Source organism: Streptomyces sp. NPDC006997 (assembly GCF_040635175.1).
Taxonomy (GTDB): Bacteria; Actinomycetota; Actinomycetes; order Streptomycetales; family Streptomycetaceae; genus Streptomyces.
The window spans coordinates 37512-94550 of record NZ_JBEYHH010000006.1 but is presented as its reverse complement, the minus strand read 5'-3'; the positions used below and the strand labels follow the sequence as shown (position 1 = coordinate 94550).

The window sequence follows — 57039 nt, the reverse complement described above, 5'->3', positions numbered from 1 at the left end:
GGGCGTCGCCGGGATGCTCCGCAACCGGCGCCTGGCCCGCCAGATCGCCGACGCCGGGTTCGCAGAGATCCGCCGCCAGCTCGACTACAAGACCCGCCAGCGCCACGCCACCCGCATCATCGTGGCGAGCCGCTGGTACCCCTCCTCGAAGACCTGTTCCGGGTGCGGCGCGGTGAAAGCCAAGCTGCCGCTGCACGTTCGGACCTACCAGTGCGACCTGTGCGGCCTGGTCATCGACCGGGACGACGACGCCGCACTCAACCTCGCCGCCCTCGCGGCAGCCTGCATGACGGGTACCGCAGTGGCCGGAGACCAGGACACCACCGCGGTGGTGTCGAAGCCTCGTGGAGCCGACCAGAAGACCCGCGCCACCCGCCCCCGCCGCAAGGCGGAGGCGGGGCGGGCAGGTGGCGCAACCCCGCCGCACCAGCGGCAGGCAGAAACGAGAGGCCGTACTCAAGCCGAAGCCCTCACGCTTGGGTGACGAGACGGACCTTCCGGGCCGAAATGCCCGGGATGCTGAGACCTGACAACGGTCTCGGCAACGGGAAGGGGTCCCTGGCGACGGGGGACGCACCAGGGAACCGCCCCTGATCACCGCTTGCGCTTCACCTCGTCCTTGACGGCACGAATCGACCGCACAGCTTTGATCAACTTGTGCGACAGCCCTGGGACCTGATCGGCGAGGTAACCAAGAACGGTCACACCTCCCGCGATCGTCCCGACAGCTACTGCCACCCAACCCGCCACTTCCATGTGCCCTCCGAGGGTGTCGTCATGACGGGCCGCAAGACCGAGCCTTGCGACGCCCCCGAGAGCCCTCGAAGACGAGGACTGTGGATGCGGCGAGACGCCCAATGTAGCCACCCAGGTCGCGCGAGAACAGAGGGCGACGAGGACCTGATGCGGGACAACCGACCGCCGTGGGCCTGGGCCCCTGGCCCACGCTGGGTGACAGAGCAGGCTGTATTGCGGATAATCCCCCGACGATTCCAAGGCAGGCATGGGGTTGCAACGCCCATGGCATAATGACCGCTATGACGCCACCCTTGATTACGATCAGCAAGCTCGCGAGTCTCGCGCGAGTGCCTCATGCTTTTCCTTATCAAGGGAGTAAACGGCAACTTGCCCACGTAATTCTTCCACTGATTCCCGACGACACCCCAAGGCTGCTTGAGCCCTTCGCCGGTTCCGCCGCGATCAGCGTCGCAGCGAGACACATCTCCGCTGTCGATACGGCGATCATCGGTGATGTCAACGAGCCGCTGATGACGCTATGGCGATCGATACTGCAAGACCATTCCTCACTGGCTGACTCGTACGAACGCCTATGGACCGAACAACTGGATGATCCGCGTTCTTACTACGAGGAGGTGAAACGAAAGTTCAACGCGACCCGTGAGCCCCAGTACTTCCTGTATCTACTGGCGCGCTGTGTAAAGGCGGCGGTCCGTTACAACCAGCAGGGTGAGTTCAATCAGGGAGCCGATCACCGAAGGCTGGGCACAAAGCCGGTGGCAATGCGTAAACGCTTGCTGGAGACATCTAACGCAATGACGGGCACAACAGTCAGAAGCGGTAGTTATCAAGCCATCCTTGCCTCCGCCCAGCCGGGCGATGTCGTGTACATGGATCCCCCGTACGAGGGGGTAACAAACGTCTCGGACCGCCGCTATATGCAAGGACTGGCGCGTTCTGAATTCGAGAACGACCTCGCTGCAGCCGTCAAGAGAGATGTGTCCTTCATCCTCTCCTACGACGGAGTCACGGGAACGAAACGCTACGGAACCCCATTGCCCGAGTCCCTCGGACTGCTGCACCTGCACCTTCATGCGGGACGCTCGTCCCAGGCGACCCTCCAGGGCCTCGACCATGTCACCATCGAGTCCCTGTACCTCTCCCCCGCGCTCGTGGAGCGCCTCGGAGGCGAACCCGCTGTTCTGGCGATCCTGGAACCCTCCTACAACCAGCCGCCCCTTCTCGATGACGCCTGCGACGCCCCGTGACATACAATGAGCGCTTATGCCTCACACGTACAGCGACGAGTTCGTCGCGTGGGTTCGCGGCCTGCAGTTCTCTCGGCGAGCACAAAGGGCGCTGGAGCACATCCTGGAGCACGGATCCGTCACCACAGCCGAACTGAACGGCATGGGTTACGACCATCCGCCCCGGGCCATCGGGGACCTCAGGGACGCCGGCGTAACCGTCGTGAAAGAGATGGTCACGGTCGATGGCCGCAGAATGGCACGGTACGCCCTCTTGGACCAGATAAACGCCAACGCATCCGGCATCGGCAGAAAGACCCTGTCCAAGCGTTTCCGTGAAGACCTGTACGACATGCACGGTCATAAATGCGCAATCTGTGGGGGGTCCTACACCAGCCGCGAACTCCAGGCGGACCATCGCGTGCCGTTCAGAATTGCCGGGGACTCCAGAGAACTACTCCTGGACGAGTTCATGCCCCTATGCGCCTCCTGCAACAGGGCGAAGTCCTGGACCTGCGAGAACTGCCCCAACTGGGAGCCCAGAGACAAGCACATGTGTACTGCGTGCCTGTGGGCGAGTCCTGACACGTACGGTCATATTGCGGGTACGGAGGAACGAAGGATCGCCGTAACCCTCCAGGGCGACCAGGTACACCTGCATGACCGCCTGAGCGCCGCCGCCGCGGCGGCCGGTGTCCCTGTGGATGAGTGGGTCAGAGAAAACCTGGAACTTCTTCTCGAGAACAACGAGACAAAGTAATGTAATGAGAGACCGGTACCAACGGTCCGAGGGGAAGCCCTCGCCAAGCGCGCCGAGACGGTGGTGCAGGGCGTCCCTTACATCCGCGGCGGGGCCAGTGGGCTCGACGCGGCACCGGAGCCCTGACCGCCGGCGTAGATGCCGGCCAAGCTGATCGTGTCGGGCCTTCCGCTGTCACGAAGCGGAGGTGAGCACATGAAGAAGTTCCGCGGAGGTGGGGAGCTGCGCCGAGCAGGCAGGAGTGCGAGACGTTTCGTGCCTCAACTCCATGGGGGCTGACGAACCTCCGGGAAACCCCAACGTGATCACTGTCATCCCAATGCGGAGTGCTGCGTCTAGCAGTACAGAGGCGAAGACCCCGTACCAGTCGTTTCCGCTGGTGACGGGGTCTTCAGGCACCTCAACAGGGTGCCCCCGGCAGGATTCGAACCTGCGCACACGGCTCCGGAGGCCGTTGCTCTATCCCCTGAGCTACGGGGGCGTGTCGGTCGCGGGATGTTGGTCGCGGCGACGGGTAGAACACTACCAGCTCCGGTGGGGTGTTCATGAACAGGTTTCGGAGGGGAGTATGGGCGTGGCCGGGTCCCCGGACGGGGTGGAAGTGGGGAAAACCCGGACGCGGTGGCCGGTGCGGACCTACTCTCAAGTTGTGCCAGGCGCGTCGGGCCGGGTGCTTGTTGTGGACGACAACAAGGTCATCCGGCAGCTGATCAGGGTCAACCTCGAACTGGAGGGCTTCGAGGTCGTGACCGCGGCCGATGGTGCCGAGTGTCTCGAAGTCGTGCATCAGGTGCGGCCCGACGTGGTCACCCTCGACGTCGTCATGCCCCGGTTGGACGGGCTGCGGACCGCCGCCCGGCTGCGGGGTGACCCGCGCACCCGGGACCTGCCCCTCGTCGTCGTCAGTGCCTGTACGCAGTACGAGGTCGAGAGCGGTCTCGACATAGGCGTCGACGCGTTCCTCGCGAAGCCCTTCGAGCCGGAGGAGCTGGTGCGGGTGGTGCGGGCGTTGGTCGAGGGGGCAGGAGGGGGCGAGCGCGCGTCGAGGGCTCCCACCGCCGTGGATGCGGACGGGGAGGGCGCGGAGCCCGCCGCCCTTGCCGCGTCGCCCGACAGCGACCCCTCCGTATCCGAGCCCGCCAGCTGATCGCGCACTCGGCCGTCCACATGCCGATACCCTCCGCAAACCTGCTCGCCTACCCACCCCCCTCCTCCCCTACGCTTGTCCCGTGACCCCCGTCGAGCTCTCCCGCACCGTGCTGCACGCCGTGCGTCGTGCCGTGGAGGACGGGGAGCTGAGCGTGACCGTCCCTGAGCGGGCTGTCGTCACCGCGCCCGGACCCGGGGGCCGGGGGGACTACGCCACCAACATCGCCCTGCGACTGGCACGCGATGCCCAGCAGCCCGCGACGCGCGTGGCCGACGTGGTGGGTGGGTACCTCCGGCGCGTCGAGGGGATCGGCGGGGTGTGGGTTACCGGGGGTGGGTTCATCAACCTCCAGGTCGCCGCCGACGCCCATCTTGGTCTTGTGCGGCGGATTCTGGCGGAGGGGCAGCGGTACGGGTACTCCCTCGCCCTCCACCAGCAGGTCGTCGAGCTGCTCGTGCCCCGTGAAGTGCGTGCCGAAGTCGTCGCGGGTGCTGTTGCGCGGATCGTCGCCTCGCAGGGCGGGGACGTCCGCATCCGGTGCGTCGCGCACGGGGAGCCCGCCGACCTCCGGCCCGTGCCCGCGCCCGACGACCCCGCCCCCCTCGGCCACGACGCCGCCCAGTGGGCCCTCCTCCACCCCGCCCCCCACGACCGGCCCCGTATCACCGCCGACCACCTCGTCCAGCGTGAGCAGAACCCCCTCTTCCGGGTGCGGTACGCCCACGCCCGGACCCGGGCCGCGCGTCGCAACGCCGCCGACCTCGGGTTCGGCCCGGAGGCCCACGCCGTGAGCGGGAGCGACACGCTGCTGCCTCTCCTCGCGGACTACCCCCGCGTCCTCACCGCCGCCGCCACCCACCGCGCCCCCGACCGTCTCGCCCGGCACCTCGTCACCGTCGCCGATGCCGTGCTGCCCCTGCTGCCGACCGTGCTGCCGCGCGGTGCCGAGAAACCCTCGGCCGCCCACCGCGCCCGGCTGGCCCTCGCCGAAGCCGCCGGTGCGGTGCTGGCCGGCGGCCTGTCCCTGCTCGGCATCGACGCACCCGACCACCTATGACCAGCCCAGCGGCCGAGCGGCCGCAGAGCTGAAGAGCCAGCGAGAGAGCCAGCGAAGACATGAGCCGTTCCGCACACCCCGCCGGGCCCCGGCACGCCGACGTCCTGCCCGAGGGGCACTACTCCGCGCCGCCCGCCGACCTCAACTCCCTCGACTCCAAGGTGTGGGCCGAGACCGTCAGCCGAAACGCGGAGGGCGTGCTCTCCGTGGGGGGCGTCGACGTCACGGCGCTGGCCGAGGAGTTCGGTACCCCCGCCTACATCCTCGACGAGGCCGACTTCCGTTCCCGCGCCCGCGCCTGGCGGACCGCCTTCGGGCCCGACGCCGACGTCTTCTACGCCGGCAAGGCGTTCCTCTCGCGGGCCGTCGTGCGGTGGCTGGACGAGGAGGGGCTGAATCTGGACGTGTGCTCGGGGGGCGAGCTGGCTACCGCGCTCTCCGCCGGGATGTCCGCCGAGCGGATCGCCTTCCACGGGAACAACAAGTCCGTCGAGGAGATCGAGCGGGCCGTGCGGGCCGGGGTCGGGCGGATCGTGCTCGACTCCTTCCAGGAGATCGCGCGGGTCGCGCACATCGCCGAGTCGCTCGGGAAGCGGCAGCGCGTGCAGATCCGCATCACCGTCGGGGTCGAGGCGCACACGCACGAGTTCATCGCCACCGCGCACGAAGACCAGAAGTTCGGCATTCCGCTGGCGGGCGGGCAGGCCGCCGAGGCCGTGCGGCGGGCGCTGCGGCTGGACGGGCTCGAACTGATCGGGATCCACTCCCACATCGGGTCGCAGATCTTCGACATGTCCGGGTTCGAGGTCGCCGCCCACCGGGTGGTGGGGTTGCTCAGGGAGATCCGGGACGAGCACGGGGTGGAGCTGCCCGAGATCGACCTCGGGGGCGGGCTGGGGATCGCGTACACCAGTGACGACGACCCCCGCGAGCCGCACGAGATCGCCAAGGCGCTGACTGAGATCGTCACGCGGGAGTGCGAGAGCGCCAGGCTGCGGACACCGCGGATCTCCGTGGAGCCGGGGCGGGCCATCGTCGGGCCCACCGCCTTCACCCTCTACGAGGTCGGCACCGTCAAGCCGCTCGACGGGCTGCGGACCTACGTCTCCGTCGACGGGGGCATGTCGGACAACATCCGCACCGCGCTCTACGACGCCGAGTACAGCGTCGCCCTCGTCTCCCGCGCCTCCGACGCCCCGCCGATGCTCTCGCGCGTCGTCGGCAAGCACTGCGAGAGCGGCGACATCGTGGTCAAGGACGCGTTCCTGCCCGCTGACCTGGCGCCGGGGGACCTGATCGCCGTACCGGCGACGGGTGCCTACTGCCGGTCCATGGCCAGCAACTACAACCACGTCCTACGGCCGCCCGTGGTCGCCGTGCGGGACGGGGAGGCCCGGGTCGTCGTGCGCCGGGAGACGGAGGACGACCTGCTGCGGCTCGACGTCGGGTGACACCCGGCCGCGGGGGGCGGGGGACGCCCGCCCCGGGGCGGAAGATCTTCCGTTCCTCCCTCCCGTGGAAATGAAATCGATGTCTCACGATCCGGACCAGGCACAGAAACTCCGGTCCGGTGAGTGAGACTGGAGCAACCTAGACGGTATGAGGAAACGAGGTCGGATGATGCGTACGCGTCCGCTGAAGGTGGCGCTGCTGGGCTGTGGGGTTGTCGGCTCAGAGGTGGCGCGCATCATGACGACGCACGCCGACGACCTCGCCGCCCGGATCGGGGCGCCCGTGGAGCTGGCCGGGGTCGCCGTACGGCGGGCCGGGAAGGCGCGGGAGGGGATCGCCCCCGAGCTGGTCACCACCGACGCCACCGCCCTCGTCAAACGCGGGGACATTGATGTCGTGGTGGAGGTGATCGGGGGGATCGAGCCCGCCCGCTCCCTCATCACCACCGCCTTCGAGCACGGGGCCTCCGTGGTGTCCGCCAACAAGGCGCTGCTCGCCCAGGAGGGCGCCGACCTGCACGCCGCGGCGGAGCAGCACGGGCGGGACCTCTATTACGAGGCCGCCGTCGCCGGGGCCATCCCGCTGATCCGGCCGCTGCGTGAGTCACTCGCCGGGGACAAGGTCAACCGGGTGCTCGGGATCGTCAACGGCACCACCAACTTCATCCTCGACAAGATGGACTCCACGGGCGCCGGGTACCAGGAGGCCCTCGACGAGGCCACCGCGCTCGGGTACGCCGAGGCCGACCCGACCGCCGACGTCGAGGGCTTCGACGCCGCCGCCAAGGCCGCCATCCTCGCCGGGATCGCCTTCCACACGCGCGTGCGCCTGGACGACGTGTACCGCGAGGGCATGGCCGAGGTGACCGCCTCCGACTTCGTCTCCGCGCGGGAGATGGGGTGCACCATCAAGCTGCTCGCCATCTGTGAGCGGGCCGAGGGCGGGGGGTCCGTCACGGCACGCGTGCACCCGGCCATGATTCCGCTCACGCATCCGCTCGCCTCCGTGCGCGGCGCGTACAACGCCGTGTTCGTGGAGTCGGACGCCGCCGGGCAGCTGATGTTCTACGGGCCCGGGGCGGGCGGCAGTCCCACCGCCTCCGCCGTGCTCGGCGACCTCGTCGCCGTCTGCCGCAACCGGCTCAACGGGGCCACCGGGCCCGGCGAGTCGGCGTACGCCGCGCTGCCGGTGTCGCCGATGGGCGAGGTCGTCACGCGGTACCACATCAGCCTGGACGTGGCGGACAAGCCCGGTGTGCTCGCCCAGGTGGCCACCGTGTTCGCCGAGCACGGGGTGTCCATCGACACCGTACGGCAGCAAGGCCGCCAGGACGGCGACGGCGAGGCGTCCCTCGTCGTCGTCACCCATCGCGCGTCCGACGCCTCCCTCACCGGGACCGTCGAGGCGTTGCGCAAGCTCGACACCGTGCGGGGTGTCGCCAGCATCATGCGGGTTGAAGGAGAGTAACCAGCAATGACCCACCAGTGGCGCGGAATCATCGAGGAGTACCGGGACCGGCTGCCCGTCTCCGACACCACGCCGGTCGTGACGCTCCGTGAGGGCGGCACGCCCCTCGTGCCCGCGCAGGTGCTCTCCGAGCGCACGGGCTGCGAGGTCCACCTCAAGGTGGAAGGCGCCAACCCCACCGGGTCCTTCAAGGACCGCGGCATGACCATGGCCATCAGCAAGGCCAAGGAGGAGGGCGCGAAGGCCGTCATCTGCGCCTCCACCGGCAACACCTCCGCCTCCGCCGCCGCGTACGCCGTGCGCGCGGGGATGGTCTCGGCCGTCCTCGTGCCGCAGGGCAAGATCGCGCTCGGCAAGATGGGGCAGGCGCTCGTGCACGGCGCGAAGATCCTCCAGGTCGACGGCAACTTCGACGACTGTCTGACGCTCGCCCGCGCGCTCAGCGACAACTACCCCGTGGCGCTGGTCAATTCGGTCAACCCGGTGCGCATCCAGGGGCAGAAGACGGCCGCGTTCGAGATCGTGGACATGCTCGGCGACGCGCCCGACATCCATGTCCTGCCGGTCGGCAACGCGGGCAACATCACCGCCTACTGGAAGGGCTACACGGAGTACGCCGCCGACGGCGTGGCCACCGGGACCCCGCGCATGTGGGGGTTCCAGGCGTCCGGCTCCGCGCCCATCGTGCGCGGTGAGGTGGTCAAGGACCCGTCGACCATCGCCACCGCCATCCGGATCGGCAACCCGGCCTCCTGGCAGTACGCGCTCGCCGCCCGTGACGAGTCCGGCGGGTTCATCGACGAGGTGACGGACCGTGAGATCCTGCGCGCCTACCGGCTGTTGGCCGCGCAGGAGGGCGTCTTCGTGGAGCCCGCCTCCGCCGCCTCCGTCGCGGGCCTGCTGAAGGCCGCCGAGCAGGGCAAGGTCGACCCCGGGCAGCGCATCGTGTGCACGGTCACCGGCAACGGTCTCAAGGACCCCGACTGGGCCGTCGCGGGCGCCCCGCAGCCCGTCACCGTCCCGGTCGACGCGGCGACGGCGGCCGAGCGGCTGGGCCTGGCCTGATCCGTACGGGTACCCGGCGCACGCCGAGTCGGACCGGGTACCCGTAGCGACTGGTGTAAACCCCCCGTGGGCGGGAAACACGTCCACCGAGGTCAATCCCCACGGAGGAGGCACAGGGGGCTTACGACACGCATCGTGCGCCTCCTGTGCGCCCTATGTCGCCACAGAACCTTCCTTCGATAAGCTGTACTGAACCCGCCTCCCGCATATGCCCGTCGAGGGCGCGGTGCGGTGCCCGTCGAGGGTCCGGTGCCGAGCGGCCCGAGGGGTCGGGGTTCCCGTACGTATCGACTTCGAATGTCTTCGACAATCACGCAGCTCAAGGAGAGTCAGCGAGCGATGGCCGGTCCAGCGTTCCGCGCCGCCGCCGTCCGGGTGCGCGTCCCCGCCACCAGCGCCAACCTCGGCCCGGGCTTCGACGCCCTCGGCCTCGCGCTGGGCTTGTACGACGACGTCGTCGTCCGGGTGGCCGACTCCGGGCTGCACATCGACATCGCGGGCGAGGGCAGTGAGACCCTCCCGCGCGACGAGAGCCATCTCCTCGTCCGCTCCCTGCGCACCGCCTTCGACCTCCTCGGCGGCCAGCCCCGCGGCCTGGAGATCGTCTGCGCCAACCGCATCCCGCACGGCCGCGGCCTCGGCTCGTCCTCCGCCGCCATCTGCGCCGGGATCGTCGCCGCCCGCGCCGTGACCATAGGCGGCGAGGCCCGCCTCGACGACGCCGCCCTGCTGGAGCTGGCCACCGAGATCGAGGGCCACCCCGACAACGTCGCCGCCTGTCTGCTCGGCGGCTTCACCCTGTCCTGGATGGAGGCGGGCGCCGCGCGGGCGATCAGGATGGAGCCCGCCGGTTCCATCGTTCCGGTGGTTTTCGTACCCGGGAAGCCGGTCCTCACCGAGACCGCGCGCGGTCTCCTCCCGCGCACCGTCCCGCACGTCGACGCCGCCACCAACGCGGGCCGTGCCGCCCTGCTCGTCGAGGCCCTCACCCGGCGCCCCGAGCTGCTGCTGCCCGCCACCGAGGACCGCCTCCACCAGGAGTACCGCGCCCCCGCCATGCCGGAGAGCGCCGCGCTGGTGGAGCGGCTGCGCGCCGACGGCGTCCCGGCGGTGATCTCCGGCGCCGGGCCCACCGTGATGGCGCTGGCGGACGCGGACAGCGCCGACAAGGTCGAGGCGCTGGCCGGCTCGGGCTGGGCCGCCAACCGGCTCGGGCTCGATCTCGGGGGCGCGAGCGTGCTGCCGCTCGCGACCACCACCAAACCCGGTGCCACCAGCGAGAACGCCGACGCCGACAGCGGTCGTGGCACGGCCGGTGACCTCGGCGTCGGTAAATAAAGTGGGCGGTTGCCGGATTTCGAGAGGGGGAATGTTTGTTGGATCCGGTAGTGTTAACCTCAAGTCTGCACCCGACCCCACCATGGCGAGGTGCCTCGTGTCCCCGTCCGGGACAGACATTCTTCCGGGAGCTCCCCAAGCCGCACTGTGTTTCGTACCTCGTATGCGGGCAGTACGTCGTACGTCGACACTGAGCGGACCTGCGGGCACGCTCCGGAACCGGTGCGACCACGCCACGTGACACTGGGTGCCACGGCTCGTCGGGGTTGCGCCAATCACCAGATATCTCTTCCGCCTCTTTGGCGGACCACCGCCCCGGCATGGTCCACACAGCGAGGACCTAGCCGGACAGCACAACCGGTCGCCGAGCCAGACAGGCCGACGTCCGCTCCAGGGAAGGACCCTTCGTGAGCGACACCACCGATCTGATGGGCGCACGTGTCGAGGAGACCGCTGCCGCGCCCGCTACGGACGCCTCCGCGCCTGCCACCGGTGCCGGCTCCCGGCGGCGCCGCGGTACCGGCCTTGAGGGCATGGTGCTGGCCGAGCTGCAACAGGTCGCATCCGGCCTCGGCATCAGGGGCACCGCGCGGATGCGCAAGAGCCAGCTGATCGAGGTCATCAAGGAGGCGCAGGCGTCCGGTGGCGCCCCGGCCAAGGCCGCCGACGCCGCCACCGAGACCAAGCCGAAGCGCCGGGCCACCGCGCGGACCCGTACCGGTGACGGCGCCGAGAAGGCCGGGAAGAAGGCGGAGACGGCCACCGAGGCCCCCGCCGAGAAGCCCGCCGCCGCCAAGGCCGAGCAGGCCGCGGCCCAGCAGCAGATCGAGATCCCGGGCCAGCCCGCCGGGGACACCTCCCGCGAGGACGCCCCCGCCGAGCGCCGTCGTCGCCGCGCCACCGCCGAGGCGGGCAGCCCCGAGACGGTCACCGCCGAGGCCAAGAGCGAGCCGAAGGCCGAGACTCCCGCGCACGCCCAGCAGCAGGGTCAGGGCCAGCAGGGCGACGCCGGTGACGGCGGTGAGGGCCGCCGCCGCGACCGCCGTGAGCGCGGCCGGGACCGCGACCGCGGTGACCGCGGTGACCGCGGCGACCGGCGCAAGGGCGACGACCAGCAGCGCGGCGGCCAGCAGCAGGGCGGCGGGCGCCAGGACCGTGGACAGCAGCGGGCCGACGAGGACGGGGACGACTTCGAGGGTGGCCGCCGTGGCCGCCGTGGCCGCTACCGGGACCGTCGGGGCCGTCGGGGCCGCGACGACGTGCAGGAGCCGCAGATCACCGAGGACGACGTCCTGATCCCCGTCGCGGGCATCCTGGACATCCTCGACAACTACGCGTTCATCCGTACGTCCGGCTACCTGCCCGGCCCGAACGACGTGTACGTCTCCCTCGCCCAGGTCCGCAAGAACGGCCTGCGCAAGGGCGACCACGTCACCGGTGCGGTGCGGCAGCCCAAGGAAGGCGAGCGGCGCGAGAAGTTCAACGCGCTGGTCCGTCTGGACTCCGTCAACGGCATGGCGCCCGAACACGGCCGTGGCCGCCCGGAGTTCAACAAGCTGACCCCGCTGTACCCGCAGGACCGGCTCCGCCTGGAGACCGACCCGGGCGTGCTGACCACCCGGATCATCGACCTCGTGTCGCCGATCGGCAAGGGCCAGCGCGGTCTGATCGTGGCCCCGCCGAAGACCGGCAAGACCATGATCATGCAGGCGGTCGCCAACGCGATCACCCACAACAACCCCGAGTGCCACCTGATGGTCGTCCTGGTCGACGAGCGTCCGGAAGAGGTCACCGACATGCAGCGGTCGGTCAAGGGCGAGGTCATCTCCTCGACCTTCGACCGCCCGGCCGAGGACCACACCACGGTCGCCGAGCTGGCCATCGAGCGCGCCAAGCGCCTGGTGGAGCTGGGTCACGACGTGGTCGTCCTGCTGGACTCGATCACCCGTCTGGGCCGCGCCTACAACCTGGCCGCCCCGGCCTCGGGCCGCATCCTGTCCGGTGGTGTCGACTCCACCGCCCTGTACCCGCCGAAGCGCTTCTTCGGTGCGGCCCGCAACATCGAGGACGGCGGCTCGCTGACCATCCTCGCCACCGCCCTGGTGGACACCGGGTCCCGCATGGACGAGGTGATCTTCGAGGAGTTCAAGGGCACCGGCAACATGGAGCTGAAGCTCGACCGGAAGCTCGCCGACAAGCGGATCTTCCCGGCGGTGGACGTGGACGCGTCCGGCACCCGTAAGGAAGAGATCCTGCTCGGCAACGAGGAACTGGCGGTCGTCTGGAAGCTGCGCCGGGTGCTGCACGCGCTCGACCAGCAGCAGGCCATCGAGCTGCTCCTCGACAAGATGAAGCAGACCAAGTCGAACGTCGAGTTCCTGATGCAGATCCAGAAGACGACGCCGACGCCCGGCAACGGCGACTGAGCCGGACCTGCGCAAACGGAACGGGCCGTCCCCAGGGGCGGCCCGTTCCGCGTGTCAGTGGCCCGGGGTAGGATCACGGCTCTTCCTCGAACTCGTGATCCCTAGGGGGGACTTCCATGGGCACACCCATGTCCGGGGGCGGTCGGCGTAGACGCCGGATACGCATCGCCCTGCCCGTCGCCGCGGCCTCCGTGGCCGCGGCCGTCGCCGCCGCGCTGCTGACCTCGTCCGCCAGCGCGGCCGCCGCGCAGCCCGGCCCGCCCGCCGTGACGCAGCACGCCTCGCCCTCGCTCTCCGAGCTGAAGCAGCGCGTCGCCGATGCCGCCGCCAGCGACGACACCGCGGGGGAGGCCGCCAAGTCCTCCTACAGCGCCTCCAGCGGCGTCGACGCGAAGATCATCGGTGGTACCACCACCAGCATCACGAGCGCGCCGTGGATGGCCCAGCTCTGGTACTACGACGAGGCCAACGACTTCGGCTTCTTCTGCGGCGGCGCCGTCGTCGCCCCGACGAAGATCCTCACCGCCGCGCACTGCGTGCAGGGCTACGACTGGTACGCCAACGGCGCGGTCGTCACCGGCACCGCGCAGCTCGCCGACGACGACCTGTACGGCGGGACCGTCAGCGGCGTCTGGCGGCAGTGGAACCACCCGTCGTACAGCGCCCACACCCTCGACAACGACATCGCGGTCCTCACCCTGCCCAACCCGGTGAAGGCCACCCCGATCCGGATGACGACGGCCAGCGACACGTCGTCCTACGCCGCCGGGACCCAGGCCAAGGTCTACGGCTGGGGCCGCACCAGCTCCACCTCCCAGGACATCTCCCAGGCCCTGAAGGTGGCCACGCTCCCGATCCAGTCCGACACCACCTGCTCCGGCTTCTACGGCGCCGACTTCGTCAAGGGCCACATGGTCTGCGCGGGCACCCCCGCCACCGGCAGCGACACCGGCACCACGAGCCCCTGCAACGGCGACTCCGGCGGTCCGCTGGTCGTGAACAACCGCATCGTGGGCGTCGTCTCCTGGGGTGTGACGGACTGTGTCGCGGAGGGCGCCTACAGCGTCTTCAGCAAGGTCAGGACGTACGTGGGCGCCGCCTACCCGCGCGTCGACGACACCAACCTCAGCGGTGACCACCGGGCCGACCTGTGGGTGCGCAGCAGCTCCACCTACACCGGCTACGAGAAGGACTCCCAGGGCACCTCGTTCGGCAGCCGCCAGTCCTGGGGCAGCTTCAAGGGCTTCAACACCGTCCTCCAGACCGACTTCGACCGGGACGGCTACCAGGACCTGATCGTCCGGCGCGTCTCCGACGGCGACGTGTTCTGGCTGCACTGGGTGCCCGCCAGCGGCTCCTGGGCCACCACCAAGATCCGCGACAACTGGAAGAGCCGCACCCGCATCAGCGCCCCCGGCGACGTCACCGGCGACTACCTGCCCGACCTGATGAGCGTCGACTCCACCGGCCAGATGTGGGTCTACAAGGGCACCGGCACCGGCTCCTTCTCCGGCCGCGTCGCGGTCGGCGGCACCGGCTGGAGGCAGTACGACCAGATCGTCGGCCACGGTGACTTCACCGGCGACGGGAACACCGACCTGATCGCGCGCACCCGCAGCAACGGCTACGTCTACCTGTACAAGGGCACCGGCTCGGCCACCTCGCCCTTCCCGTCCCGGGTCAAGGTGCGCACCTGGAGCACCTCCGGGTACGACAAGCTCACCGCGGTCGGTGACGTCAACGGCGACGGCCGCGCCGACCTGCTCGCCCGCACACCGGGTGGCACGCTCTACCTCTACAAGGGCACCGGCAAGGCCACCAGCGAGATCTTCGCCACGCGGATCAACGTCGGCACCGGCTACCAGGGGTACGACATCTGGGGCTGACGGTCCCGCAAGCCGCGGGTGAGGTCCGGTGCTCCGGGCCCCCGTACGACCACGCAGCGTGCCCATCGCCTCCGGCGGTGGGCACAGCGCGTCGTATGACCCTGCTCCCCGGTGTCCCCGTCCCGCCTCCCGAGGGACGATGGTGAACGGGCCCGCACGGGCCACCGACCATGTCCGCGCCTCACCGCAGGGGGTAACCGACCGGACGAGAACCGAGGAGCACATGGCTGCCGAGAGCACGCCGGGAACCGGCACACCAGGCACACCAGGCACCCCAGGCCCCCGCCGCCGCGCCCGGGGCCGCCGCCGCGGGCCCCGCGGTGGACGCCGTACGGGCGTCCTCGTCGCCGCCTGGGCCGCGGCGGGCGTCGTCGTCCTCGGCGGCGCCGGGGCCGGGTACGTCTACCTCAAGCTCAACGGCAACCTGGAGAGCGTCGACATCGACCACGCCCTCGGCACCGACCGGCCCACCAAGGTCGACGACGGCTCCGAGAACATCCTCGTCCTCGGCTCGGACACCCGCTCCGGCTCCAACAAGGCCCTGGGCGGCGGCGCCGACGACGGCAGCGCCCGCTCCGACACGGCGATGGTCGTGCACGTCCACGAGGGCCACAGGAAGGCCAGCGTCGTCTCCATCCCGCGCGACACCCTCATCGACCGGCCCGAGTGCACCGACACCGACGGCGACGTCCATCACGCCGTCAGGGGCGTGATGTTCAACTCCGCGTACTCCACCGGCGGCGCCGCCTGCGCCGTGAAGACCGTCGAGTCGCTCACCGGCATCCGCATGGACCACTACCTGGAGGTCGACTTCAGCGGCTTCCGGAAGCTGGTCGACGAACTCGGCGGCGTCCGGGTCACCACCACCGAGGACATCCGGGACCCCGAGAGCCACCTCGACCTCGGGGCCGGGACCCACCGGCTCACCGGCGAGCAGGCGCTCGGCCTGGTCCGCACCCGGCACGGCGTCGGCGACGGCTCCGACCTCGGCCGCATCCAGCTCCAGCAGGCGTTCCTCAAGGCCCTGGTCGAGCAGGTCGGGGACGTCGGCCTGCTCACCAGCCCCAAGAAGCTCTACGACCTCGCCGACACCGCCACCCAGGCCGTCACCACCGACTCCGACCTGGGCTCGGTGAACTCCCTGATGTCCTTCGCGGCCGGGCTCAAGGGCATCGGCGCCGACCACATGACCATGGTCACCATGCCGGTCCGGTACGACCCCGCCGACCCCGACCGCGTCGTCGTCGCCGAGAAGCACGCGGACCGGGTGTGGAAGGCGCTGAAGCAGGACCGGCCGATCCCCAGGTCGGCCACCGAGGGCATGGCGACCGGTGAGGCCGAGGGCGTCGTCAGCGCCCCCTGAGCGGCGTGGCAGGCCTCCCGCGACCCCCGGGGAATAGATCACCCCCACCCCCCGTTTTGGGGGATGGCCCCAGTCCTGGCAGACTGGTACGTCGGCTCCGGTTCACGCCCCCGCACCCCGCGGCTGCGACCCGGCGCCCTCCCGAAACCTAGGAGACACCTTGAAGCGCGACATCCACCCCGAGTACGTCGAGACGCAGGTCAGCTGCACCTGTGGCGCGTCGTTCACCACTCGCAGCACGATCCAGAGCGGCGCCATCCGTGCCGAGGTCTGCTCCGAGTGCCACCCGTTCTACACGGGCAAGCAGAAGATCCTCGACACCGGTGGCCGTGTGGCCCGCTTCGAGGCCCGCTTCGGCAAGGCCGCCGGCAAGAAGTAGCGAGCCGCCAGCGCCGGTCCACGGCAGCGCCCTCCGCATCCCGGGGGGCGCGCCGGGGACCGGCGTTTTTGGTCGCGCCACCCCGGCCCCCCGCGGGGCGCCTCGCCCGTCTTACCGTCGCACGTCCGTCATTTCAGGAGCCCAAGATGTTCGAGGCCGTTGACGACCTCGTCGCCGAGCACGCCGATCTGGAGAAGCAGCTCGCCGATCCGTCGGTCCACGCCGACCAGGCCAACGCGCGCAAGCTCAACAAGCGCTACGCCGAGCTGACCCCGATCGTCGCCACGTACCGCTCCTGGAAGCAGACCGGCGACGACATCGAGACCGCGCGCGAACTCGGCGCCGACGACCCGGAGTTCGCCGCCGAGGTCAAGGAGCTGGAGAAGCACCGCGAGGAGCTGACCGAGAAGCTGCGCCTGCTGCTCGTCCCGCGCGACCCCAGCGACGACAAGGACGTGATCCTGGAGATCAAGGCGGGCGCGGGCGGCGACGAGTCCGCCCTGTTCGCCGGTGACCTGCTGCGCATGTACCTGCGGTACGCCGAGCGGGTCGGCTGGAAGACCGAGATCATCGACGCCACCGAGTCCGAGCTGGGCGGCTACAAGGACGTCCAGGTCGCCGTGAAGACCCGCGGTCAGACCGAGCCCGGGCACGGCGTGTGGGCGCGGCTGAAGTACGAGGGCGGCGTGCACCGCGTGCAGCGGGTGCCCGCGACCGAGTCGCAGGGCCGCATCCACACCTCCGCGGCCGGTGTCCTCGTCACCCCCGAGGCCGAGGAGGTGGACGTCGAGATCAACCCCAACGACCTGCGGATCGACGTCTACCGGTCCTCCGGGCCCGGCGGGCAGTCCGTCAACACCACCGACTCCGCGGTGCGCATCACGCACCTGCCCTCCGGGGTCGTCGCCTCCTGCCAGAACGAGAAGAGCCAGCTCCAGAACAAGGAGCAGGCCCTGCGTATCCTGCGTTCCAGGCTGCTCGCCATGGCGCAGGAGGAGGCGGAGCGGGAAGCCGCCGACGCCCGCCGCAGCCAGGTCCGCACCGTCGACCGCTCCGAGAAGATCCGCACCTACAACTTCCCGGAGAACCGCATCTCGGACCACCGCGTCGGCTTCAAGGCGTACAACCTGGACCAGGTCCTGGACGGCGAACTCGACGCGGTCATCCAGGCGTGCGTCGACGCGGACTCGGCCGCCAAGCTCGCCGCCGCGTGACCGCGTAGACCGCGTAGACCGCGTAAGCCGTGTAACCCCAAGACAGCCCGACAGCTCGGACAGCTCGGAGGACCAGCGTGAACCTGCTGCTCGCGGAGGTGGCGCAGGCCACCCAGCGGCTGGCCGACGCCGGCGTGCCCTCGCCGCGCACCGACGCGGAGGAGCTCGCCGCGTTCGTCCACGGCGTCAAGCGCGGCGAGCTGCACACCGTCCGGGACGCGGACTTCGACGCCCGGTACTGGGAGGTCGTCGCCCGCCGTGAGGCCCGGGAGCCGCTCCAGCACATCACCGGCCGCGCCTACTTCCGCTACCTGGAACTCCAGGTCGGCCCCGGGGTGTTCGTGCCCCGCCCGGAGACGGAGTCCGTGGTCGGCTGGGCGATAGACGCCGTCCGGGCGATGGACGTCGTCGAGCCGTGCATCGTCGACCTGTGCACCGGCTCCGGCGCCATCGCCCTCGCCCTGGCCCAGGAGGTGCCGCGCTCGCGCGTGCACGCCGTGGAGCTGTCGGAGGAGGCGCTGCCGTGGACCCGCAAGAACATGGAGGGCTCCCGGGTCGACCTGCGCCACGGTGACGCCCTGACCGCGTTCCCGGACCTCGACGGCCAGGTGGACCTGGTCATCTCCAACCCGCCGTACATCCCGCTGACCGAGTGGGAGTACGTCGCTCCCGAAGCGCGTGACCACGATCCCGAGCTGGCGTTGTTCTCCGGCGAGGACGGCCTCGACCTGATCCGCGGCCTGGAGCGCACCGCGCACCGGCTGCTGCGTCCCGGGGGGCTCGTCGTCGTCGAGCACGCCGACACCCAGGGCGGCCAGGTGCCGTGGATCTTCGCCGAGGACCGCGGCTGGACCGACGCCGCCGACCACCCCGACCTGAACAACCGGCCGCGCTTCGCCACCGCCCGCAAGGCGCTGCCGTGACCGCCCCGAACCACTTCATCCCGCAGCACGTGTACTTCGTGTACGAGGAGGCCCGCTGATATGGCACGGCGATACGACACCAACGACGCGACCGACCGGGTGACGGGTCTGCGTGAGGCCGCGTCCGCCGTCCGCCGTGGCGAGCTGGTGGTCCTCCCGACGGACACCGTGTACGGCATCGGCGCCGACGCCTTCTCCTCGGAGGGCGTCGCCGACCTGCTCGCCGCCAAGGGCCGGGGCCGCACCATGCCCACGCCCGTCCTCATCGGCTCCCCGAACACCCTGCACGGGCTGGTCACCGACTTCTCCGAGCTGGCCTGGGAACTGGTCGACGCGTTCTGGCCGGGCGCGCTGACCCTGGTCGCCAGGCACCAGCCGTCCCTGCAGTGGGACCTCGGCGACACCCGCGGCACGGTCGCCGTACGGATGCCGCTGCACCCGGTCGCCATCGAGCTGCTCACCGACGTCGGCCCGATGGCCGTCTCCTCCGCCAACCTGACCGGGCACCCGGCGCCGGAGGACTGCGACGCCGCGCAGCGGATGCTCGGCGACTCCGTCTCCGTCTACCTCGACGGCGGTCCGACGCCCGGCATCGTGCCGTCCTCCATCGTCGACGTCACCGGCCAGGTGCCGGTGCTGCTGCGGGAGGGCGCGCTGTCGCCGGAGGAGTTGCGGAAGGTCGTACCCGACCTCGAGGTGGCCAATTGACCGCCCCCGGGTCGGGGCGTGGCATAGGCAACCGGGAGAGCGCGGCGGAGATCACGACGACGTTCGTGGGGCTGCCGCGCGACACCTTCCGCATCCTCCACGTCAGCACCGGAAACGTCTGCCGCTCGCCCATCACCGAGCGGCTGACCCGGCATTTCGTCAAGGAGCGGCTGGGCATCCTGGGCGGCGGGCTGGTCGTGGAGAGCGCGGGCACCTGGGGCCACGAGGGCGCCCCCATGGAGGCCAACGCCGAGACGGTGCTGGCCGACTTCGGCGCGGACGCCTCCGGGTTCACCGGGCGGGAGCTGCTCGACGAGCACGTCATCCGGGCCGACCTGGTGCTGACGGCCACGCGTGACCACCGGGCGCAGGTGATCTCGATGGGGCACTCGGCGGGCCTGCGGACGTTCACGCTGAAGGAGTTCACGCGGCTGGTGAAGGCCATCGACCCGGCGACGCTGCCGCCGCTCGACGACGGGGTGGTGACCCGCGCCCGCGCCCTGGTCCGCGCGGCGGCGGCACTCCGCGGCTGGCTGCTGGCGCCCACCGCCGAGGCGGACGAGGTGTACGACCCGTACGGGGCGCCGCTGCCGTTCTTCCGGTCCATCGGGGACGAGATACACGAGGCGCTGGATCCCGTGGTGACGGCGCTGACGGGGGTCCCCGCCCGGGCGTGACCAACGGGCGGCGGCCCCGCCAGGGGCCTACATTTGGGGCATACGTCCACGCTGACGCCCGGGAGCCCACCATGTCGGTCACCCCCGCCCCCACGGCCGATGTCGCCGAGGTGCTGCGGCGCCAGGATCCGCAGGTCGCGGAGATCCTGCTCGGGGAGCTGGCCCGGCAGTCGGACACACTGCAGCTGAGCGCCGCGGAGAACTTCACGTCCCCGGCCGTGCTGGCGGCGCTGGGATCGGCGCTCGCGAACAAGTACGCGGAGGGGTATCCGGGGGCCCGGCACCACGGCGGCTGCGAGGTCGTCGACGTCGCCGAGCGGCTGGCGGTGGACCGGGCGAAGGCACTGTTCGGCGCCGAGCACGCCAACGTGCAGTCGCACTCGGGCTCCTCGGCGGTACTGGCCGCGTACGCCGCGCTGCTGCGCCCCGGTGACACCGTCCTCGCACTGGGACTGCCGTACGGCGGGCACCTCACCCACGGGTCGCCCGCGAACTTCTCCGGACGCTGGTTCGACTTCGTCGGCTACGGCGTCGACGCCGAGACCGGGCTCATCGACCGCGACCAGGTGCGGACGCTGGCGCGGGCCCGGCGCCCCAAGGCGATCGTGTGCGGTTCCATCGCCTACCCACGCCACCTCGACTACGCCTTCTTCCGCGAGGTCGCCGACGAGGTCGGCGCCTGTCTGATCGCGGACGCCGCCCATCCCATCGGGCTCGTCGCCGGGGGAGCGGCGCCCAGTCCGGTGCCGTACGCGGACATCGTCTGCGCCACCACGCACAAGGTGCTGCGCGGGCCGCGCGGCGGGATGGTCCTGTGCGGCGGCGAGCTGGCCGAGCGGGTGGACCGGGCCGTGTTCCCGTTCACCCAGGGCGGCGCGCAGATGCACACCATCGCCGCGAAGGCCGTCGCGTTCGGCGAGGCCGCGACGGCGGACTTCGCGGCGTACGCGCACCAGGTCGTGGCCAACGCCCGGGTGCTGGCGGCGGGGCTGGCCGCCGAGGGGCTCGTCGTCACCACCGGCGGCACGGACACCCACCTGATCACCGCCGACCCGGCGCCGCTCGGCGTCGACGGCCGCACCGCCCGGGGGCTGCTCGCCGCGGCCGGCCTGGTGCTGGAGTGCTGCGCCCTGCCGCACGGCGACGCGCGGGGGCTGCGGCTGGGGACGGCGGCGGTGACCACGCAGGGGATGCGGGAGGGCGAGATGGGGCGGATCGCCGCGCTGCTGGCGGCGGTGGTGCGGGGGGAGGTGGACGGGGCGCGGGCCAGGGGAGAGGTGCGGGAGCTGACGCTGGGGTTCCCGCCGTATCCGGCGGCCCCTCCGGCGTCGTATCCCTCCTGAGCGGGGGTAGACGCCCCCTGGCCGGCCCCCGCGGCACCGCTCGCACGGCGGGTCGTGCAACCATCGTCGCTACCCGGAAGTCCCTACGTATATGCGTCACGTACGAGTCCGTCGCTAGGGTGTGGGCTGAGATGGCCAGCGAGACCTGTGGGGAAGCCCGTGCGTGAATACCTGCTGACGCTCTGCGTCACGGCCGCGGTGACGTATCTGCTGACCGGGCCGGTACGCAAGTTCGCGATCGTGGCGGGGGCGATGCCGGAGATCCGGGCCCGGGACGTGCACCGGGAACCGACTCCGCGCCTCGGCGGGATCGCCATGTTCTTCGGGCTGTGCGCGGGGCTGCTGGTCGCCTCCCACCTCACCAACCTCAACGAGGTCTTCGAGAAGTCGAACGAACCCCGGGCGCTGCTCTCCGGGGCGGCGCTGATCTGGCTGATCGGGGTGCTGGACGACAAGTTCGAGATCGACGCCCTGATCAAGCTGGGCGGGCAGATGATCGCGGCCGGTGTGATGGTGGTCCAGGGTCTGACGATCCTGTGGCTGCCGGTGCCGGGTGTGGGGACGGTCGCGCTGACCCAGTGGCAGGGCACGCTGCTCACGGTCGCGCTGGTGGTGATCACCATCAACGCGGTGAACTTCGTCGACGGCCTGGACGGCCTCGCGGCGGGCATGGTGTGCATCGCCGCGTGCGCGTTCTTCCTGTACGCCTACCGGATCTGGTACGGCTACAACATCGAGGCCGCCGCCCCGGCGACGCTGTTCGCGGTGATCCTGATGGGCATGTGCCTGGGCTTCCTGCCGCACAACATGCACCCGGCGCGGATCTTCATGGGCGACTCCGGGTCGATGCTGATCGGGCTGGTGCTGGCCGCGGGCGCGATCTCGGTGACGGGGCAGATCGATCCCGACGTGATGAAGCTGTTCTCCGGCTCCGAGCGCAACGCCGTGCACCAGATGGTGCCGGTCTACATCCCGCTGGTGATGCCGCTGACCATCATCGCGATCCCGGCGGCCGACCTGGTGCTGGCGATCGTCCGGCGCACCTGGCGCGGTCAGTCGCCGTTCGCCGCGGACCGGGGGCACCTGCACCACCGGCTGCTGGAGATCGGGCACTCGCACAGCAGGGCGGTGCTGATCATGTACTTCTGGTCGGCGCTGATCGCCTTCGGGGCGCTGGCCTACTCGGTGAACTCGGCGTCGATGTGGATCGTGCTGGGCGTGGTCTTCCTCAGCGCGGTCGGGCTGATGCTGCTCCTGCTGCCGCGCTTCACCCCGCGCGCCCCGCGCTGGGCGGAGCGGTTCGTGCCGCCGCGCTACCGGCGCCGCGGTGCCCGGCCGGTGGCGGCGGAGGCGGAGTCGGAAGCCGGGGACGCCGAGCCGGTGGCCGCGCGGGAGGAGCCGCGGGAGCCGGTGGCGGCCGGGGTGTCACGGGTCAACGGCGCGACCGCCGTGGGGCACCGAAGGTAAGAATCTGACTAAGGCATTGCCAACCCGTGGGGCTGTGATGGGGGAGCGAAGCATCCCAATACCAGACAAGTCGGCTCGGTTCTCGCTCAGGCGCGCACTTTCACTCTCATGTGTGACGGTGGGCACACGCTCAGGTAAAGACCTCATCAAATAGTTTGTGATACCGTTCACGAGAACCCCCGGATAGAGCCGAAGGACCCTGGTGCGAGGGTCCATTGGTGTGAGGTTCGCTCTCAGCCCGGGACTACGCTCGTCCATGACGACACCCTGCCCCCTTTTGTGAAAGCGGAGTTGCCGCCATGCCCTCCAGTGACGCCCGGATCCTCGCTCAGGCCGCTGTGCCCACAGCTGCCGTCGGCGCGGTCGCCGCCGTGGTCAGCGGAGTGGTCGCGGGTGGCAAGGGGGCGGTCGGTGCGATCGTCGCGACCGTGATCGTGACCCTGTTCATGGGAATCGGTCTCTATGTTCTCCAGCGCACCGCCACATCGCTTCCGCACCTTTTCCAGGCAATGGGCCTGATGCTCTACGCGGCGCAGATTCTGCTGTTGTTCGTCTTCGTCGCCGTGTTCAAGAACACCACGCTCTTCAACCCCCGGGCTTTCGCGCTCACTCTGGTCGCCACCACCCTCGCGTGGATCGCCGCGCAGACACGGGCGCACATGAAGTCCAAGATCCTCTACGTCGAGCCCGACAAGTCGGGGCACTCGTCGTGAGGGGTAGGGCCGGGATAAAGGCGCATGAGAGATCCTGCTATCGTCCGGTGCCAACTGCGGCATCGCGGGCGCGGGCATCCGAGCTGACGCCTGCTCAATCGCGAGGCGAGATGCCCCACAGCCGCCCCCACATCCGTAACACCAGTCCCGTGCCGAACCGCGGCCCCGCGCCGCGCCGACACAACGAGGTTGCCGTTTCCATGCGCCACGATGAAGGAGCCCGCGGTGAGTGCTGACCCGACGCAGGTGCTCGCCTTCGAGACCGACTGCCACCTCTTCGACGGGTGCGGCTTCCCGGCTCCTGGCCTGCACTCTTTCCTCTTCGAGCCGCTCCTGGGAGACGCCGACGGCAACGGCTTCTACTTCAACAAGCCGATGCTGCTCGCGCTGCTCGGCTCGATCATCGTGGTCGGCTTCTTCTGGGCCGCGTTCGCCCGGCCGAAGATCGTCCCGGGCAAGCTCCAGATGGTCGCCGAGGCCGGCTACGACTTCGTACGCCGCGGCATCGTCTACGAGACGATCGGCAAGAAGGAAGGCGAGAAGTACGTACCGCTCGCCGTCTCCCTGTTCTTCTTCATCTGGATGATGAACCTCTGGTCGATCGTCCCGGTCGCCGCCTTCCCGGTGACGTCGATCATCGCGTACCCGATGGTGCTGGCGCTGATCGTCTACGTCACCTGGGTCTCGCTGACCTTCAAGCGGCACGGTTTCGTCGGCTTCTTCAAGAACGTGACGGGCTACGACAAGTCGCTCGGCCCGGTGCTGCCGCTCTCGATGACCATCGAGTTCTTCTCCAACCTGCTGGTCCGCCCGTTCACGCACGCCGTCCGGCTCTTCGCGAACATGTTCGCCGGCCACACGCTGCTGCTGCTCTTCACGATCGCCAGCTGGTACATGCTGAACGGCATCGGCGTCGCGTACTCCGGTGTCTCGTTCGTGATGGTCATCATCATGACCACCTTCGAGCTCTTCATCCAGGCTGTCCAGGCGTACGTCTTCGTGCTTCTGACCTGCAGCTACATCCAGGGTGCGCTCGCCGAACACCACTGAGCACCCGCACCGCTCCCGCAATCGTCCGGTGGCCAACCCCCACCGGTCCGTAAAGAGAAGGAAGAACTGGCCATGTCCCAGATGCTCGCTGCTGTCGACGGCAATCTCGGCTCCATCGGTTACGGTCTCGCGGCCATCGGCCCGGGCGTCGGTATCGGCATCATCTTCGGTAACGGCACCCAGGCCCTCGCCCGTCAGCCCGAGGCCGCCGGCCTGATCCGTGCCAACCAGATCCTGGGCTTCGCCTTCTGTGAGGCGCTCGCCCTGATCGGTCTCGTCATGCCGTTCGTCTACTAAGACGAGCCCTGACGACCGACCCTTTCGACGAAAGGCACTGATGTGACATCCGCCCTGGTTTTCCTGGCGGCTGAGGGGGAGAAGGAGAATCCCCTCATTCCGCCGTGGCCGGAAGTTGTCATCGGCCTCATCGCTTTCGTCATCGTCTTCGGCTTCCTCGCCAAGAAGCTCCTCCCGACCATCAACAAGGTCCTGGAAGAGCGTCGCGAGGCCATCGAGGGCGGTATCGAGAAGGCCGAGGCCGCGCAGACCGAGGCCCAGAGCGTCCTTGAGCAGTACAAGGCCCAGCTCGCCGAGGCCCGGCACGAGGCCGCGCGCCTGCGCCAGGAGGCGCAGGAGCAGGGTGCCGCGCTCATCGCGGAGATGCGGGCCGAGGGCCAGCGTCAGCGCGAGGAGATCGTCGCCGCCGGTCACGCCCAGATCGAGGCCGACCGCAAGGCCGCCTCCTCCGCGCTGCGTCAGGACGTCGGCAAGCTCGCCACCGACCTGGCGGGCAAGCTGGTCGGCGAGTCCCTTGAGGACCACGCCCGCCAGAGCCGTGTGATCGACCGCTTCCTCGACGAGCTTGAGGAGAAGGCCGAGGCGTCTCGATGAACGGAGCGAGCCGCGAGGCCCTGGCAGCCGCACGCGAGCGTCTCGACGCGCTGACGGACGCCACGTCCGTGGACGCCGGCGCCCTCGCCGACGAGCTGGCCGCCGTCACCGCGCTGCTCGACCGCGAGGTGTCGCTGCGTCGGGTCCTGACCGACCCGGCGCAGTCCGGAGAGGCCAAGGCCGACCTGGTCCAGCGCCTGCTCGGCGGTCAGATCGGCGGGTCCGCCGCCGACCTGGTGTCCGGCATGGTCCGCGCCCGCTGGTCGCAGTCCCGCGACCTGGTGGACGCGCTGGAGGAGCTGGCGAACACCGCCGACCTCACCGCCGCCCAGCGCACGGGCACGCTCGACGACGTCGAGGACGAGCTGTTCCGGTTCGGCCGGATCGTCGCCTCGAACACCGGGCTGCGCGCCGCGCTGACCGACCGCAAGGCCACCACCGCGGCCAAGGGCGAGCTGCTGCGCAGCCTGCTCGGCGGCCGTGCCGCGCGGACCACGGAGCGTCTGGTGACGCGTCTGGTCACCGCGCCGCGGGGACGTAGCCTGGAAGCGGGACTGGAGTCCCTGTCCAAGCTCGCCGCCGACCGGCGGGACCGCATGGTCGCCGTCGTCACCTCGGCGGTACCGCTGAGCGACGGCCAGAAGCAGCGCCTCGGCGCCGCCCTCGCCAAGCTCTACGGCCGCCAGATGCACCTCAACCTGGAAGTGGACCCGGCGGTCGTCGGGGGCATCCGGGTGCAGGTCGGTGACGAGGTCATCAACGGCTCCCTCGCGGACCGCCTTGAGGACGCCGAGCGCCGACTGGCCGGTTAGCCGACCAGCAACTGAACACGTAGTACGTACCTACGGCCCTGGTTGGGCCGTGCAGAGGATTCACCTCTTAACGGGGGGAGTCCCCATTCCCCCCAAGTGAAACTTCGGGCCCAACAAGGAGAGCAGGGAACCCAGATGGCGGAGCTCACGATCCGGCCGGAGGAGATCCGGGACGCACTGGAGACCTTCGTCCAGTCGTACAAGCCGGACGCGGCCTCGCGCGAGGAGGTCGGTACGGTCACCCTTGCCGGCGACGGCATCGCGAAGGTCGAGGGACTGCCCTCGGCCATGGCCAACGAACTGCTGAAGTTCGAGGACGGCACCCTCGGCCTCGCGCTCAACCTGGAAGAGCGCGAGATCGGCGCCATCGTCCTCGGTGAGTTCAGCGGCATCGAGGAGGGTCAGCCGGTCACGCGCACCGGCGAGGTCCTCTCCGTCGCGGTCGGCGAGGGCTACCTCGGCCGCGTCGTCGACCCGCTCGGCAACCCGATCGACGGCCTCGGCGAGATCGAGACCAGCGCTCGCCGCGCCCTGGAGCTGCAGGCTCCGGGCGTCATGGTCCGCAAGTCGGTGCACGAGCCGATGGAGACCGGCTACAAGGCCGTCGACGCCATGACCCCGATCGGCCGTGGTCAGCGCCAGCTGATCATCGGCGACCGCCAGACCGGCAAGACCGCCCTGGCCGTCGACACGATCATCAACCAGCGTGACAACTGGCGCACCGGCGACCCGAAGAAGCAGGTCCGCTGCATCTACGTCGCCATCGGCCAGAAGGGCTCCACCATCGCGTCGGTCCGCCGCGCGCTGGAGGAGAACGGCGCCCTTGAGTACACGACCATCGTCGCCGCCCCGGCGTCCGACCCGGCCGGCTTCAAGTACCTCGCCCCCTACACCGGCTCGGCCATCGGCCAGCAGTGGATGTACGAGGGCAAGCACGTCCTGATCATCTTCGACGACCTGTCGAAGCAGGCCGACGCCTACCGCGCCGTGTCGCTGCTGCTGCGCCGCCCGCCGGGCCGTGAGGCCTACCCGGGTGACGTCTTCTACCTGCACTCCCGCCTCCTGGAGCGCTGCGCCAAGCTCTCCGACGAGATGGGTGCCGGTTCGATGACCGGTCTGCCGATCGTCGAGACCAAGGCCAACGACGTCTCGGCGTTCATCCCGACCAACGTCATCTCCATCACCGACGGCCAGTGCTTCCTGGAGTCCGACCTGTTCAACGCCGGTCAGCGTCCGGCCCTGAACGTCGGTATCTCGGTCTCCCGCGTCGGTGGCTCCGCCCAGCACAAGGCGATGCGCCAGGTGTCCGGCCGCCTCCGCGTGGACCTCGCCCAGTTCCGTGAGCTGGAGGCGTTCGCCGCCTTCGGCTCCGACCTGGACTCCGCGTCGAAGGCGCAGCTGGAGCGCGGTCAGCGCATGGTCGAGCTGCTGAAGCAGGCGCAGTACGAGCCGATGGCCACCGAGGACCAGGTCGTCTCCATCTGGGCCGGTACCAACGGCAAGATGGACGAGGTGCCCGTCGCCGACGTGCGCCGCTTCGAGAAGGAACTGCTGGAGTACCTGCACCGCAAGGAGCAGGGCCTCATGACCTCCATCAAGGAGGGCGCCAAGATGTCCGACGACACCATCCAGGCCATCGCGGACGCCGTCGCGGAGTTCAAGAAGCAGTTCGAGACCTCGGACGGCAAGCTGCTCGGCGAGGACGCTCCGGCCGCCGCCAAGTGACGTAAGGAAGGGACCTGACTCATGGGAGCCCAGCTCCGGGTCTACAAGCGTCGCATCCGATCCGTCACCGCGACCAAGAAGATCACCAAGGCGATGGAGATGATCGCCGCCTCGCGCGTCGTCAAGGCGCAGCGCAAGGTGGCGGCGTCCACGCCGTACGCGCAGGAACTGACCCGCGCGGTCACGGCGGTCGGCACCGGGTCGAACACCCAGCACCCGCTGACCACCCAGGCCGAGACGGTCACCCGGTCCGCGGTGCTGCTGCTGACCAGCGACCGTGGTCTGGCCGGCGCGTTCAACTCCAACGCCATCAAGGCGGCGGAGCAGCTGACCGCACGGCTGGAGCGCGAGGGCAAGCAGGTCGACACGTACATCGTCGGCCGCCGCGGTGTCGCCCACTACAACTTCCGTGAGCGCAGGATCGCGGAGCAGTGGACGGGCTTCACCGACGAGCCGTCGTACGCGGACGCCAAGAAGGTCGCGGCCCCGCTGATCGAGGCCATCGAGAAGGACACGGCCGACGGCGGCGTCGACGAGCTGCACATCGTCTTCACCGAGTTCGTCTCGATGATGACGCAGACGGCGCTCGACGACCGGCTGCTGCCGCTCAGCCTCGACGAGGTGGCGAAGGAGGCGCGGCCGAAGGGCGAGATCCTTCCGCTGTACGACTTCGAGCCCTCGGCGGAGGACGTGCTCGACGCGCTGCTGCCGCGGTACGTCGAGAGTCGGATCTACAACGCGCTGCTCCAGTCGGCCGCTTCGAAGCACGCCGCCACCCGGCGTGCGATGAAGTCGGCCACCGACAACGCGGGTGAGCTGATCAACACGCTCTCCCGTCTTGCCAACGCGGCCCGCCAGGCCGAAATCACCCAGGAAATCAGCGAGATCGTCGGTGGCGCCAGCGCCCTGGCCGACGCGACCGCGGGGAGTGACAACTAATGACCACCACTGTTGAGCCGACCGCTCCTGCTGGCGTGGCCACTGGCCGCGTCGCGCGGGTCATCGGCCCGGTCGTCGACGTGGAGTTCCCCGTCGACGCGATGCCGGAGATCTACAACGCGCTGCACGTCGAGGTCGCCGACCCGGCGAACGAGGGCGAGAAGAAGACGCTGACCCTGGAGGTCGCCCAGCACCTGGGTGACGGCCTGGTCCGCACCATCTCCATGCAGCCCACCGACGGCCTGGTCCGCCAGGCGCCGGTCACCGACACCGGCACGGGCATCACCGTCCCGGTCGGCGACTTCACCAAGGGCAAGGTGTTCAACACCCTCGGTGAGGTGCTGAACGTCGACGAGTCCTACGAGGGCGAGCGCTGGTCCATCCACCGCAAGGCCCCGAACTTCGACGAGCTCGAGTCGAAGACCGAGATGTTCGAGACCGGCGTCAAGGTCATCGACCTGCTCACCCCGTACGTCAAGGGTGGCAAGATCGGTCTGTTCGGTGGCGCCGGTGTCGGCAAGACGGTGCTCATCCAGGAGATGATCTACCGCGTCGCCAACAACCACGACGGTGTCTCCGTGTTCGCCGGTGTCGGTGAGCGCACCCGTGAGGGCAACGACCTGATCGAGGAGATGTCGGAGTCCGGCGTCATCGACAAGACCGCGCTGGTCTTCGGTCAGATGGACGAGCCCCCGGGCACCCGGCTGCGCGTGGCCCTCGCGGGTCTGACGATGGCGGAGTACTTCCGCGACGTCCAGAAGCAGGACGTGCTGTTCTTCATCGACAACATCTTCCGCTTCACCCAGGCCGGTTCCGAGGTGTCGACCCTGCTCGGCCGGATGCCCTCCGCGGTGGGCTACCAGCCGAACCTGGCCGACGAGATGGGTCTCCTCCAGGAGCGCATCACCTCGACCCGTGGTCACTCGATCACCTCGATGCAGGCGATCTACGTCCCCGCGGACGACCTGACCGACCCGGCCCCGGCCACCACCTTCGCCCACCTCGACGCGACGACGGTGCTCTCCCGTCCGATCTCGGAGAAGGGCATCTACCCGGCCGTGGACCCGCTGGACTCCACGTCCCGGATCCTGGACCCGCGCTACATCGCGCAGGAGCACTACGACGCCGCGATGCGCGTCAAGAACATCCTGCAGAAGTACAAGGACCTCCAGGACATCATCGCGATCCTCGGTATCGACGAGCTGGGCGAGGAGGACAAGCTCGTCGTCCACCGTGCCCGTCGCGTGGAGCGCTTCCTGTCCCAGAACACCCACGTCGCCAAGCAGTTCACCGGCGTGGACGGTTCGGACGTGCCGCTGGACGAGTCGATCGCGGCGTTCAACGCGATCTGCGACGGCGAGTACGACCACTTCCCGGAGCAGGCGTTCTTCATGTGCGGTGGCATCGAGGACCTCAAGGCCAACGCCAAGGAGCTGGGCGTCTCCTGAACTCCCTGAGTTCGACCGAGGGGGCGGGCGCGTCCCGCCCCCTCTTTCACGCCTACTAGACTTGTAACCCACACCCGGCATACCCGCCGGGTGGTGACCCGAGGAGCCACCCTTGGCTGCTGAGCTGCACGTCGAGCTGGTCGCCGCCGACCGGAAGGTCTGGTCCGGCGAGGCCACCCTGGTCGTCGCGCGCACCACGTCCGGCGACATCGGCGTCATGCCCGGTCACCAGCCGCTGCTCGGTGTGCTGGAGTCGGGCCCGGTGACCATCCGTACGAGTGAAGGTGGAACGGTCGTCGCCGCGGTGCACGGCGGTTTCATCTCGTTCGCGGACGACAAGCTGTCGCTGCTGGCCGAGATCGCCGAGCTGTCGGACGAGATCGATGTCCAGCGCGCGGAGCGGGCGCTCGACCGCGCGCAGTCGGAGGCCGACGCCTTCGCGCAGCGCCGGGCCGAGGTCCGTCTGCGGGCGGCGGCGGCGCACTGAACCAGGGCGTCGTCGGCTGACGTCACTCAGCCGCGGTCGGCACCGGAGCGATCCGGAGCCGACCGCGGCTGAGGCAGATATGGAAGTATTTCCGTTCCGTTACCTAGGAGACGAGGAGGTCGGTGTCGATGGTCCTCGCTCTGACCGTGTGCGGATCGGTCGTCGCCCTGGTGGTGCTGGGACTGTTCGTCTTCGGTCTGCGGCGCCGGCTGATCCAGCGTTCGGGCGGCACCTTCGACTGCTCCCTGCGCTGGGAGGCCCCGGAGCAGGACGACACCGGCAAGGGCTGGGCCTACGGCGTGGCCCGCTACAACGGGGACCGCGTGGAGTGGTACCGCGTCTTCTCCTACGCCCCGCGCCCGCGCCGCACCCTGGAGCGGTCCGCCATCGAGGTGGCCGGACGCCGGGTCCCCGCGGGCGAGGAGGAGCTGGCGCTGCTCTCCGACGCGCTGATCCTGACCTGTGTGCACCGCGGTACGCGTCTGGAGCTGGCGATGAGTGAGGACGCGCTGACCGGTTTCCTCGCCTGGCTGGAGGCGGCGCCTCCCGGGCAGCGCGTCAACGTGGCCTGACGGCGTCGGCTACGCGGGGCGGATCTCGCCCTGGTGGGGCGCGGGCGGTGCGCTGCTCTCGATCACCACGGTCCGCGGTTCCTGCGTGGCCATGGTCACGGTGACCGTGGCGGGTGCCGCCGACAGCAGTGCGGCGAGGGCCGCCGCGTAGCCGCCGAGCCAGGCGGTGCGGCGCGCGGACCTGGTGGGCTCGCGTTCCATGGTGCTCCCCCGGTGGAAGTCCCGATCTCCTGCGGTGAATTGAAGTCTTCCCAGGGGCCCGGTGCCGGGCACCGGCCGTTCGGCCCCCTCGCCCGGAGTCGAAGGTCCCTGGCTCGCGCACGCCGGGGGCGCGTAGCGTACGAGTGCGCCGCGGACAGACGTGGGGTCTGTCCGCGGCGCGTCTCTCTCACCGGTCGGGTACTGCCGCGCTGGCCTAGTTCAGGCCGTTGCTGATGGCGCTCACCAGCTCACCGTTGCTGGTGTCACCGCTGAACTCCCAGAAGAACGCGCCGCCCAGGCCCTGGTTCTTGGCCCAGGTCATCTTCCCGGCGATCGTCGACGGGGTGTCGTACGACCACCACTGGGTGCCGCAGTGGGCGTACGCGGTGCCCGCGATGGTGCCGGTGGCGGGGCAGGAGTTCTTGAGGACCTTGTAGTCCTCGATGCCCGCCTCGTAGGTGCCGGGCGCCGGGCCGGTCGCCGTGCCGCCGGGGGCGGACTGGGTGACGCCGGTCCAGCCGCGGCCGTAGAAGCCGATGCCGAGCAGCAGCTTGGCGGACGGCACGCCCTTGGCCTTGAGCTTGGCGATCGCGTCCGCGGAGTTGAAGCCCGCGGTCGGGATGCCGGAGTACGAGGTCAGCGGGGAGTGCGGGGCGGTCGGGCCGGTCTTGGCCCAGGCGCCGAAGTAGTCGTACGTCATCACGTTGTACCAGTCGAGGTACTGCGCGGCGCCGCCGTAGTCGGCCGCGTCGATCTTGCCGCCGCTGGAGCCGTCGGCGGTGATGGCGGCGGTGATGAGGTAGTCCGGGCCGAACTCGGCGCGCAGCGCCTGGCTCAGGTTCCTGAACGCGGCCGGGCCCGAGGTGTCACAGGTCAGACCACAGGCGTTCGGGTACTCCCAGTCGATGTCGATGCCGTCGAAGACGTCGGCCCAGCGCGGGTCCTCCACGACGGCCTTGCAGGACTTGGCGAACGCGGCCGGGTTGGCCGCGGCCTGGCCGAAGCCGCCGGAGTAGGTCCAGCCGCCGAACGAGTACAGCACCTTGATGTGCGGGTACTTGGCCTTCAGCTGGCGGAGCTGGTTGAAGTTGCCGCGCAGCGGCTGGTCCCAGGTGTCGGCGGTGCCGCTCACCGACTGGTCCGCGGTGTACGCCTTGTCGTAGGCGGCGTAGGTGTCGTCGACCGTGCACTGGCCGTTCTTCACGTTGCCGAAGGCGTAGTTGATGTGCGTGATCTTGGCCGCGGAGCCCGAGGTGACCAGGTTCTTGACGTGGTAGTTACGGCCGTACACGCCCCACTCGGTGAAGTAGCCGAGGTTGACCTTGGACCCGGGCTGCGGGTCGGGGTCGGTGGAGCCGCCGGTGGTGCGCACGGCGCGGGCGCCGGAGACCGGGCCGGTCTGGTCGGCGGTGTCCCGGGCCCGCACGGTGTACGAGTAGTCGGTGCCCGCGGTCAGCCCGGAGTCGGTGTAGCTGGTGCCGGTGACCGTGGCGACCTTGCTGCCGCCGCGCAGGACGTCGTAGTTCTTGACGCCCTGGTCGTCGGTGGCGGCGCTCCAGCTGAGCTTCACCGAGGTGTTGGTGATGTCGGAGGCGGTGGGGGTGCCCGGCGCGGTGGGCGGGGTGTCGCCCGGGACGCTGGGGCCGCCGTCGCAGCTGCCGCCGTTGATCTTGCAGCCGCTGGGGGCGCCGGAGCCGGAGCCGTTGAAGCCGAAGGAGACGGACGCGCCGGGGGCGAGGCTGCCGTTCCACGACTTGTTCTTGGCGGTCCAGTGGTTGCCGGAGGACGTGACGTCGGCGTCCCAGGCGGAGGTGACGGCGGTGCCCGAGGGGAAGTCCCACTCGACCGTCCAGGAGCTGAGGGAGGTGGTGCCGGTGTTCTTCACCGTCCACTTGCCCTCGAAACCGGTGCCCCAGTCCTGGGTCTTGACGTAGGTGGCGGTCGCTTCGGTGGCGGCCTGGGCGGGGCTGGCGAGCCCGACCAGTCCGGCGAGGGGGAGCAGCAGGGTCGCGAAGCCTGCCGCCGCTCTGTGCCTGAAGCGCATGATGCGCCTCCTTATGGGGGAGTGGGGGGCGTGACTGAGCCTTCACGCCCACGGTGCCGCGAATATAGAAAGGTCTGGACCACGGGTCAATAGGTCTGGACCACTTGACATGTTCGTGAGCTTCCGCTGGTTAGACGCCCAACTCCTGCGCGAGCACCGCCGCTTGCACCCGGCTGCGCAGCCCCAGCTTTCCCAGCAACCGGCTGACGTGCGTCTTCACCGTCGCCTCGGCCATGTCCAGGCGCACCGCGACCTCCGCGTTCGACAGCCCCTCGCCGAGGCAGGACAGCACCTCGCGTTCGCGCCGCGTCAGGCCCTCCAGGACCGCCGGGTCGGCCTTCGGGTGCCGTGCCGGACCGGCCGCGAACTCCGCGATGAGACGCCGGGTGACGGCCGGGGCGATCAGCCCCTCGCCGCCCGCCACCGTCCGCACCGCCGCCAACAGGTCCGCCGCCTCGGTGTTCTTCAGCAGGAAACCGGCGGCGCCCGCGCGCAGCGCGCCGAAGACGTACGCGTCGAGGTCGAAGGTGGTCAGCACCAGCACGTCGGCGAGACCCTCGGCCACCACCTGACGGGTCGCCGCCACCCCGTCGAGCAACGGCATCTGAACGTCCATCAGCACCAGGTCGGGCCGCAGCTCCCGGGCGAGCGCCACCGCCCCCTCCCCGTCCGCCGCCTCGCCGACCACCTCGATGTCGGGCGCGCTGCCCAGGATGAGCACCAGCCCCGCCCGCACGGCGGACTGGTCCTCGGCGACGAGGACGCGGATCATTCGGGTTCTCCTTCGGTGAGGGGCAGGTGCGCGCGTACGGCCCAGACCGCGCCGTCCGGGCCGTCCCGGGGACCGGCCTCCAGCGTGCCGCCCAGCAGCGTGGCCCGCTCCCGCATCCCGACCAGACCGGCGCCGGAACCGGGTGCGCGCGGGCCGTCGTGGCCGCCGTACGGGCTGGTGACCGTGAGGGTGAGGGAGTCGTCCGCGCGGTGCAGGACGACGCGCACGCGGCCCGGCCCGGCGTGCTTGAGGGCGTTGGTCAGCGACTCCTGCACGATCCGGTACGCCGCCAGCTCCACCGGCGTCGGCAGCGAGCCGCCGTGCCCGGCGTCCAGGTGGACGTCGAGGCCGTTGGCGCGGGCGGTGCCGACCAGCGCGCCGAGCCCGTCCAGGGTGGGCGCCGCGGACGGCTCGGACCCGGCGCCCGCGTCCCGCAGCAGACCGATCAGCCGGCGCATCTCGGCCAGTCCCGCCACGCTGTTCTCCCGGATCACGCCGAGCGCCTGCCGGGAGGTCGCCGGATCGTCCAGGGAGAGCGCGGCGGTGGAGTGGATGGCGATCGCGGAGAGGTGGTTGGCGACCATGTCGTGCAACTCCCGCGCCATCCGCGCCCGTTCCGCGGTCACCGCCTGCGCCCGGTCCATCTCGGCCAGCAGCGCGGTCTGCTCGGCGCGCAGCCGGGCGGCCTCGGCGGCGTCCCGGTGGTCGCGCACGATCAGGCCGGTGGAGGCGGGCCCGAAGAACACGATGCCCACCACGACCCCGATCAGCAGCGCCTCCGGCACCGGCCACACCGCCAGCGGCACCACCGCGCCGGCGACCGTGAGCAGCCCGGTGATCCAGGGGATGCGCCGGGCCGCGGCCGGGGTGCCGTACAGGACCGCGGCGTACATCAGGTCCGTGTAGAGCAGGATGGTGACCAGGCTGCCCCGGGTGACCACGTCCACGGCCAGCGCCACCGTACCGACCAGCAGCGCCGTGCGCGGCCGCGACCGGCGGAGCAGCTCGCAGCCCGCGACCACGGCGAGCGGGACCAGCGTCGCCCAGCCCGGCGACCACAGCACCAGGCCGTCGTCCGACCGCCGGGTGTACAGCCCGAGGGCCCACAGCAGCACCCCGCCGGACAGCCCGCCCAGCGCGACGTACCCGTCGAAGCGGTGCGGGCGGGGGAGTCGTAGGGCCATGACCCCATCCAACACGCGGCGGGCGCCGGTCGCCTGGTGCCGGGGGAGGGTCCCGGACTGCATCCTTCGATGTACCCGGGGTTCGTCACCCGCGACGACGAAACCGGCCCGGTCCGACGGGAGCCTTGAGGGGTGAACGAGAGGAGCGAGCCGTGATCGTCGCGTTGATCGTCGTCTGCGAGGTCGGCTTCTGGGTGCTGCTGGCGCTGGGACTCGCCGTCCGCTACGCGCTGAAGCGGCGGCGCCTGAGCGTGGCGCTGCTGCTCTGCGAGCCGCTGCTGGAGCTGGTGCTGTTCGTCGCCACCGCGATCGACCTCAGGAACGGCGCCGAGCCGGGCTGGGAGCACGGCCTGGCGGCGCTCTACATCGGCTTCACGGTGGCGTACGGCCCGTACACGATCCGCTGGCTCGACGGGCACGCCGCGCACCGCCTGGCCGGGGCGCCGAAGCCGGTGGGCCCGCCCCGCTACGGGCTGGCCCGCGCCGCCCACGAGGGCAGGCTGTGGCTGCGCACCGTGCTGGCCGCCGCGGTCGCCTGCGCGTTGCTCCAGGGTGCGGTGTGGTACGTCGGTGACGACGGCGACGCCTCCTCGCTGCGGTCGTTCCAGTGGACCGCGCTGCGGGTCGCCGGGATCCACGGCGTGATCGCGCTGACGTACCTGGTGTGGCCGAAGAAGGCCCCGGGGAACGCCGGGTCAGCGCTCCCCGCCCGGGACCCAGAGCACGTCCCCCACCCCGGCGTTCGCCGTCCGCGCGAGGATGAACAGCAGGTCCGATAGCCGGTTGAGGTAGGTCGCCGTCAGGGGGTTCATGGTCTCGCCGTGGACCTCCAGGGCGGCCCAGGTGGAGCGCTCGGCGCGGCGGACGACCGTGCACGCCTGGTGGAGCAGGGCCGCGCCCGGGGTGCCGCCGGGGAGGATGAAGGAGCGGAGCTTCTCCAGGCGCTCGTTGAAGCGGTCGCAGTCCGCCTCCAGCCGGTCCACGTAGAACTGCTCCACCCGCAGCGGCGGGAACTCCGGGTTCTCCACCACCGGCGTCGACAGGTCGGCGCCCACGTCGAACAGGTCGTTCTGCACCCGGGTGAGTACCTTGACGACCTCCTCGTCCAGCCCGCCCAGGGCGACCGCCGTCCCCAGCACCGCGTTCGCCTCGTTGGCGTCGGCGTACGCCGCGATCCGCAGATCCGTCTTGGGGACCCGGCTCATGTCCCCGAGGGCGGTGGTGCCCTTGTCGCCGGTCCGCGTGTAGATGCGCGTCAGATTGACCATGCGGCCAGGGTAGTGAGCCCGCGCGCGGACGGTTCAACTAGGCCGTCTGCGGGCTTCGCTGCCCGCTGCCGGTGTGATGTCCGTCATGTGAGACGTGACGCGTATTACTTAGCGGTCACACGGCCGCTCACTCCCGCTAGTGTCCGCGTGAGAGCACAACGACAGCGCGTATCAGGGGAGTCGCACAGTGGCAGGGAAGCTCGCCGTCATCGGGGCCGGTCTCATGGGTTCCGGCATCGCCCAGGTCTCCGCCCAGGCGGGCTGGGACGTCGTCCTGCGCGACGTGACCGACGAGGCGCTCAAGCGCGGCACCGACGGCATCAAGGCCTCCTACGACAAGTTCGTCGCCAAGGGCCGGATGGAGGCGCACGACGCCGACGCCGCGCTCGCCCGGATCACCACCACCACCGAGCTGGACGCCGCCGCGGACGCCGATGTCGTCGTCGAGGCCGTCTTCGAGAAGCTGGAGGTCAAGCACGAGATCTTCCGCGCCCTCGACCGGATCACCCGTCCCGAGGCCGTGCTCGCCTCCAACACCTCCGCCATCCCGATCACCAAGATCGCGGCCGTGACGGAGCGCCCGGAGCGCGTCGTCGGCACGCACTTCTTCTCGCCGGTGCCGATGATGCAGCTGTGCGAGCTGGTACGCGGCTACAAGACCAGCGACGAGACCCTCGCCACCGCGCGGGAGTTCGCGGAGTCGGTCGGCAAGACCTGCGTCGTCGTCAACCGCGACGTCGCCGGGTTCGTCACCACCCGGCTGATCTCGGCGCTCGTCGTCGAGGCGGCCAAGCTCTACGAGTCGGGCGTCGCCACCGCCGAGGACATCGACCTCGCCTGCAAGCTGGGCTTCGGTCACGCGATGGGCCCGCTGGCCACCGCCGACCTCACCGGCGTCGACATCCTGCTGCACGCCACCAGCAACATCTACACCGAGAGCCAGGACGAGAAGTTCGCCGCGCCGGAGCTGATGCGCCGGATGGTTGACGCCGGTGACATCGGCCGCAAGAGCGGGCAGGGCTTCTACAAGCACTGATCGCCGCAGCCGGGCCCCGGAGGGTCACACGCCGGGGTGAATTCGGTATCGGTTCGCTTACAGACGGCAACCTCCGGGGGCGCGCGGCCGTCAGAGGATGCAACACCTGGTCCCCGGACCACCCCGGAAGACCCAGCAACACCCCGGAACACGCGGTAACACCCCCGGTGCCCCCGTCGCGCGCTCGCCCGCGCGGCTGGGGCCGCACCACCAGACATCACGACGCGGAGCAACGAGACGCACGCACGGGAGCGCATATGCACATCAGGGGCGACCACGTCGAGCTGGTCGTCGGGGGCCGCCTCGACGTCCGCAGCGCGGCGGACGCCCGTGCGGTCCTGCACTCGGCCGTCGACGACGGAGTCGGCGACCTGGTGCTCGACCTGTCCGAACTGGACTCCTGGGACGCCACCGGACTCGGGGTGATCATGGGAGCCCACCGCAGGGCCGGGCGCTGCGGCCGACGGCTGGTACTGCGCGACGTACCACCCCAGATGCAGCGCCTGCTGGTCGCCACCCGACTGCACCGCATCCTCGCCATCGAGGGCGGCATCGGCGTGGAGTCGCTGCCCCGGGTGTGACCGCGCCCCGGCACACCAAGGCGGCGCCGATCCACCCGACACGCACAATCCTCACGAGACCGTGACCTCTCGGACGGTCCGGTACCCCGGGCTGTCGTAGATACTGAGCCAAGGTTTACGGTTCGACTGCCCGCCGCCCGGAACCCCTGAGACACCCACCCCTGCGAGCGGGCACCGGACCAGCAGCGACAGCGCGGTGTGCGGCGGCGCGGCCCGGAGGGGCTGGACGAGCACACGACGCTTTGGGGGGCTTGGAACCCATGGACCCGAACACCCGGGGGCCCGAGGACTACGGCCACGACGGTGACCGCACGGCACCGCGTCCGCGCCCGCCCAGGGACTCCCGCACACCCGAATTCGCCCCGCACACACCCGCCCTCGCCCGTACGGTGCGACTCGTCACCGGTGAGCTGCTGCTCACCGTCAACCCCGTCGACGGCAGCGAGATCGAGCCCTGCCCGCCCGGCGAACGCCCCGCGCGGCCACGGAAGCTGACCGCCGCCCAGCGCGCCGAGACCGTCCGCGCCGCCCGCCCGCCGGTCCCCGCCGGCCCTGAGCGGCCCGCGCTGCCGCTCCTCGGCCGCCAGGACGAACGCGAGGAACTGGTACGCCTCCTCGCCCGGGGCCGCTCGGTGCGCCTCACCGGCCCCGCGGGCTCCGGCCGCACCCGGCTCCTCGACCTCGTCGCCGACGACTGCGCCGACCTCGCCCCCGACGGCGTGGTCCGCCTCAACGGCCACCGCCGCACCGCCGACGACCTGCTGCACGACCTCTTCTACGCCGTCCACGAGGCCCCGCTGCACCGCCCCGCGCGGGACGAACTGCGCGCCCTGGTCCGGGAGATCGGCGCCGTCGTCGTCGTGGACGACCTGGAGACCGGCGGCACCTCCCTCGACGACCTGCTCGACGCCACCCCTGAGTGCGCCTTCCTCTTCGCCGCCACCCCGGACGTGCCCGCGCCGTCCGCCGACGCGGACCTCGAAGAGGTCGCCCTCGGCGGCCTCGACCGCGCGGGCGGCCTGGACCTCCTCGAACGGGCCGTCGGCCGCCCGCTCACCGAGGAGGAGGCCAACTGGGCGGGCGACCTGTGGTTCGAGTCCGAGGGCCTGCCCCTGCGCTTCGTGCAGGCCGGGGCCCTGCTCCGGCAGCGCGACCGGCTGCTGGCGGGCGTGGACGCCGTCGACGAGTTCGGCGTCTTCGCGGACGCCCCGCCCGTCGACGCCGCGCCTGACCTGTCCGCCGACCCCACCGTCGCCGACGACGTGCCGTTGCCCTCCCTCGCCGAGGGCGCCGCGCCCGCCGAACTGCTCGCCGCCCGGCTGAGCGCGTCGGCCCGCGCCACCCTGCGCTTCGCCGTCGCCCTCGGCGGCGAGGTGCCGCACCAGGCCCACCTGCCCGCCCTCGTCGGCGACACCCACGCCGACGCCGCCCTGCGTGAGCTGCTCGACTGCGCGCTGGTCTCCCCGGTCGGCTCCCGCTACCGGCTCGCCGCCGGGGTGCGGACCCAGCTGGAGGCCGCCGGGTACGACTCCGACCTGGCCGAGCGGGCCGACAGCGCCGCCCAGCACTACGCCTGGTGGGCCGGGCACCCCTCGGTCACCCCGGAGCGGGTGTGCGCCGAGGCGGACGCCGTGCTCGCCGCGTTCGCCGTCCTCGTACCCGGCACCACACCGCCCCCCGAGGGCGAGGAGAGCACCACCGTGCGGCTGGCCCGCGCGGCGGCGCCCGCCTTCGCGGCCGGGCTGCACTGGAGCGCCTGGGAACGCGCGCTGCGGTCCGGCGCCGAGGCCTCCCGGCTCGCCGGGGAGGTTGCCGAACAGGCCTACTTCCACCACGAGTTGGGCGTTATCGCGCTCTGCGAGGGGCAGCTCGACCGGGCCCGTGCCGAGTTGGAGGCCGCGATCGGGCTGCGCGGCGCCCTCGCCGACAAGCGCGGCACCGTCGCGGGCCGCCGCGCCCTCGCCCTGGTCACCGACCGCTCCGGCGGCACGGCGCTGGCGCTCCCGGTCGGCATCGGCGGCGACGAGGTGCCCGCGGTGTCGCACGAGGGGTCCGCGGCCCCGCAGGGCGGTGTCCCGGCCCCGCTGGCCGCCTTCCCGGCGCTCAAGCCGCCCGCCGACCCGGTGGTCACCCGCCAGTTCCCCACCGACTCCGGCGCCCGGCAGACCCGGGGCGGACTGCGCCGGCTCGCCAAGCGCAACCTCGTCGCGGCGGGCGCGGGCGCGCTGCTCGCCGCCGTCCTCGGTACGGTGGTGACGCTCGGCGCGACGTCCAGCAACGACGCCGACAGCCCCGCCGACCAGGTGGGTGGCAACCCGTCCACCAGCCAGGGCGCCGACGACGGCGACCTCGGCGCCGAGGAGGCCGGTCAGGAGGACGACGCCGACACCGGCGACGCCACCGACCGGCCGTCCAGCCCGGGACCCGACGGCACGCTCGGCACCGCCGACGACCTCGCCCCGAGCTACTCGGGCCCCAGGGCGCCCTACGAGCCGTCCGACGCCCCGAGCGGCACCCAGGGCACGGGCGGCGGGGGGCGGCCGTCCAGCTCTCCGACCAAGTCGAGCCCGGAGCCGTCGTCGTCGACGAAGCCGCCGACGACGCCGACCGACTCCCCGTCGCCGGAGCCCTCCTCCCCGGAGGACTCGGGCAGCGCGTCGCCCGGCGAGACGGAGACGTCGTCGGGGGCTCCGGTGACGTCCGACTCGGCCAGCGGCCCGGTCGACAGCAGCGTCACGGCGAGCGCGGAGGAGGCGTCGCCGAGCGAGTCGGGGCCGGTGATGTGAACGGCGACGCCGGGGGCGCCCGGGACGCGGGCGCCGGGGACGCGGGGTACGCCCTTCCGGGCGCCCGGCGTCAGAACAGCCGCAGCTTGTCGTCCTCGATGCCGCGCAGGGCGTCGTAGTCCAGGACCTGGCAGCCGATGCCGCGGTCGGTGGCGAGGACGCGGGCCTGGGGCTTGATCTCCTGGGCGGCGAAGATGCCGCGGACCGGGGCGAGGTGCGGGTCGCGGTTCAACAGGTCCAGGTAGCGGGTGAGTTGCTCGACGCCGTCGATCTCGCCGCGCCGCTTGATCTCCACCGCGACGGTCTGCCCCTCGGCGTCCCGGCACAGGATGTCCACGGGCCCGATGGCCGTCATGTACTCACGCCGGATGAGGCTGTAGCCGTCGCCGAGGGTCTCGATGCGGTCGGCGAGCAGTTCCTGGAGATGGGCCTCCACGCCGTCCTTGATCAGGCCAGGATCCACGCCGAGTTCGTGCGAGGAGTCGTGGAGGACCTCCTCCATGGTGATGATGAGCTTCTCGCCCGCCTTGTTGACGACCGTCCAGACACCCTCCTCGTCACCGGCCCCCTCCTTCAGCGTGCAGGGCGGCGACATCCAGTTGAGGGGCTTGTAGGCCCGGTCGTCCGCGTGGATCGAGACGCTGCCGTCCGCCTTGACCAGGATCAGACGGGGCGCCGAGGGGAGATGGGCGGTGAGCCGGCCCGCGTAGTCGACGGAGCATCGGGCGATGACGAGACGCATGGTCGGCAACGCTACTCGACGCCCCCCGCCGCACGCGATTCGCCTGCCTCCCACCCGCTGAGGACAGCCCCTCGGGACCCACGCGACGCCCTAGTTCTCCCGGAACACTCCTGTTCGTTCATGGCCGATTGTGCGCCTACCGGGCTCTGCCTGTGTTCGCGTTTTCCTGGTGCCGTCACCGGCGGTTGCCTACCGTATTCAACGGGAGGTCGCGATGTGTGTACTGAGCGTGGTCGCGTTCCTTCCCTACCTGTCCGGCAACCCCTGCCGTTTGGGGGTGCGAGAGGAGAACCCATGTCGCTCGACGTCTCACCGGCCCTACTCGAACAGGCCGAGCGAGGCGAGGTCGACGAAGCTGACTTCGTCGACTGCGTCCGGACCTCCCTGCCCTACGCGTGGGAGATGATCAGCTCCCTGGTGGCCCAGCTGAAGGTGGACGGCGGAGAGTTCGCCGACAACCAGACGCCCCCGCCGGACGAGCAGGCACGCGGTCAGCTGCTGCGTGCGCTCGCGAGTGACGCCATCCGCGGTGCGCTTCAGCGGCACTTCGGTGTACGGCTGGCCTTCCAGAACTGCCACCGTGTGGCGGTCTTCCCGCTGGACGTCTCGGCGGACGAGAGGCTGGCCCGATTCACGTCGGTGCGCGGACAACTGCTGAACCAGTCCCCGGAGCTGCGGGACTGCTGACGCGATGAGCCGCCCGGCTTGCCGCTCCGTACGCGGGAGGTGCAGTTCTTACCGGAGCGGCAAGCTCTTCGCGGCCCGGGCTCTCTGACACCGGACGACGGGCACCGGACGACGGACACCGGACGGCAGAGGACAGACGACGGACCACGACGGGAGCAGGGCTAGGCCCTGGCCCTGGGCCAGGGCCAGGCCCGCTCAGGTCAGGTACGGCACGACCTCCGTGCCGAGCCGCCGTACGTTCTCCTCGGTCGCCGCGAGGTCGCCGGAGCCCTCGACCAGCAGGGCGAAGCGGGAGATGCCGGTGCGCTCGCTGGACGCCGCCAGCCGGTCGGCGCACAGCCGCGGGGTGCCCACCGGGTGCAGCCCGCAGAGCAGTTCGGTGTACGCCAGCGGGTCGCGCATCCGGCGCGCCCGCCCGTCCACCGTGACATGGGCTTCGAGGCCCTGCTTCAGCCAGCCCGGCAGCGCCTTCGTCAACGTCTCCACCGCGTCGGTGCGCCGGTCGGCGATCTGGCAGACACCGGCCGAGACATGGGCGGCCCGGGCGACCTCCTCCGGCGACCGCCCGACGGCGCGCGCGTGCCGCCGCCAGAGGGCGACCATCTCGGCCTTCTCCTCGTCGCCCACGTGCATCCCCAGGAGCATCGGCAGCCCCCGCTCCGCCGCCAGCCGCACACTCGCCGGTGAGGTGCAGGCGACGAGCACCTCGGGGCCCCCGGTGGCCGACAGGGCCTCCGACGGCCGGGGCACCACGGGCACCGCGCGGAAGCGGAACCGCTCCCCGGTGCCCGCGACGGCCGGTTCGCGCAGCCAGCGGACCAGCAGATCGAGTGATTCCGGGAACCCCTTCTCGAAGGCGTCGAGACCGGTGCCGAACACCTCCAGGTCCACCCAGGGGCCGCCCCGCCCGACGCCCAGCGACAGTCGGCCACCGCTCGCCACGTGCAGCAGCGCCGCCTGTTCGCCGAGCGCCACCGGGTGCTGGGTGGACAGCACGCTGACCGCCGTACCCACCCGGATGCGTTCGGTGCGGCCGAGGAGTAACCCGGCCAGGGTGACCGCCGACGGGCAGCTGCCGTACGGCACGAAGTGGTGCTCGGCCAGCCAGACCGAGTCGAGCCCCGCCTCCTCGGCCACCTCGGCGGAGCGGACCGCGCGGTGCAGCGCCTCCCCCTGGCCCTGACCCGGGAACCGGGCCGCCAACACGAAAGTTCCTACGCGCATCGCACTTCCATCTTCCTCGGCTCCCACGCGGAGCTCCCCCACGCGGCATAACCGTCTGACACGTGCCGAGGACACGGTCGGGCGGAGGGATTTGCGGATTGTCTGCCAAATGCGGGCCTATCGGGCGGGGCTTGCGCGGCTCATCGCGTCCGCGTACCCGGGCCGGGCCCGCGTAGGCTTGACGGGGCCCGTTCCCTGTATAGCTCCGTGAGGTGTTCCGTGTCCCCGCGTCGCAACCGACCCAAGGGCTCCGGCTCCCCCGGCCGGAGCGCCGAGGACGACCAGCCGGGCCGCTACGGCGGCTGGCAGTCCACGGAGAGCTGGCGGGGCGAGGAGTGGAGCGTGCGGCACGTGGCGGGCGCGAGCGCGGCGGGCAAGACGTACCGCTGCCCCGGCTGCGACCAGTTGATCCCCTCCGCCGTACCGCACGTGGTGGCCTGGCCGGAGCACGCGGGCGTCGACGACCGCAGGCACTGGCACAAGGCGTGCTGGAACGCGCGGGACCGCCGTACCTCGTCGGTACGACGGTCCCGTAACGCGCCCAGGTTCTGAGCCGGGCACCAGGCTGCCGGGGCGTCACACGTCCCGCTGCTCCTGGAGGGCCAGGGCGCCCGCGAAGACCACCGCGGTCACACCGAGGATGATCCACAGCGGGTCCCAGCCGGACGGGCCGGACTCCGACAGCGAGTTGGCGTAGAAGACGCTGAGCTGGTTGGGGATCGAGTACTCGAACAGCGCCTCGCGCAGGCCCTCCAGGGACGACGAGAACATGAACAGCGCGATGACCAGCGGCGCGAGCACCGCGGCGATCATGATGGTGATCGCGCCCGCGGAGTGCCGGATGACCGAGCCGACGAGGAGCGAGAGCAGGCCGAGCAGCGCCACGTAGAGCGAGACGCCGACCGTGCCCTTCAGCCACTCGGCCCCGGACGGCTCCCTGGCCTGGGTCACCAGGCTCACCTGCACCAGCGCGACGAACCCGGCGGACACCAGCGTCACCGTGAACGACAGCGTGAAGAACACGATCGCCTTCGCCAGGAGCACCCGGCCCCGGGACGGACACGCGGTCATGGTGGTCCGGATCATGCCGGTGCCGTACTCGGAGGCGGTGGTCAGCACGCCGAGCGTGATGACGCACATGGTGCCGAGCAGCAGCCCGAAGAAGCCCAGCGCGAGCGCGCTCTCCCCGCCGAGGTCGCCGTCGTCGGAGTCGCCCACCAGGACCCCGGCGAGCAGGCCGATGCCGACCACGAGCACCACGAACACACCCAGCGTCCACATCGTGGACCGCACTGACCGGATCTTGGTCCACTCGGAGGCGATCGCGTGCCCCAGGTGCGTGCGCTTCACGGGGATGGGCGAGGTGTAGCCGGGGTGGTACGACGCCCCGGGCGCCCCCTGCCACTCGGGCGGGGCCTGCGGCATCGGAGTCTGCGGCGTGCTCATCGAACGTCCTCGGGCTTGTTCGGGTCGGAGGATGCCTCAGGGGCGGATCCCTGCGGGGCGGTCTTCTGGAGGGCGACGTCGCGCGGGGCGGCGTCCTGCGGCGCGGCCTCCGGGGCGGGGGCGGCCGGGGCCGGCGCCGGGGCCTGCGGCTGGTGCGGCGGCTGCGGGGGAGCGGCCGGCGACGCCTGGAGGTACGGGTTGGCGCCCGGCGCCGCGAACGGCTGTCCGCCCTGCTGGGGCGGCGGTGGGGCGTACCAGCCGGGCTGGCCCTGCCCGGGCACCGGTACCGACCCCGGCTGCGCGCCGGGCGGCGGGGCCTGCATCAGCCCCGCCTTCTGGTCGACCGTGGAGCGGTAGTCCACCGCGCCCTGCGTCATCCGCATGTACGCCTCCTCCAGGGAGGCCTGGTGCGGCGACAGCTCCCAGAGCCGGACGTCCGCCTCGTGCGCGATGTCGCTGATGCGGGGCAGCGGCAGCCCGGTCACCCGCAGCGCGCCGTCCTGCTCGGACAGCACCTGCCCGCCCGCCTCGGCCAGCGCGGTCGTCAGCTTCTCGCGCACCTGCGGCTCGCTGTCCGGCGTCCGCACCCGCGCGAACCCCGCGGAGTTCGCGGCGATGAACTGCTGCACGCTCATGTCGGCGAGCAGCTGACCGCGCCCGATGACGATGAGGTGGTCCGCGGTCAGCGCCATCTCGCTCATCAGGTGGGAGGAGACGAAGACGGTACGGCCCTCCGACGCGAGCGCCCTCATCAGGTTCCGCACCCAGAGGATGCCCTCGGGGTCGAGGCCGTTGACCGGCTCGTCGAAGAGCAGCACCTGCGGGTCGCCGAGGAGCGCGGCGGCGATGCCGAGCCGCTGTCCCATGCCGAGGGAGAAGCCCTTGGAGCGCCGCTTGGCGACGTCCTGGAGGCCGACCACGCCGAGCACCTCGTCCACCCGGCGGGCCGGGATGCCGGAGAGCTGGGCGAGGGACAGCAGGTGGGTGCGGGCCGACCGGCCGCCGTGCACCGCCTTGGCGTCGAGCAGCGCGCCGACCTGGCGGGGCGCGTTCGGCAGTTTGCGGTACGGGTAGCCGCCGATCGTGACCTGGCCCGAGGTCGGGTTGTCCAGGCCGAGGATCATCCGCATCGTCGTCGACTTGCCGGAGCCGTTGGGGCCGAGGAAGCCGGTGACGGCGCCGGGCCGTACCTGGAAGGAAAGGTTGTACACAGCGGTCTTGTCGCCGTAGCGCTTGGTCAGGCCGACTGCTTCGATCATGCTCCGCACCCATCGAAAGGTTCAGGACAGCGGGGCACACGCCCCCGTAAGGGTTAGGAGGATATCCAGGCGCTCACGGTTCCGGCCAAGGGCGGGTAAAAGGACGTCCACTTCACGCCGTCGCTATGCGTCCCGGCGCTTGAGCAGCACGTAACCGCCGACCAGCGCGGCGATCACCCACAGCACCATGATGCCGAGGCCGCCCCAGGGGCCGTAGGGGGTGTCGTCGTCGACCGGGGTGACCACCTGCATGACCTTGCTGCCCGCCTGGTCGGGGAGGTAGCGGCCGACCTTCTCGGTGGCCGAGACGTTGCCGAGGATGTTGGAGATCAGGAAGAAGAACGGCATCAGGATGCCCAGCGACAGCATGGGGGAGCGCAGCATCGCGGCCACCCCCATGGAGAACACCGCGATGAGCGTCATGTAGAGGCCGCCGCCGAGCACCGCGCGCAGCACGCCCGGGTCGCCGAGGTGCGCGCGGAGGCCACCGAGCATCGCCTGGCCGAGGAAGAACGCGGCGAAGCTGGTGGCCACGGAGACCACCAGCGCGAGCAGGGTGGCGACGGCGACCTTGCTGAAGAGCAGGGTGCCGCGCTGCGGTACCGCGGCCAGCGAGGTGCGGATCATGCCGGAGGAGTACTCGTTGGAGACGACGAGCACCCCGAACACGATCATCGCGAGCTGACCGAGGCTCATCCCGGCGAAGCTGATGAAGGTGGGGTCGAAGGAGAGCTGGTCGCGTCTGCTCATGTCGTCGAACTCGTTCTTCGACAGCGCCGAGATCAACATGCCGAGGGCGATGGTGACCAGCACCGCGAGGGAGAGCGTCCACACGGTGGACGCCACCGACCGGATCTTGGTCCACTCGGACCGGACCACCTGGGTCGCCGCCATGTCAGCCCCTCCTCCAGTTCTCGCCCCACCGGGCCCGCGGCTGCTCGGCGGCCACGGCCGGCCCGTCGTGCGCGTGGTACTCCACCGACTCCGCCGTCAGCCGCATGAACGCCTCCTCCAGGGAGGCCCGCTGCGGGCTCAGCTCGTGCAGGACGAGGTGGTGCTGGGCGGCCAGCTCACCGATCAGCTCGGCCTTGTCGCCGTCCACCTCCAGGCTGCCGCCGCCCGCCTCCACGACGGTGATCCCGGCGCCGTGCAGCACGTCGAGCAGCCGCTCCCGCTGGGGGCCGCGGACGCGTACGTAGCCGCGCGAGTTGCGGGCGATGAAGTCGGCCATGGAGGTGTCGGCGAGCAGCCGCCCCTGTCCGATCACCACCAGGTGGTCGGCGGTCAGCGCCATCTCGCTCATCAGGTGGGAGGAGACGAAGACGGTGCGGCCCTGCGTGGCCAGCGACTTCATCAGGTTGCGGATCCAGTGGATGCCCTCGGGGTCGAGCCCGTTGACCGGCTCGTCGAACATCAGGATCCGCGGGTCGCCGAGCAGCGCGCCCGCGATGCCGAGCCGCTGCCCCATGCCCAGCGAGAACCCCTTGGCCTTCTTCCGCGCCACCGCCGTCAGCCCGACGGTGTCCAGCACCTCCCGCACCCGCCGCCGGGGGATGCCGTTGCTCTGCGCCAGACAGAGGAGGTGGTGGTACGCGCTGCGGCCCCCGTGCACCGCCTTGGCGTCCAGCAGGGCGCCGACGTACGTCAGCGGGTCGCGCAGTTCGTCGTAGTGCCTGCCGTCGATGCGGACGTCCCCGGCGGTGGGGTGGTCCAGGCCGAGGATCATCCGCATGGTCGTGGACTTGCCCGCGCCGTTGGGGCCGAGGAACCCCGTGATGACGCCCGGTCGGACGGTGAAGGTGAGGTTGTCGACGGCCACCTTCTCGCCGTACCGCTTGGTCAGCCCCGCCAGCTCGATCATGCGGCCCACGCTAGAACGGGACAAAGCCCTCTGCCACCCCAGTGGCAGAGGGCTTCGCGGGTCTTCGTCAGCTGTACTCCGGCTGGTTACCGGGACTGCTGGGCGGGCACCCCGCGGGAGATCGGCTCGTCCTCGGCCGGCGTACCGGCGGCGGCCACCGCGGCGCCCGTGAGCGTGGCGAGCATCTCGCGCACGTTCGTCAGCTGGGCGTTGATGGAGTCGCGGCGGTTGGTGAGGGCGGCCAGCTCGCGCTCGGATTCCGAACGGATCCGGTCGGCCTTGGCGTTGGCGTCGGCCACGATGTCCTCGGCCTGGCGCTGCGCGGTCTCCACCGTCTGGCGGGCGCGGCGCTCGGCGTCGGTGCGCAGCTTCTCCGCCTCCAGGCGGAGCTGCTCGGCGCGGTGCTCGATCTCGGCGAGGCGCTTCTCGGCCTTGGCCTGACGCGAGGCCAGGTCGCGCTCGGACTGCTCGCGGCGCTTGGCGAGGTTGGTCTCGAAGTCGGCGGCGGCCTGCGCGGCCTTGGCGCGGGTCTCCTCGAAGAGCGCGTCCGCCTCCTCGCGCTTGGACTGCGCGTCCTTCTGCGCCTCGGCCCGCAGCTGGGAGGCTTCGGACTTGGCCTTCTCGACGATCCGGACGCCGTCGTCCTCCGCCTTGGCCTTGCGCTCGGAGGCGAACGACTCGGCGTCGTTGCGCACCTGCTGGGCCGCCGACTCGGCCAGCTCGCGGTGCTGCTCCGCCGCGCGCCGGGCCTCCTCGCGCAGGTCCTTGGCCTCTTCCTCGGCGAGGCGCAGGATCTTCTCGACCCGGGCGCCGAGACCGGCGTACGACGGCTCGGAGTCGGTCACCTGAGCCTGGGCGTTCTGCGTTTCGAGGTGGAGCTCCTCGATGCGCTTCTCCAGAGCGGTGATGCGGGCGAGAGCGCTGTCACGGTCGGAGACGAGCTTGGAGATACGTTCGTCCACCTGAGCGCGGTCGTATCCACGCCGCACAAGCTCGAAGCCGTAGGGGGAAGTGTCGCTCATGGGGTTCCTGTCGAATGAGACCGGTGAGGTGATAGGGGGAATCCTAGGGGTCAGAACGGCGTGTCATCGAGCGGATACGTGTTTGATCTGGAGAATGACACCCCTTTTGGGTGGCTGGGCGTCGGATCGCTTGCCAAAGAGCCGGTCAAATGCACCATAAAACACCAGAATCGGACCTCGCCGCTAACCGTCCGACGACTTGCCACCCGACCGTGGGGCGCCCACTGTGGCGCCCGCCTTGACGCCGTCCTTGGCCACGGGCGGGGCCTCAAAGGACTCCAACGCCTCCAGCACGTCCTGGACACGGGAGATCTCCGCGTTGATGTCCTCGCGGCGGCGCACCAGCACCTCCAGCTCCCGCTTGCCCTCCTCGACCGTGCGCTTCGCCTCGCGGATCGCCTCGGCCTTCAGCTCCTCGGCCTCCCGGACCAGGGTGGCCTTCTTCTGCTCGGCCTCCTTCAGCAGGCCCTCGGCCTTCTTCACCGCGGCGATCCGGACCTTGCCCGCCTCGGAGTTGGCCTCCGACACCAGCTCCTTGGCCTTCGCCTGCGCCTTGCCGAGCTGCTCCTCGGCGGCCTTGATCAGCGCGTCGCAGCGGTCGCCGGTCGACTTCATCGTCTCCGCCGCCTCCCGGCGGGCCCGCTCGTGCAGCTCCTCGATCTCGCCGGTGATCCGCGCGCGCAGCTCCTCCGCGCGCTCCCTGATCGCGGTCGCGTCCCGGCGGGCGCCGACGAGCAGCTCGTCCGCGTCCGTACGGGCCTTCTCCACCAGCGTGTTGCCCTCGACGGTCGCCTCGGAGACCAGCCGGTCGGCCTCGGTGCGGGCGGCGCCCACCATGGTGTCGGCCTGCGCCTCCGCGTCCGCGGTCGTCTTCTGCGCCTGCTCCTGCGCCTCGGTGAGCAGCTTGTCCGCCTCGGCGGTCGTCTCCGTGATGAGCTTGTCGACCTGCTCGGCCGCCTCCGAACGCCGCTTGTTGGCGTCCCGGCGGGCCTCGTCCAGGGTCCGCTCGGCCTCCTCGCGCGCCGCCGACGTGAGCCGCTCCGCCTCGTCGGCCGCCGCCGCCCTGACCCGCTCGGCCTCGGCGCGCGTCCGCTCGGCGTGCTGGCGCGCGGAGCCGACCGTCTCGGAGGCCTCGGCGCGCAGCCGCTCCGCCTCGTCGGTGGCGTCCCCGACCAGCTTCTCCGCGCGGGCCTTCGCCTCCGCGCGCAGCCGCTCGGTCTCCGCCGCCGTGTCCGTGGTCAGCCGCTCGGCCTCGGCGCGCGCCTCCGTGATGAGGGTGTCCACCTGGGCCGCCGCGTCCGAACGGATCCGGTTGGCGTCCTCCCGGGCGTCCGCGCGCGTGCGTGCCGCGTCCTGGTCGGCCTGCGCGATGGTGTCCGACGCCTCGGTGCGCACCCGCTGGGCGTGCTCGGTGGCGTCCGACCGCAGCCGCTCCGCCTCGGCGACCGCCTCCGTCATCGTCCGCTCGGCGAGCGCCTTCGCGGCCTCGGCCTCCTCGCTCGCCTCCCGTCGCACCCGGCCCGCGTCCTCGCTGGCGCGCTCCCGCTCGGCGTAGGCGTCGGCGCGGACCCGGTCCGCCTCCTCCTCGGCCTCCCGCCGGGTGCGCTCCGCCGCGTGCTCGGCGGCCGACCGCAGGCCCTGGATCTCGTCCTGCGCCTGCTCGTGCAGCCCGGCGACGGAGTCCCGTACCTGCTGGGCGTGGGCGTCGGCCGCCGACACCATCTCGGTGGCCCGCCGGTCCGCCTCCTCGACCAGCCGTACGGCCTCGGCCTGGGCCTCGTCCACGCGCTTGCGCGCCGACGCCAGCAGCTCCTCGCTCTGCTCGCGGGCCCGCTGCCGCTCCTGGTCGGCCTCCTGCCGGGCCGCGCCCAGCAGCTCCTCCGCCTCCCGGCGGCGCCGCGCGGCCTCCTCCTGCGCGGCGGCCAGCGTCTCGGACGCCTCCGCCGCCAGCCGCTCCGCGGCGGCCTGCGCCTCCGCCCGCACCCGGTCGGCGCCGTCCTGCGCCTCCGACTTCAGCCGCTCGGCCTCCGCCGCCGCCTCCGACCGCAGCCGCACGGCGACGGACTCGCCCTCCGCCCGGGACGCGGACGCGTCCGCGGCGGCCTCGTCGCGCAGCCGCTCGGCCTCGGCCTCCGCCTGCTGCTGGAGCGCCCGGATCCGCTCGGCGGCCTCGGCGCGCAGCCGCTCCGTCTCCTCGGCGGCCTCCCGGCGGATCCGCCCCGCCTCCTCGCGGGCGTCGCTCAGCGCCTGCTCGGCGGCGGCGAGCCGCTCCTCGGCCTCGGTGCGCAGCCGGGTCAGCTCCTCGGCGGCCTCCGCCCGCCGGGCCTCGACGGCCTGCTCGGTCTCCTCGCGCAGCTCGCGCGCGGCCCGCTCGGCGTCCGCGGCGATGCCCTCGGCCCGCTCGGCGGCCTCGGCGCGGTGCCGCTCGGCCTCGGCGCGGGAGCGCTCCAGGGTCTCCTCGGCCTGCCGACGCAGCGTCGTGGCGCGCTCGATGGCCTCCGTGCGGACCTTCTCGCTGTCCGTGGTCGCGGCCTGCCGCAACTCGTCGGCGTCCGCCTTCGCCTTGGCGAGCAGCTCCTCGGCGGTCTTCGCCGCCTCCTCGATCTGGGCCACGGCCTCCTTGCGGGCCTCGGCGCGGATCTTCTCGCCCTCACCGACCGCGTCCGCGCGCAGCTGCTCGGCCTCGCCGCGCAGCCGCCGTGCCTCCTCCTGGAGTTCGACGGTCTTGGCGCGGTACTCCGCCGTGTCGTCCTTCGCGGCGCCCTTGAGCTGCTCGGCGATGTCGTGCGCCTCGGCCCGCAACCGGTCCGCCTCGGCCTCCGCCTCCCGGCGGATCCGCTCGGCCTCCTCGGCGGCGGCCCTGGTGGTCTTCTTCGCGTTCTCGGACGCCTTGTTCAGCACGTCCTCGGCGGTCCGGGCCGTCTTCGCGAGCTGGCTCGCGGTCTCCTCGGCGGTGACCGTACGGGCCTTCTCCGCGGCCTCCGTGACGATCTTCTCGGCCTCCGCGCGGGCGTCGGCGACGAGTTGCTCGGCCTCCGCCTTGGTGGTCTCGGCCTCCTTGGTGGCCTCCGAGACCAGCCGGGCGACCTGCTCCTTCGCCGTACGCGTGCGGGTCTCGTTGGCCGCCTCGGCGCTGGAGAGGGTCTTGCTCGCGGCCTCCTTGGCCTCGGTGACCAGCTTCTCCGCCTCGGACTGCGCCTTGCGCAGCGCCTCCTCGGCCGCCGCCATCCGCTGTTCGGCGGCCCGGCTCAGCTCCTGCGCCTGACGGCGCGCGGCGTCCGACTCGGACACCGTCGAACTGCGCAGCTGCTCGGCGTGGTCGGTGGCCTCCTGCGCCTGCGTGGAGGCGGCGTTCAGCAGCCGCTCGGCGTCGGCGCGGGCCCGCCGCAGCAGTTGCTCGGCCTCCGCGCGCGCCGCTTCCGCCTCACTCTGGAGCCGCTGCCGGGCCTCGCCGGTCAGCCGCTCGGCCTCCGCGCGCGCCGCCGCCATGGCCTGCTCGGCCTCGGCCCGCGACTCGTCCAGCAGGCGCCGCGCCTGCGACTCGGTCCGGGCCCGCAACTGCTCGGCCCACGCCACGTTCTCGTTGACGTGCGACTCGACGGTCTGCCGCCGTTCGGCCAGCTCCTGGTCGAGCTGCTGGCGCCGGGCCACCGCCTCCTGGTGCAGTTCGGCCTGGAGCCGGGCGGCCTGCTCGGCGTGCTCCTGGAGGATGCGCTGGGTCTGCGCCCGGGCCTGGCCCAGCTCGCGCTCGGCGTCGGCGCGGATCTGGTCGGCCTGCATCTGCGCGTTGCGCAGCAGCTGCTCGGCCTGGTAGCCGAGGTCCGCGCTGTCGTAGGCAGGCCGGGTCATCAGGGTGCGGCGCGCCTCGTGCAGCTTGGCGCGCAGCACCTCGACCTGGTAGCCGAGGTCCTCGGCGTGCTGGATCGCCTTTTCCCGCTCGGTCTTCAGCCGTTTCATCTCGGCTTCGAACCGAGTGAGGTGGTCGACGTCAGCCGCCGGCTCTCGCTCCTGGCTCTCGTAGCCCCGCACTGCGCGGTCCCATCCGTCCCCTGGTCGCAGGTCTCTCCAACGAGCACCGTCCATCCGCCGAACGGGGCCCCCGGGGAATGGTGTCAGATCAACGGCGGAGCACGGGCTGTTGCCCCGGCGCTCGTCCCCCGAAACCCGGACCCCGGAATGCGGTCACCGCTGGGTGGGCGGCGACCGCACCCAACCCTACCGGCCCTTATGTACGAGCATCAGTGCTCAGGTGACTCAACCGGGGCCGAAGTGACCAGTTCCGTGAGAACACCGTGGCAGTCCTTGGGGTGCAGGAAGGTGATCCGTGACCCCATGGAACCGCGTCGGGGCTCCTCGTACAGCACGCGTACGCCCTTGTCCCTGATGTCGGCGGCGTCCGCGTCGACGTCCGCCGTACCGAAGGCGATGTGGTGCACCCCCTCCCCGTTCCTGGCGAGCCACTTGGCGACGGTGGAGTCCTCGCGCGTCGGCTCCAGCAGCTGGAGGTAGGACGCCCCGCCGTCCGACGTGTCGTTGATCTTGAGCATGGCCTCCCGCACGCCCTGCTCCTCGTTGACCTCGGTGTGGAACACCTCGAAGCCGTATGTCGCCCGGTAGAACTCGACGGTGGCGTCAAGATCGTGGCAGGCGATCCCGATGTGGTCGATTCGCGTCAGCATGGGTTCAGTGCAGCGCTCGGACGGTGGTTACGCAACGTGCGCGCGATCACACCGACCGCCCGATGACGGCACGGAGTGCCATCAGTACATTCGAAGTAAACCCTCGTTCACTCCTCGGCTGTGCAGCCGGTAAGGGGATCGCAGCTCATGTCTTCTGCAACGAACGGCACGACGTCCGTCATCGTCGCGGGTGCCCGCACCCCGATGGGGCGGCTGCTCGGCTCGCTGAAGTCCTTCTCCGGAGCCGACCTCGGCGGCTTCGCGATCAAGGCCGCCCTCGACCGTGCGGGGATCGGTGGCGACCAGGTCCAGTACGTCATCATGGGTCAGGTGCTCCAGGCCGGGACAGGGCAGATCCCGGCGCGCCAGGCCGCCGTCAAGGCGGGCATCCCGATGAGCGTCCCGGCACTCACCGTCAACAAGGTGTGCCTCTCCGGCCTCGACGCCATCGCGCTGGCCGACCAGCTGATTCGCGCGGGCGAATTCGAGATCGTCGTCGCGGGCGGCCAGGAGTCGATGACCAACGCCCCGCACCTGCTGCCGAAGTCCCGCGAGGGCGTCAAGTACGGCGCCATCCAGATGCTCGACGCCATGGCGTACGACGGTCTGACCGACCCGTGGGAGAACATCCCGATGGGCGAGTCCACCGAGAAGCACAACACCCGCCTCGGCCTCGGCCGCGCCGAGCAGGACGAGATCGCCGCGCTGTCCCACCAGCGCGCCGCCGCCGCCCAGAGGAACGGCACCTTCGAGGCCGAGATCACCCCCGTGGAGATCCCGCAGCGCAAGGGCGACCCGGTCCTGTTCAGCCAGGACGAGGGCATCCGCGCCGACACCACCGCCGAGTCCCTCGGCAAGCTGCGCCCGGCCTTCACCAAGGACGGCACGATCACCGCGGGCACCTCCTCGCAGATCTCCGACGGCGCCGCCGCCGTGGTCGTGATGAGCAAGGCCAAGGCGCTGCAGCTGGGCCTGGACTGGATCGCCGAGATCGGCGCCCACGGCAACGTCGCGGGCCCCGACAACAGCCTCCAGTCGCAGCCGTCGAACGCGATCCAGCACGCCCTGAAGAAGGAGGGCCTGGACGTCTCCGACCTCGACCTCATCGAGATCAACGAGGCGTTCGCCGCGGTCGCCGCGCAGTCAATGAAGGACCTCGGCGTGTCCACGGAAAAGGTGAACGTCAACGGCGGCGCGATCGCCCTCGGTCACCCCATCGGCATGTCCGGCGCCCGGCTCGTCCTCCACCTGGCCCTCGAACTGAAGCGGCGCGGCGGCGGCGTGGGCGCGGCGGCGCTCTGCGGCGGCGGCGGTCAGGGTGACGCGCTGATCATCCGGGTACCCAAGGCGTGAGCGCCGTTCCGGCCGCCTCGCTGTAGAACCTCCTCGTGAACTCGTGAACGGAGCTGAGATGCAGGACGTCTCCACACTGGTGGCCCAGGCGAGGGAGGGACGGCCGCGTGCCGTGGCCCGCCTCATCTCCCTGGTGGAGGGGGCGTCCCCGCAGCTCAGGGAGGTCATGGCGGCCCTGGCCCCGCTGACCGGGAACGCCTACGTCGTCGGCCTGACCGGCTCGCCCGGCGTGGGCAAGTCCACGTCCACCTCGGCGTTGGTGACGGCGTACCGCAAACAGGGGCGGCGGGTCGGCGTCCTGGCCGTCGACCCGTCGTCGCCCTTCTCGGGCGGCGCGCTGCTCGGCGACCGCGTCCGGATGTCGGAGCACGCCTCCGACCCCGGCGTCTACATCCGCTCCATGGCGACCCGGGGCCACCTGGGCGGCCTGGCGTGGGCGGCGCCGCAGGCGATCCGCGTCCTGGACGCGGCGGGCTGCGACGTGATCCTCGTCGAGACGGTCGGCGTCGGCCAGTCGGAGGTGGAGATCGCCTCCCAGGCCGACACCTCCGTCGTCCTGCTCGCCCCCGGCATGGGCGACGGCATCCAGGCCGCCAAGGCCGGGATCCTGGAGATCGGTGACGTCTACGTCGTCAACAAGGCCGACCGCGACGGCGCCGACGCCACCGCCCGCGAGCTGAACCACATGCTGGGCCTGGGCGAGGCCCGCGCCCCCGGCGACTGGCGCCCGCCCATCGTGAGGACGGTCGCCGCCCGCGCCGAGGGCGTCGACGAGGTCGTGGAGGCGCTGGAGAAGCACCGCGCCTGGATGGAGGAGCACGGCGTCCTCACCGAGCGCCGCCGCGCCCGCGCCGCCCGCGAGGTGGAGACGATCGCCGTCACGGCCCTGCGCGAACGCATCGGCGACCTGCACGGCGACCGCCGCCTGAGCACGCTGGCGGAGCGGATCGTGGCGGGGGAGCTGGACCCGTACCGGGCGGCGGACGAACTGGTGGCGGGGCTGACGCAGTCGGGGACGTGAGGGCGGGCGGGACCACGGCGGGCGGAGCCCTGTGCGCGCTCCGCCCGCCGCCGGGTCCGGCCGTCGGGGTCAGGGCCTGCCGCGCTGCCCCCGCAGGTGCTCCGCGATGGGCTTGAGGGCCTTGTCGAGCTGGGTGAGGGCGTCCGGGGTGAGCAGGTCGATGAAGTGCCTGCGCACCGACGCCACATGATGGGGCGCCACCTTCTTCATCGTCTCCATGCCGTGCTCGGTGAGCACGGCGTAGAGCCCGCGGCGGTCGGACTCGCAGTTCTCCCGGCGGACCAGATTCGCGTTCTCCATGCGGGTGATCTGGTGGGAGAGGCGGCTCTTGGACTGGAGGGTGGCGGCGGCGAGGTCGCTCATCCGCATCCGCAGGTCCTCCGACTCGGAGAGATTCACCAGGATCTCGTAGTCGTTCATCGTCAGGCCGAACGGCTGGAGGTCCTTCTCGAGCTGGTAGGTCAACAGTCTGTTGACCTCCAGGTGAGTGCGCCAGGCGCACTGCTCCGCATCGGTCAGCCAGCGCGTGGCCGTCTCGGTCTCCATGAATGAAGTCTACCTAAGAGGTTGAAAGGC

The 57039-nt window shown here is 71.1% G+C and carries 52 protein-coding genes and 1 tRNA gene (1 of these 53 cut by a window edge); 37 read left to right on the top strand and 16 right to left on the bottom strand.

Going from position 1 to position 57039, the window contains the following annotated elements; all coding sequences use genetic code 11:
* The 3 genes from ABZ659_RS07885 to ABZ659_RS07875 all read left to right on the top strand — a co-directional run.
* Nucleotides 1-484, top strand: partial view of an RNA-guided endonuclease TnpB family protein gene (locus ABZ659_RS07885; RefSeq protein ID WP_360214663.1) — the 3' portion only. The gene continues 329 nt to the left of window position 1, outside the view; only the last 484 of its 813 coding nucleotides appear in the window; its start codon lies off the left edge, out of view; it ends in the stop codon at nt 482-484.
* A gap of 553 nt (nt 485-1037) precedes the next feature.
* Complete coding sequence (locus ABZ659_RS07880) at nt 1038-2006, top strand: DNA adenine methylase (protein ID WP_360214661.1); 969 nt, start codon at nt 1038-1040, stop codon at nt 2004-2006.
* Nucleotides 2007-2022: 16 nt separating this feature from the next.
* A complete protein-coding gene (locus ABZ659_RS07875; RefSeq protein ID WP_360214659.1) occupies nt 2023-2745 on the top strand; it encodes a helix-turn-helix domain-containing protein in 723 nt (240 codons plus the stop codon).
* 409 nt (nt 2746-3154) lie between these two features.
* Here ABZ659_RS07875 and ABZ659_RS07870 read toward each other — a convergent pair.
* Nucleotides 3155-3226: transfer RNA gene (locus ABZ659_RS07870), tRNA-Arg, on the bottom strand.
* A 168-nt stretch (nt 3227-3394) separates the two neighbouring features.
* On the opposite strand from ABZ659_RS07870, the gene ABZ659_RS07865 reads away from it, so the two are divergent.
* The 26 genes from ABZ659_RS07865 to ABZ659_RS07740 all read left to right on the top strand — a co-directional run bounded on the left by ABZ659_RS07865 (nt 3395) and on the right by ABZ659_RS07740 (nt 31297).
* Nucleotides 3395-3892 (top strand): response regulator, encoded by a 498-nt coding sequence (locus tag ABZ659_RS07865; protein ID WP_360214657.1) that lies wholly within the window; start codon nt 3395-3397, stop codon nt 3890-3892.
* An 82-nt stretch (nt 3893-3974) separates the two neighbouring features.
* Nucleotides 3975-4952, top strand: coding sequence for an ArgS-related anticodon-binding protein NrtL (nrtL, locus tag ABZ659_RS07860; protein WP_360214655.1), 978 nt, complete (start codon nt 3975-3977; stop codon nt 4950-4952).
* A gap of 59 nt (nt 4953-5011) precedes the next feature.
* A complete protein-coding gene (gene lysA / locus ABZ659_RS07855) occupies nt 5012-6403 on the top strand; it encodes a diaminopimelate decarboxylase (RefSeq protein ID WP_360214653.1) in 1392 nt (463 codons plus the stop codon).
* 166 nt (nt 6404-6569) lie between these two features.
* Nucleotides 6570-7871 (top strand): homoserine dehydrogenase, encoded by a 1302-nt coding sequence (locus ABZ659_RS07850; RefSeq protein WP_360214651.1) that lies wholly within the window; start codon nt 6570-6572, stop codon nt 7869-7871.
* Between the two features lie 6 nt (nt 7872-7877).
* Nucleotides 7878-8936, top strand: a complete 1059-nt coding sequence (gene thrC / locus ABZ659_RS07845) for a threonine synthase (RefSeq protein ID WP_360214649.1) — start codon at nt 7878-7880, stop codon at nt 8934-8936.
* A gap of 339 nt (nt 8937-9275) precedes the next feature.
* Entirely contained in the window at nt 9276-10274 is a 999-nt protein-coding gene (gene thrB / locus ABZ659_RS07840; protein WP_360214647.1) for a homoserine kinase, read from the top strand.
* A 407-nt stretch (nt 10275-10681) separates the two neighbouring features.
* A complete protein-coding gene (rho, locus tag ABZ659_RS07835; RefSeq protein WP_360214645.1) occupies nt 10682-12700 on the top strand; it encodes a transcription termination factor Rho in 2019 nt (672 codons plus the stop codon).
* Between the two features lie 116 nt (nt 12701-12816).
* Nucleotides 12817-14586, top strand: coding sequence for a trypsin-like serine protease (locus ABZ659_RS07830; protein ID WP_360214643.1), 1770 nt, complete (start codon nt 12817-12819; stop codon nt 14584-14586).
* A gap of 223 nt (nt 14587-14809) precedes the next feature.
* The gene (locus tag ABZ659_RS07825) at nt 14810-15949 is read left to right on the top strand and encodes an LCP family protein (protein WP_360214641.1); all 1140 of its coding nucleotides are present in this window, start codon (nt 14810-14812) and stop codon (nt 15947-15949) included.
* Between the two features lie 160 nt (nt 15950-16109).
* Nucleotides 16110-16328 (top strand): 50S ribosomal protein L31, encoded by a 219-nt coding sequence (gene rpmE / locus ABZ659_RS07820; protein ID WP_360214639.1) that lies wholly within the window; start codon nt 16110-16112, stop codon nt 16326-16328.
* Nucleotides 16329-16474: 146 nt separating this feature from the next.
* Nucleotides 16475-17542, top strand: coding sequence for a peptide chain release factor 1 (gene prfA, locus ABZ659_RS07815; RefSeq protein ID WP_360214637.1), 1068 nt, complete (start codon nt 16475-16477; stop codon nt 17540-17542).
* 77 nt (nt 17543-17619) lie between these two features.
* The gene (gene prmC, locus ABZ659_RS07810) at nt 17620-18465 is read left to right on the top strand and encodes a peptide chain release factor N(5)-glutamine methyltransferase (protein WP_360214635.1); all 846 of its coding nucleotides are present in this window, start codon (nt 17620-17622) and stop codon (nt 18463-18465) included.
* A gap of 60 nt (nt 18466-18525) precedes the next feature.
* Complete coding sequence (locus ABZ659_RS07805; protein WP_360214633.1) at nt 18526-19173, top strand: L-threonylcarbamoyladenylate synthase; 648 nt, start codon at nt 18526-18528, stop codon at nt 19171-19173.
* Nucleotides 19170-19850 carry a protein-tyrosine-phosphatase gene (locus tag ABZ659_RS07800; RefSeq protein WP_360214631.1) on the top strand — a complete coding sequence of 227 codons (681 nt, stop codon included), beginning with the start codon at nt 19170-19172 and terminating at the stop codon, nt 19848-19850. Before ABZ659_RS07805 ends, ABZ659_RS07800 begins: the two co-directional genes overlap by 4 nt.
* Nucleotides 19851-19921: 71 nt before the next feature.
* On the top strand, nt 19922-21193 hold the full coding sequence (gene glyA, locus ABZ659_RS07795; RefSeq protein ID WP_360214629.1) for a serine hydroxymethyltransferase: 1272 nt from the start codon (nt 19922-19924) through the stop codon (nt 21191-21193).
* A 159-nt stretch (nt 21194-21352) separates the two neighbouring features.
* Nucleotides 21353-22660 (top strand): MraY family glycosyltransferase, encoded by a 1308-nt coding sequence (locus tag ABZ659_RS07790; RefSeq protein ID WP_360214627.1) that lies wholly within the window; start codon nt 21353-21355, stop codon nt 22658-22660.
* A 299-nt stretch (nt 22661-22959) separates the two neighbouring features.
* Complete coding sequence (locus ABZ659_RS07785) at nt 22960-23373, top strand: hypothetical protein (protein ID WP_360214625.1); 414 nt, start codon at nt 22960-22962, stop codon at nt 23371-23373.
* Nucleotides 23374-23583: 210 nt separating this feature from the next.
* Entirely contained in the window at nt 23584-24423 is an 840-nt protein-coding gene (atpB, locus tag ABZ659_RS07780; protein ID WP_360214623.1) for a F0F1 ATP synthase subunit A, read from the top strand.
* Nucleotides 24424-24495: 72 nt separating this feature from the next.
* Nucleotides 24496-24720: an ATP synthase F0 subunit C gene (gene atpE, locus ABZ659_RS07775; protein ID WP_360214621.1), complete on the top strand. Its 225-nt coding sequence runs from the start codon at nt 24496-24498 to the stop codon at nt 24718-24720.
* Between the two features lie 42 nt (nt 24721-24762).
* Entirely contained in the window at nt 24763-25314 is a 552-nt protein-coding gene (locus ABZ659_RS07770; protein WP_360214619.1) for a F0F1 ATP synthase subunit B, read from the top strand.
* On the top strand, nt 25311-26126 hold the full coding sequence (locus ABZ659_RS07765; protein ID WP_360214617.1) for a F0F1 ATP synthase subunit delta: 816 nt from the start codon (nt 25311-25313) through the stop codon (nt 26124-26126). Before ABZ659_RS07770 ends, ABZ659_RS07765 begins: the two co-directional genes overlap by 4 nt.
* Before the next feature lie 135 nt (nt 26127-26261).
* Complete coding sequence (gene atpA / locus ABZ659_RS07760; protein WP_360214615.1) at nt 26262-27851, top strand: F0F1 ATP synthase subunit alpha; 1590 nt, start codon at nt 26262-26264, stop codon at nt 27849-27851.
* Between the two features lie 21 nt (nt 27852-27872).
* Nucleotides 27873-28790: a F0F1 ATP synthase subunit gamma gene (locus ABZ659_RS07755; protein ID WP_360214613.1), complete on the top strand. Its 918-nt coding sequence runs from the start codon at nt 27873-27875 to the stop codon at nt 28788-28790.
* Complete coding sequence (atpD, locus tag ABZ659_RS07750; RefSeq protein ID WP_360214611.1) at nt 28790-30238, top strand: F0F1 ATP synthase subunit beta; 1449 nt, start codon at nt 28790-28792, stop codon at nt 30236-30238. The genes ABZ659_RS07755 and atpD overlap by 1 nt, the downstream gene beginning before the upstream one ends.
* Nucleotides 30239-30350: 112 nt before the next feature.
* Nucleotides 30351-30725, top strand: coding sequence for a F0F1 ATP synthase subunit epsilon (locus tag ABZ659_RS07745; protein ID WP_360214609.1), 375 nt, complete (start codon nt 30351-30353; stop codon nt 30723-30725).
* 128 nt (nt 30726-30853) lie between these two features.
* Nucleotides 30854-31297, top strand: a complete 444-nt coding sequence (locus tag ABZ659_RS07740; protein WP_360214607.1) for a DUF2550 domain-containing protein — start codon at nt 30854-30856, stop codon at nt 31295-31297.
* 9 nt (nt 31298-31306) lie between these two features.
* Here the strand turns inward: ABZ659_RS07740 and ABZ659_RS07735 are convergent, their stop codons facing one another.
* The 4 genes from ABZ659_RS07735 to ABZ659_RS07720 all read right to left on the bottom strand — a co-directional run bounded on the left by ABZ659_RS07735 (nt 31307) and on the right by ABZ659_RS07720 (nt 35498).
* On the bottom strand, nt 31307-31498 hold the full coding sequence (locus ABZ659_RS07735; protein WP_360214605.1) for a hypothetical protein: 192 nt from the start codon (nt 31496-31498) through the stop codon (nt 31307-31309).
* A gap of 214 nt (nt 31499-31712) precedes the next feature.
* Nucleotides 31713-33542 carry a glycoside hydrolase family 18 chitinase gene (locus tag ABZ659_RS07730; RefSeq protein WP_360214603.1) on the bottom strand — a complete coding sequence of 610 codons (1830 nt, stop codon included), beginning with the start codon at nt 33540-33542 and terminating at the stop codon, nt 31713-31715.
* Between the two features lie 130 nt (nt 33543-33672).
* Complete coding sequence (locus ABZ659_RS07725; RefSeq protein WP_360214601.1) at nt 33673-34314, bottom strand: response regulator transcription factor; 642 nt, start codon at nt 34312-34314, stop codon at nt 33673-33675.
* On the bottom strand, nt 34311-35498 hold the full coding sequence (locus tag ABZ659_RS07720) for a histidine kinase (RefSeq protein WP_360214599.1): 1188 nt from the start codon (nt 35496-35498) through the stop codon (nt 34311-34313). Before ABZ659_RS07720 ends, ABZ659_RS07725 begins: the two co-directional genes overlap by 4 nt.
* Before the next feature lie 152 nt (nt 35499-35650).
* Between ABZ659_RS07720 and ABZ659_RS07715 the strand changes: the two genes are divergently transcribed.
* Nucleotides 35651-36277 carry a hypothetical protein gene (locus ABZ659_RS07715; RefSeq protein WP_360214597.1) on the top strand — a complete coding sequence of 209 codons (627 nt, stop codon included), beginning with the start codon at nt 35651-35653 and terminating at the stop codon, nt 36275-36277.
* Here the strand turns inward: ABZ659_RS07715 and ABZ659_RS07710 are convergent.
* Entirely contained in the window at nt 36194-36766 is a 573-nt protein-coding gene (locus tag ABZ659_RS07710; RefSeq protein ID WP_360214595.1) for a cob(I)yrinic acid a,c-diamide adenosyltransferase, read from the bottom strand. The genes ABZ659_RS07715 and ABZ659_RS07710 overlap by 84 nt on opposite strands.
* Nucleotides 36767-36953: 187 nt before the next feature.
* On the opposite strand from ABZ659_RS07710, the gene ABZ659_RS07705 reads away from it, so the two are divergent.
* The 3 genes from ABZ659_RS07705 (at nt 36954) to ABZ659_RS07695 (ending at nt 41169) form a co-directional block, all read left to right on the top strand.
* Nucleotides 36954-37802: a 3-hydroxyacyl-CoA dehydrogenase family protein gene (locus ABZ659_RS07705; protein ID WP_360214593.1), complete on the top strand. Its 849-nt coding sequence runs from the start codon at nt 36954-36956 to the stop codon at nt 37800-37802.
* 257 nt (nt 37803-38059) lie between these two features.
* Nucleotides 38060-38383: an STAS domain-containing protein gene (locus ABZ659_RS07700; protein WP_360214591.1), complete on the top strand. Its 324-nt coding sequence runs from the start codon at nt 38060-38062 to the stop codon at nt 38381-38383.
* Between the two features lie 260 nt (nt 38384-38643).
* Nucleotides 38644-41169 carry an ATP-binding protein gene (locus tag ABZ659_RS07695; RefSeq protein ID WP_360214589.1) on the top strand — a complete coding sequence of 842 codons (2526 nt, stop codon included), beginning with the start codon at nt 38644-38646 and terminating at the stop codon, nt 41167-41169.
* 70 nt (nt 41170-41239) lie between these two features.
* Here the strand turns inward: ABZ659_RS07695 and nucS are convergent, their stop codons facing one another.
* The gene (nucS, locus tag ABZ659_RS07690; RefSeq protein WP_360214587.1) at nt 41240-41911 is read right to left on the bottom strand and encodes an endonuclease NucS; all 672 of its coding nucleotides are present in this window, start codon (nt 41909-41911) and stop codon (nt 41240-41242) included.
* Between the two features lie 294 nt (nt 41912-42205).
* Here nucS and ABZ659_RS07685 point away from each other — a divergent pair, with 294 nt between their 5' ends.
* Nucleotides 42206-42598 (top strand): SCO5389 family protein, encoded by a 393-nt coding sequence (locus ABZ659_RS07685; RefSeq protein WP_360214585.1) that lies wholly within the window; start codon nt 42206-42208, stop codon nt 42596-42598.
* A 195-nt stretch (nt 42599-42793) separates the two neighbouring features.
* Here ABZ659_RS07685 and ABZ659_RS07680 read toward each other — a convergent pair whose 3' ends face one another.
* Nucleotides 42794-43822, bottom strand: coding sequence for an LLM class flavin-dependent oxidoreductase (locus tag ABZ659_RS07680; RefSeq protein WP_360214583.1), 1029 nt, complete (start codon nt 43820-43822; stop codon nt 42794-42796).
* Nucleotides 43823-44041: 219 nt separating this feature from the next.
* Between ABZ659_RS07680 and ABZ659_RS07675 the strand changes: the two genes are divergently transcribed.
* On the top strand, nt 44042-44374 hold the full coding sequence (locus ABZ659_RS07675; protein WP_360214581.1) for an ATP/GTP-binding protein: 333 nt from the start codon (nt 44042-44044) through the stop codon (nt 44372-44374).
* A 24-nt stretch (nt 44375-44398) separates the two neighbouring features.
* Here the strand turns inward: ABZ659_RS07675 and ABZ659_RS07670 are convergent, their stop codons facing one another.
* The 7 genes from ABZ659_RS07670 to mce form a co-directional block, all read right to left on the bottom strand.
* Nucleotides 44399-45268: an ABC transporter permease gene (locus ABZ659_RS07670; RefSeq protein WP_360214579.1), complete on the bottom strand. Its 870-nt coding sequence runs from the start codon at nt 45266-45268 to the stop codon at nt 44399-44401.
* Entirely contained in the window at nt 45265-46527 is a 1263-nt protein-coding gene (locus tag ABZ659_RS07665; protein WP_360214577.1) for an ABC transporter ATP-binding protein, read from the bottom strand. The genes ABZ659_RS07670 and ABZ659_RS07665 overlap by 4 nt, the downstream gene beginning before the upstream one ends.
* A 123-nt stretch (nt 46528-46650) precedes the next feature.
* A complete protein-coding gene (locus tag ABZ659_RS07660; protein WP_360214575.1) occupies nt 46651-47421 on the bottom strand; it encodes an ABC transporter permease in 771 nt (256 codons plus the stop codon).
* 1 nt (nt 47422) lies between these two features.
* Nucleotides 47423-48388, bottom strand: coding sequence for an ABC transporter ATP-binding protein (locus ABZ659_RS07655; RefSeq protein ID WP_360214573.1), 966 nt, complete (start codon nt 48386-48388; stop codon nt 47423-47425).
* An 86-nt stretch (nt 48389-48474) separates the two neighbouring features.
* Nucleotides 48475-49410, bottom strand: a complete 936-nt coding sequence (locus tag ABZ659_RS07650; RefSeq protein WP_360214571.1) for a cellulose-binding protein — start codon at nt 49408-49410, stop codon at nt 48475-48477.
* 183 nt (nt 49411-49593) lie between these two features.
* A complete protein-coding gene (gene scy / locus ABZ659_RS07645; protein WP_360214569.1) occupies nt 49594-53439 on the bottom strand; it encodes a polarized growth protein Scy in 3846 nt (1281 codons plus the stop codon).
* Between the two features lie 209 nt (nt 53440-53648).
* Nucleotides 53649-54089 (bottom strand): methylmalonyl-CoA epimerase, encoded by a 441-nt coding sequence (mce, locus tag ABZ659_RS07640; RefSeq protein WP_360214567.1) that lies wholly within the window; start codon nt 54087-54089, stop codon nt 53649-53651.
* A gap of 147 nt (nt 54090-54236) precedes the next feature.
* Here mce and ABZ659_RS07635 point away from each other — a divergent pair, with 147 nt between their 5' ends.
* The gene (locus ABZ659_RS07635; protein ID WP_360214565.1) at nt 54237-55442 is read left to right on the top strand and encodes an acetyl-CoA C-acetyltransferase; all 1206 of its coding nucleotides are present in this window, start codon (nt 54237-54239) and stop codon (nt 55440-55442) included.
* 58 nt (nt 55443-55500) lie between these two features.
* Nucleotides 55501-56463, top strand: a complete 963-nt coding sequence (gene meaB / locus ABZ659_RS07630; protein ID WP_360214563.1) for a methylmalonyl Co-A mutase-associated GTPase MeaB — start codon at nt 55501-55503, stop codon at nt 56461-56463.
* A 69-nt stretch (nt 56464-56532) separates the two neighbouring features.
* Here the strand turns inward: meaB and ABZ659_RS07625 are convergent, their stop codons facing one another.
* Nucleotides 56533-57009, bottom strand: coding sequence for a MarR family transcriptional regulator (locus ABZ659_RS07625; RefSeq protein WP_360214561.1), 477 nt, complete (start codon nt 57007-57009; stop codon nt 56533-56535).
* Nucleotides 57010-57039 lie beyond the last annotated feature (30 nt).

Bases quoted from the DNA above. Each gene is read 5' to 3' on its own strand.
- ABZ659_RS07880 (WP_360214661.1), top strand. From the start codon at position 1,038: ATGACGCCACCCTTGATTACGATCAGCAAGCTCGCGAGTCTCGCGCGA.
- ABZ659_RS07875 (WP_360214659.1), top strand. From the start codon at position 2,023: ATGCCTCACACGTACAGCGACGAGTTCGTCGCGTGGGTTCGCGGCCTG.
- lysA (WP_360214653.1), top strand. From the start codon at position 5,012: ATGAGCCGTTCCGCACACCCCGCCGGGCCCCGGCACGCCGACGTCCTG.
- ABZ659_RS07850 (WP_360214651.1), top strand. From the start codon at position 6,570: ATGATGCGTACGCGTCCGCTGAAGGTGGCGCTGCTGGGCTGTGGGGTT.
- thrC (WP_360214649.1), top strand. From the start codon at position 7,878: ATGACCCACCAGTGGCGCGGAATCATCGAGGAGTACCGGGACCGGCTG.
- thrB (WP_360214647.1), top strand. From the start codon at position 9,276: ATGGCCGGTCCAGCGTTCCGCGCCGCCGCCGTCCGGGTGCGCGTCCCC.
- ABZ659_RS07830 (WP_360214643.1), top strand. From the start codon at position 12,817: ATGGGCACACCCATGTCCGGGGGCGGTCGGCGTAGACGCCGGATACGC.
- ABZ659_RS07825 (WP_360214641.1), top strand. From the start codon at position 14,810: ATGGCTGCCGAGAGCACGCCGGGAACCGGCACACCAGGCACACCAGGC.
- prfA (WP_360214637.1), top strand. From the start codon at position 16,475: ATGTTCGAGGCCGTTGACGACCTCGTCGCCGAGCACGCCGATCTGGAG.
- ABZ659_RS07805 (WP_360214633.1), top strand. From the start codon at position 18,526: ATGGCACGGCGATACGACACCAACGACGCGACCGACCGGGTGACGGGT.
- glyA (WP_360214629.1), top strand. From the start codon at position 19,922: ATGTCGGTCACCCCCGCCCCCACGGCCGATGTCGCCGAGGTGCTGCGG.
- ABZ659_RS07785 (WP_360214625.1), top strand. From the start codon at position 22,960: ATGCCCTCCAGTGACGCCCGGATCCTCGCTCAGGCCGCTGTGCCCACA.
- atpB (WP_360214623.1), top strand. From the start codon at position 23,584: ATGAAGGAGCCCGCGGTGAGTGCTGACCCGACGCAGGTGCTCGCCTTC.
- atpE (WP_360214621.1), top strand. From the start codon at position 24,496: ATGTCCCAGATGCTCGCTGCTGTCGACGGCAATCTCGGCTCCATCGGT.
- ABZ659_RS07765 (WP_360214617.1), top strand. From the start codon at position 25,311: ATGAACGGAGCGAGCCGCGAGGCCCTGGCAGCCGCACGCGAGCGTCTC.
- atpA (WP_360214615.1), top strand. From the start codon at position 26,262: ATGGCGGAGCTCACGATCCGGCCGGAGGAGATCCGGGACGCACTGGAG.
- ABZ659_RS07755 (WP_360214613.1), top strand. From the start codon at position 27,873: ATGGGAGCCCAGCTCCGGGTCTACAAGCGTCGCATCCGATCCGTCACC.
- atpD (WP_360214611.1), top strand. From the start codon at position 28,790: ATGACCACCACTGTTGAGCCGACCGCTCCTGCTGGCGTGGCCACTGGC.
- ABZ659_RS07740 (WP_360214607.1), top strand. From the start codon at position 30,854: ATGGTCCTCGCTCTGACCGTGTGCGGATCGGTCGTCGCCCTGGTGGTG.
- ABZ659_RS07735 (WP_360214605.1), bottom strand. From the start codon at position 31,498: ATGGAACGCGAGCCCACCAGGTCCGCGCGCCGCACCGCCTGGCTCGGC.
- ABZ659_RS07730 (WP_360214603.1), bottom strand. From the start codon at position 33,542: ATGCGCTTCAGGCACAGAGCGGCGGCAGGCTTCGCGACCCTGCTGCTC.
- ABZ659_RS07725 (WP_360214601.1), bottom strand. From the start codon at position 34,314: ATGATCCGCGTCCTCGTCGCCGAGGACCAGTCCGCCGTGCGGGCGGGG.
- ABZ659_RS07720 (WP_360214599.1), bottom strand. From the start codon at position 35,498: ATGGCCCTACGACTCCCCCGCCCGCACCGCTTCGACGGGTACGTCGCG.
- ABZ659_RS07710 (WP_360214595.1), bottom strand. From the start codon at position 36,766: ATGGTCAATCTGACGCGCATCTACACGCGGACCGGCGACAAGGGCACC.
- ABZ659_RS07700 (WP_360214591.1), top strand. From the start codon at position 38,060: ATGCACATCAGGGGCGACCACGTCGAGCTGGTCGTCGGGGGCCGCCTC.
- ABZ659_RS07695 (WP_360214589.1), top strand. From the start codon at position 38,644: ATGGACCCGAACACCCGGGGGCCCGAGGACTACGGCCACGACGGTGAC.
- nucS (WP_360214587.1), bottom strand. From the start codon at position 41,911: ATGCGTCTCGTCATCGCCCGATGCTCCGTCGACTACGCGGGCCGGCTC.
- ABZ659_RS07685 (WP_360214585.1), top strand. From the start codon at position 42,206: ATGTCGCTCGACGTCTCACCGGCCCTACTCGAACAGGCCGAGCGAGGC.
- ABZ659_RS07680 (WP_360214583.1), bottom strand. From the start codon at position 43,822: ATGCGCGTAGGAACTTTCGTGTTGGCGGCCCGGTTCCCGGGTCAGGGC.
- ABZ659_RS07670 (WP_360214579.1), bottom strand. From the start codon at position 45,268: ATGAGCACGCCGCAGACTCCGATGCCGCAGGCCCCGCCCGAGTGGCAG.
- ABZ659_RS07665 (WP_360214577.1), bottom strand. From the start codon at position 46,527: ATGATCGAAGCAGTCGGCCTGACCAAGCGCTACGGCGACAAGACCGCT.
- ABZ659_RS07660 (WP_360214575.1), bottom strand. From the start codon at position 47,421: ATGGCGGCGACCCAGGTGGTCCGGTCCGAGTGGACCAAGATCCGGTCG.
- ABZ659_RS07655 (WP_360214573.1), bottom strand. From the start codon at position 48,388: ATGATCGAGCTGGCGGGGCTGACCAAGCGGTACGGCGAGAAGGTGGCC.
- ABZ659_RS07650 (WP_360214571.1), bottom strand. From the start codon at position 49,410: ATGAGCGACACTTCCCCCTACGGCTTCGAGCTTGTGCGGCGTGGATAC.
- mce (WP_360214567.1), bottom strand. From the start codon at position 54,089: ATGCTGACGCGAATCGACCACATCGGGATCGCCTGCCACGATCTTGAC.
- ABZ659_RS07635 (WP_360214565.1), top strand. From the start codon at position 54,237: ATGTCTTCTGCAACGAACGGCACGACGTCCGTCATCGTCGCGGGTGCC.
- meaB (WP_360214563.1), top strand. From the start codon at position 55,501: ATGCAGGACGTCTCCACACTGGTGGCCCAGGCGAGGGAGGGACGGCCG.
- ABZ659_RS07625 (WP_360214561.1), bottom strand. From the start codon at position 57,009: ATGGAGACCGAGACGGCCACGCGCTGGCTGACCGATGCGGAGCAGTGC.